53 protein-coding genes, 1 tRNA gene and 1 pseudogene (1 of these 55 running past the window's edge) are annotated in these 57284 nt (G+C 61.5%); 33 read left to right on the top strand and 22 right to left on the bottom strand.

Annotated elements, in window-relative coordinates; genetic code table 11:
- Positions 1-195 precede the first annotated feature (195 nt).
- Positions 196-411 (top strand): hypothetical protein, encoded by a 216-nt coding sequence (locus tag GGQ68_RS08470; RefSeq protein ID WP_183964998.1) that lies wholly within the window; start codon positions 196-198, stop codon positions 409-411.
- A gap of 207 nt (positions 412-618) precedes the next feature.
- On the opposite strand, the gene GGQ68_RS08475 is transcribed toward GGQ68_RS08470, so the two are convergent.
- Positions 619-819, bottom strand: a complete 201-nt coding sequence (locus GGQ68_RS08475; protein WP_183965000.1) for a heavy-metal-associated domain-containing protein — start codon at positions 817-819, stop codon at positions 619-621.
- Between the two features lie 159 nt (positions 820-978).
- On the opposite strand from GGQ68_RS08475, the gene GGQ68_RS08480 reads away from it, so the two are divergent.
- Together GGQ68_RS08480 and cueR are read left to right on the top strand one after the other, a co-directional pair.
- On the top strand, positions 979-3486 hold the full coding sequence (locus GGQ68_RS08480; RefSeq protein ID WP_183965002.1) for a heavy metal translocating P-type ATPase: 2508 nt from the start codon (positions 979-981) through the stop codon (positions 3484-3486).
- Between the two features lie 10 nt (positions 3487-3496).
- Positions 3497-3916 carry a Cu(I)-responsive transcriptional regulator gene (cueR, locus tag GGQ68_RS08485; RefSeq protein WP_183965004.1) on the top strand — a complete coding sequence of 140 codons (420 nt, stop codon included), beginning with the start codon at positions 3497-3499 and terminating at the stop codon, positions 3914-3916.
- Positions 3917-4168: 252 nt separating this feature from the next.
- Here the strand turns inward: cueR and GGQ68_RS08490 are convergent, their stop codons facing one another.
- From GGQ68_RS08490 to GGQ68_RS24125, 4 genes are all read right to left on the bottom strand, one after another.
- Positions 4169-5557, bottom strand: coding sequence for a fused MFS/spermidine synthase (locus tag GGQ68_RS08490; protein ID WP_343055896.1), 1389 nt, complete (start codon positions 5555-5557; stop codon positions 4169-4171).
- 720 nt (positions 5558-6277) lie between these two features.
- Positions 6278-7891, bottom strand: a complete 1614-nt coding sequence (locus GGQ68_RS08495) for a thiamine pyrophosphate-binding protein (RefSeq protein ID WP_183965008.1) — start codon at positions 7889-7891, stop codon at positions 6278-6280.
- 1155 nt (positions 7892-9046) lie between these two features.
- Positions 9047-10885 carry an AAA family ATPase gene (locus GGQ68_RS08500; RefSeq protein ID WP_221235559.1) on the bottom strand — a complete coding sequence of 613 codons (1839 nt, stop codon included), beginning with the start codon at positions 10883-10885 and terminating at the stop codon, positions 9047-9049.
- Between the two features lie 59 nt (positions 10886-10944).
- On the bottom strand, positions 10945-11865 hold the full coding sequence (locus GGQ68_RS24125; protein WP_221235560.1) for a PHP domain-containing protein: 921 nt from the start codon (positions 11863-11865) through the stop codon (positions 10945-10947).
- 387 nt (positions 11866-12252) lie between these two features.
- Between GGQ68_RS24125 and GGQ68_RS08505 the strand changes: the two genes are divergently transcribed.
- From GGQ68_RS08505 to GGQ68_RS08515, 3 genes are read left to right on the top strand one after another with little or no spacing between them, the layout of a single operon-like run.
- Positions 12253-12531, top strand: a complete 279-nt coding sequence (locus GGQ68_RS08505; RefSeq protein WP_183965009.1) for a hypothetical protein — start codon at positions 12253-12255, stop codon at positions 12529-12531.
- Complete coding sequence (locus GGQ68_RS08510; protein ID WP_183965010.1) at positions 12531-13223, top strand: recombinase family protein; 693 nt, start codon at positions 12531-12533, stop codon at positions 13221-13223. Before GGQ68_RS08505 ends, GGQ68_RS08510 begins: the two co-directional genes overlap by 1 nt.
- An 8-nt stretch (positions 13224-13231) precedes the next feature.
- Positions 13232-13936: a recombinase zinc beta ribbon domain-containing protein gene (locus tag GGQ68_RS08515; protein ID WP_183965011.1), complete on the top strand. Its 705-nt coding sequence runs from the start codon at positions 13232-13234 to the stop codon at positions 13934-13936.
- A gap of 121 nt (positions 13937-14057) precedes the next feature.
- On the opposite strand, the gene GGQ68_RS08520 is transcribed toward GGQ68_RS08515, so the two are convergent.
- Positions 14058-14141 (bottom strand) — tRNA-Leu (locus GGQ68_RS08520).
- 201 nt (positions 14142-14342) lie between these two features.
- Here GGQ68_RS08520 and GGQ68_RS08525 point away from each other — a divergent pair.
- From GGQ68_RS08525 to gap, 7 genes are all read left to right on the top strand, one after another.
- The gene (locus GGQ68_RS08525) at positions 14343-14981 is read left to right on the top strand and encodes an exopolysaccharide biosynthesis protein (RefSeq protein ID WP_183965012.1); all 639 of its coding nucleotides are present in this window, start codon (positions 14343-14345) and stop codon (positions 14979-14981) included.
- Positions 14982-15077: 96 nt separating this feature from the next.
- Complete coding sequence (locus GGQ68_RS08530) at positions 15078-15545, top strand: disulfide bond formation protein B (protein WP_183965013.1); 468 nt, start codon at positions 15078-15080, stop codon at positions 15543-15545.
- A 165-nt stretch (positions 15546-15710) separates the two neighbouring features.
- Positions 15711-15962, top strand: coding sequence for a PepSY domain-containing protein (locus GGQ68_RS08535; protein WP_183965014.1), 252 nt, complete (start codon positions 15711-15713; stop codon positions 15960-15962).
- Positions 15963-16024: 62 nt separating this feature from the next.
- Positions 16025-16564, top strand: a complete 540-nt coding sequence (locus GGQ68_RS08540) for a cytochrome b/b6 domain-containing protein (protein ID WP_183965016.1) — start codon at positions 16025-16027, stop codon at positions 16562-16564.
- Positions 16561-17094: a helix-turn-helix transcriptional regulator gene (locus tag GGQ68_RS08545; protein ID WP_183965018.1), complete on the top strand. Its 534-nt coding sequence runs from the start codon at positions 16561-16563 to the stop codon at positions 17092-17094. The genes GGQ68_RS08540 and GGQ68_RS08545 overlap by 4 nt, the downstream gene beginning before the upstream one ends.
- A gap of 51 nt (positions 17095-17145) precedes the next feature.
- Positions 17146-17289 carry a hypothetical protein gene (locus GGQ68_RS08550; RefSeq protein WP_183965019.1) on the top strand — a complete coding sequence of 48 codons (144 nt, stop codon included), beginning with the start codon at positions 17146-17148 and terminating at the stop codon, positions 17287-17289.
- Between the two features lie 127 nt (positions 17290-17416).
- Positions 17417-18418, top strand: coding sequence for a type I glyceraldehyde-3-phosphate dehydrogenase (gap, locus tag GGQ68_RS08555; RefSeq protein ID WP_183965026.1), 1002 nt, complete (start codon positions 17417-17419; stop codon positions 18416-18418).
- 53 nt (positions 18419-18471) lie between these two features.
- On the opposite strand, the gene GGQ68_RS08560 is transcribed toward gap, so the two are convergent.
- The 6 genes from GGQ68_RS08560 to GGQ68_RS08585 form a co-directional block, all read right to left on the bottom strand.
- Positions 18472-18870 (bottom strand): thiol-disulfide oxidoreductase DCC family protein, encoded by a 399-nt coding sequence (locus tag GGQ68_RS08560; RefSeq protein ID WP_183965028.1) that lies wholly within the window; start codon positions 18868-18870, stop codon positions 18472-18474.
- 114 nt (positions 18871-18984) lie between these two features.
- On the bottom strand, positions 18985-19146 hold the full coding sequence (locus tag GGQ68_RS08565; RefSeq protein WP_183965030.1) for a DUF1127 domain-containing protein: 162 nt from the start codon (positions 19144-19146) through the stop codon (positions 18985-18987).
- Positions 19147-19306: 160 nt separating this feature from the next.
- On the bottom strand, positions 19307-20113 hold the full coding sequence (locus GGQ68_RS08570; RefSeq protein ID WP_183965032.1) for an alpha/beta hydrolase: 807 nt from the start codon (positions 20111-20113) through the stop codon (positions 19307-19309).
- A complete protein-coding gene (gene coaD / locus GGQ68_RS08575) occupies positions 20110-20601 on the bottom strand; it encodes a pantetheine-phosphate adenylyltransferase (protein ID WP_183965034.1) in 492 nt (163 codons plus the stop codon). Before coaD ends, GGQ68_RS08570 begins: the two co-directional genes overlap by 4 nt.
- 132 nt (positions 20602-20733) lie before the next feature.
- Positions 20734-21168 carry a CBS domain-containing protein gene (locus GGQ68_RS08580; RefSeq protein ID WP_183965036.1) on the bottom strand — a complete coding sequence of 145 codons (435 nt, stop codon included), beginning with the start codon at positions 21166-21168 and terminating at the stop codon, positions 20734-20736.
- An 83-nt stretch (positions 21169-21251) separates the two neighbouring features.
- Positions 21252-22160 carry a LysR family transcriptional regulator gene (locus GGQ68_RS08585; RefSeq protein ID WP_183965038.1) on the bottom strand — a complete coding sequence of 303 codons (909 nt, stop codon included), beginning with the start codon at positions 22158-22160 and terminating at the stop codon, positions 21252-21254.
- Between the two features lie 93 nt (positions 22161-22253).
- Here GGQ68_RS08585 and GGQ68_RS08590 point away from each other — a divergent pair, with 93 nt between their 5' ends.
- The 12 genes and pseudogenes from GGQ68_RS08590 (at position 22254) to GGQ68_RS08640 (ending at position 33482) form a co-directional block, all read left to right on the top strand.
- Positions 22254-23750: a CoA-acylating methylmalonate-semialdehyde dehydrogenase gene (locus GGQ68_RS08590; protein WP_183965040.1), complete on the top strand. Its 1497-nt coding sequence runs from the start codon at positions 22254-22256 to the stop codon at positions 23748-23750.
- A 291-nt stretch (positions 23751-24041) separates the two neighbouring features.
- Positions 24042-24479 carry a hypothetical protein gene (locus GGQ68_RS08595; RefSeq protein WP_183965042.1) on the top strand — a complete coding sequence of 146 codons (438 nt, stop codon included), beginning with the start codon at positions 24042-24044 and terminating at the stop codon, positions 24477-24479.
- A gap of 75 nt (positions 24480-24554) precedes the next feature.
- Positions 24555-25679, top strand: coding sequence for a carboxylate-amine ligase (locus GGQ68_RS08600; RefSeq protein WP_183965044.1), 1125 nt, complete (start codon positions 24555-24557; stop codon positions 25677-25679).
- A 66-nt stretch (positions 25680-25745) separates the two neighbouring features.
- Positions 25746-26876: a glycosyltransferase gene (locus GGQ68_RS08605; RefSeq protein WP_183965046.1), complete on the top strand. Its 1131-nt coding sequence runs from the start codon at positions 25746-25748 to the stop codon at positions 26874-26876.
- A 107-nt stretch (positions 26877-26983) separates the two neighbouring features.
- Entirely contained in the window at positions 26984-27238 is a 255-nt protein-coding gene (locus tag GGQ68_RS08610) for a GlsB/YeaQ/YmgE family stress response membrane protein (protein ID WP_183965048.1), read from the top strand.
- A gap of 76 nt (positions 27239-27314) precedes the next feature.
- Entirely contained in the window at positions 27315-28343 is a 1029-nt protein-coding gene (locus tag GGQ68_RS08615) for a sodium:calcium antiporter (RefSeq protein ID WP_183965049.1), read from the top strand.
- A 94-nt stretch (positions 28344-28437) separates the two neighbouring features.
- Positions 28438-29577, top strand: coding sequence for an acyl-CoA dehydrogenase family protein (locus GGQ68_RS08620; protein ID WP_183965051.1), 1140 nt, complete (start codon positions 28438-28440; stop codon positions 29575-29577).
- Positions 29578-29657: 80 nt separating this feature from the next.
- Positions 29658-30668, top strand: a pseudogene (locus tag GGQ68_RS24690) (enoyl-CoA hydratase/isomerase family protein); the annotation flags it as partial.
- A 30-nt stretch (positions 30669-30698) separates the two neighbouring features.
- A complete protein-coding gene (gene mmsB, locus GGQ68_RS24695) occupies positions 30699-31574 on the top strand; it encodes a 3-hydroxyisobutyrate dehydrogenase (RefSeq protein ID WP_343055920.1) in 876 nt (291 codons plus the stop codon).
- Between the two features lie 105 nt (positions 31575-31679).
- Entirely contained in the window at positions 31680-32030 is a 351-nt protein-coding gene (locus GGQ68_RS08630) for an RcnB family protein (RefSeq protein WP_246429311.1), read from the top strand.
- A 92-nt stretch (positions 32031-32122) separates the two neighbouring features.
- Positions 32123-32323, top strand: coding sequence for a YgaP family membrane protein (locus GGQ68_RS08635; RefSeq protein WP_183965055.1), 201 nt, complete (start codon positions 32123-32125; stop codon positions 32321-32323).
- Positions 32324-32429: 106 nt separating this feature from the next.
- Positions 32430-33482, top strand: a complete 1053-nt coding sequence (locus tag GGQ68_RS08640) for a hypothetical protein (protein WP_183965057.1) — start codon at positions 32430-32432, stop codon at positions 33480-33482.
- 67 nt (positions 33483-33549) lie between these two features.
- Here the strand turns inward: GGQ68_RS08640 and uvrA are convergent, their stop codons facing one another.
- Entirely contained in the window at positions 33550-36438 is a 2889-nt protein-coding gene (gene uvrA, locus GGQ68_RS08645; protein WP_183965059.1) for an excinuclease ABC subunit UvrA, read from the bottom strand.
- A gap of 155 nt (positions 36439-36593) precedes the next feature.
- Between uvrA and GGQ68_RS08650 the strand changes: the two genes are divergently transcribed.
- Positions 36594-36950: a rhodanese-like domain-containing protein gene (locus GGQ68_RS08650; protein ID WP_183965061.1), complete on the top strand. Its 357-nt coding sequence runs from the start codon at positions 36594-36596 to the stop codon at positions 36948-36950.
- A 45-nt stretch (positions 36951-36995) separates the two neighbouring features.
- Here GGQ68_RS08650 and GGQ68_RS08655 read toward each other — a convergent pair whose 3' ends face one another.
- The 5 genes from GGQ68_RS08655 to GGQ68_RS08675 all read right to left on the bottom strand — a co-directional run bounded on the left by GGQ68_RS08655 (position 36996) and on the right by GGQ68_RS08675 (position 43393).
- Positions 36996-38081, bottom strand: coding sequence for an ABC transporter ATP-binding protein (locus GGQ68_RS08655; protein WP_183965063.1), 1086 nt, complete (start codon positions 38079-38081; stop codon positions 36996-36998).
- Positions 38082-38143: 62 nt separating this feature from the next.
- Complete coding sequence (locus GGQ68_RS08660; RefSeq protein ID WP_183965064.1) at positions 38144-39790, bottom strand: alpha-glucosidase; 1647 nt, start codon at positions 39788-39790, stop codon at positions 38144-38146.
- Positions 39791-39878: 88 nt separating this feature from the next.
- Positions 39879-41033: a carbohydrate ABC transporter permease gene (locus GGQ68_RS08665; RefSeq protein WP_183965065.1), complete on the bottom strand. Its 1155-nt coding sequence runs from the start codon at positions 41031-41033 to the stop codon at positions 39879-39881.
- Between the two features lie 18 nt (positions 41034-41051).
- A complete protein-coding gene (locus GGQ68_RS08670; protein ID WP_183965066.1) occupies positions 41052-42053 on the bottom strand; it encodes a carbohydrate ABC transporter permease in 1002 nt (333 codons plus the stop codon).
- A 74-nt stretch (positions 42054-42127) separates the two neighbouring features.
- Entirely contained in the window at positions 42128-43393 is a 1266-nt protein-coding gene (locus GGQ68_RS08675; RefSeq protein ID WP_183965067.1) for an ABC transporter substrate-binding protein, read from the bottom strand.
- 246 nt (positions 43394-43639) lie between these two features.
- Between GGQ68_RS08675 and GGQ68_RS08680 the strand changes: the two genes are divergently transcribed.
- The 6 genes from GGQ68_RS08680 (at position 43640) to GGQ68_RS08705 (ending at position 50944) form a co-directional block, all read left to right on the top strand.
- Positions 43640-44662, top strand: a complete 1023-nt coding sequence (locus GGQ68_RS08680) for a LacI family DNA-binding transcriptional regulator (protein WP_183965068.1) — start codon at positions 43640-43642, stop codon at positions 44660-44662.
- A 9-nt stretch (positions 44663-44671) separates the two neighbouring features.
- A complete protein-coding gene (locus GGQ68_RS08685) occupies positions 44672-45994 on the top strand; it encodes a GH1 family beta-glucosidase (protein WP_183965069.1) in 1323 nt (440 codons plus the stop codon).
- 17 nt (positions 45995-46011) lie between these two features.
- Entirely contained in the window at positions 46012-46968 is a 957-nt protein-coding gene (locus tag GGQ68_RS08690) for a glucokinase (protein ID WP_183965070.1), read from the top strand.
- Between the two features lie 100 nt (positions 46969-47068).
- Positions 47069-47977, top strand: coding sequence for a DMT family transporter (locus GGQ68_RS08695; protein ID WP_183965072.1), 909 nt, complete (start codon positions 47069-47071; stop codon positions 47975-47977).
- 125 nt (positions 47978-48102) lie between these two features.
- Entirely contained in the window at positions 48103-49377 is a 1275-nt protein-coding gene (gene eno / locus GGQ68_RS08700) for a phosphopyruvate hydratase (RefSeq protein ID WP_183965074.1), read from the top strand.
- Between the two features lie 151 nt (positions 49378-49528).
- Positions 49529-50944, top strand: a complete 1416-nt coding sequence (locus GGQ68_RS08705; protein ID WP_183965076.1) for an ATP-binding protein — start codon at positions 49529-49531, stop codon at positions 50942-50944.
- Here the strand turns inward: GGQ68_RS08705 and ccmE are convergent.
- Complete coding sequence (ccmE, locus tag GGQ68_RS08710; RefSeq protein ID WP_183965078.1) at positions 50926-51375, bottom strand: cytochrome c maturation protein CcmE; 450 nt, start codon at positions 51373-51375, stop codon at positions 50926-50928. The genes GGQ68_RS08705 and ccmE overlap by 19 nt on opposite strands.
- Before the next feature lie 165 nt (positions 51376-51540).
- Positions 51541-52569: an N-acetyl-gamma-glutamyl-phosphate reductase gene (gene argC, locus GGQ68_RS08715; protein WP_183965080.1), complete on the bottom strand. Its 1029-nt coding sequence runs from the start codon at positions 52567-52569 to the stop codon at positions 51541-51543.
- Between the two features lie 389 nt (positions 52570-52958).
- Between argC and GGQ68_RS08720 the strand changes: the two genes are divergently transcribed.
- Positions 52959-53576 (top strand): BLUF domain-containing protein, encoded by a 618-nt coding sequence (locus tag GGQ68_RS08720; protein WP_183965082.1) that lies wholly within the window; start codon positions 52959-52961, stop codon positions 53574-53576.
- 12 nt (positions 53577-53588) lie between these two features.
- Here the strand turns inward: GGQ68_RS08720 and GGQ68_RS08725 are convergent, their stop codons facing one another.
- The gene (locus tag GGQ68_RS08725; protein ID WP_183965083.1) at positions 53589-54401 is read right to left on the bottom strand and encodes a glutamate racemase; all 813 of its coding nucleotides are present in this window, start codon (positions 54399-54401) and stop codon (positions 53589-53591) included.
- Between the two features lie 185 nt (positions 54402-54586).
- Positions 54587-57284, bottom strand: partial view of an indolepyruvate ferredoxin oxidoreductase family protein gene (locus GGQ68_RS08730; protein ID WP_183965084.1) — the 3' portion only. 719 nt of this gene lie beyond the right edge of the window; only the last 2698 of its 3417 coding nucleotides appear in the window; its start codon lies beyond the right edge, outside the window — the gene reads right to left on this strand; it ends in the stop codon at positions 54587-54589.

Consider the following 57284-nt stretch of genomic DNA (forward strand, 5'->3'; position numbering starts at 1 on the left):
GGCATCCCGGGTCTTGTTCTTGCGGCGGGTCTGTCCGGGCATGGCTTTGGCATCGGGCCGGGCGTGGGGCACCTGGTGGCGGACATGGTCCTTGGACGCGCCCCCCTTACCCAGACGGCACAGTACCGCTTGGCGCGCTTCGGGCGCAGCCAGTGGGGCCAGGTGTCCGACTTCTGACCCTGACGGAGCAGACACATGAAAACCCATGAACTGGCCCTCCTCCCAAGCGACGGGATCGGCGTGGATGTATTCGACGCGGCCCTGCCCCTGCCGATCCCTCAGTCCAAACGAGAGGCTGCAGGTTGGATCCGGACGCGGCAAAGCCGGTCAACGGCGACAGGAACGGATCGAACAAAAGCCCCTCCAAACGCGACCTTTGCGCCCTCGACCGCGCGCCGCATGAAGGAATGAAACGACTGAACCGAGCTTTGCATTGGTCCAAAGCGTCTTGCCTATCAACGGCCCTGACAAGTGACAGCCCCTTGTCGCTTACGATTTCGCCCGAAAGCGAAAGAGCCCCAGAGGTCGCAGTTCCTGAAACAATATCGGCAAAAATTGCACGTCAGAACCGGATCGTTTCATCACACCACCAATCCACCGGGCCCTTGCGACTGAACGTCAGGCGGCGACCGGGGTGGCCTCGTAGCCTGCATCCTTGATCGCCACCATCAGCTGCTCTGACGACAGGGCGCTGTCGATCTTGACCCGTCTGTCGGTCAGATCGCAGGCGACCGAGGCCGCGGGATCGGCAGCTTTGACGGATTTTTCGATGGCGGCGGTGCAGTGACCGCAGCTCATGTCGGGAACCTTGAATTCCATGTCGAACCTCATTGGTTTGAGAACACAGGGGAGATGGGGCTTCCACCAAGGGGAAGGTCAAGACCAGCGGTGCGTCAAAGAAATTTCACTCTGCACTTGACCCTCCAGTGACTGGAAGCCCCATATGAAGGTCAGCCGCAAAGATTAACGGAGGCTGTCATGCCGAAGCGAACCCCTGTCACCCTGTCCATCGAAGGCATGTCTTGCGCGTCCTGCGTCGGCCGCGTCGACCGTGGTTTGTCCGCGATGGAGGGTGTTCATGACGTGTCGGTCAATCTTGCCTCTGAAACTGCCCGGATGGTTGTGGACAGCCCTGACCGTATCGCCGACGCCATCGCGGCGCTGGACAAGCTGGGATACCCGGCACGCGCGGCGGACGTCACGCTCAGCATCGCAAGCATGTCCTGCGCGTCCTGCGTCGGCCGCGCCGACAAGGCGCTGGCGGCGATACCGGGGGTGCTGGAGGTCAACGTCAACCTTGCGTCGGAAACCGCAACGGTGCGCTATGTCGATGGCGCGGTGACGCCCGCCGACCTGATCGCCGCCAGCACACAAATCGGCTATCCTGCGACGGTGGTTCAGGCCGCCGGGGGAGAGGACCGCACCGCCCGCAAGGCCGAAGAGGCGCGCAGCCTGTCCCGGCGCATGGGCTATGCCGCCGCGCTGACCCTGCCGGTGTTCCTCGTAGAGATGGGCGGGCATGTCGTCCCGGCCTTCCATCACTGGATCACCGCGACCATCGGCCAGCAGACCAGCTGGACCTTGCAATTCATCCTGACCACCCTTGTGCTGATCGGTCCGGGGCGCGTGTTTTATGCCAAGGGCCTCCCCGCGCTGCTCAAGGGGGCCCCCGACATGAACAGCCTCGTCGCTGTCGGAACCGGTGCCGCCTACCTGTATTCGGTCGTCGCGACCTTCTTGCCCGCGCTTTTGCCCGATGCCGTCCGCGCCGTCTATTTCGAGGCCGCGGCGGTGATCGTTGTGCTGATCTTGCTGGGCCGCTTTCTGGAGGCGCGGGCCAAGGGACGCACGGGCGCCGCGATCCAGAGCCTGCTGGGCCTCCAAGGGCGGACCGCCCGCGTGCTGCGCGATGGCGACAGCGTCGAGGTCTCGGTCGACGATCTGGCACAAGGTGACATCATCGTCGTCCGCCCCGGCGAGCGCATCGCCGCTGACGGAGAGGTGGTCGAAGGCACCAGCCATGTCGACGAAAGCATGCTGACAGGGGAACCTGTTCCGGCAGAGAAAGCGCCCGGCGACACCGTCACCGGCGGCACCGTGAACGGCGCTGGCAGCCTGCACTTCCGGGCCACGCGGGTCGGCCGCGAGACGACGCTCTCCCAGATCATCCGCATGGTCGAAGAGGCTCAGGGCGCCAAGCTGCCCATTCAGGGTCTGGTCGACAAGATCACCCTGTGGTTCGTTCCCGCCGTCATGTCCGCCGCCACGCTGACCGTGCTGATCTGGCTGATTTTCGGACCGTCTCCCGCGCTGACGCTGGCGTTGGTTGCGGGTGTCTCCGTGCTGATCATCGCCTGCCCGTGCGCCATGGGTCTGGCAACGCCGACCTCGATCATGGTCGGAACCGGCCGCGCCGCCGAGATGGGCGTGTTGTTCCGCAAGGGCGATGCGCTGCAGCAGCTCGATCGCGTCGAGGTCGTGGCGCTGGACAAGACCGGCACCGTGACCGAGGGCCGCCCGGAGCTGACCGACCTTGTGCTGGCGGATGGATTTGAGCGCGCCGACGTACTGTCGAAAATCGCCGCAGTCGAGGACCGTTCCGAGCATCCCATCGCCGAGGCCATCACCCGCGCGGCCCGCGCCGAGGGGGCACCGCGCGCCGAGGCTGACGATTTCACCTCGATCACTGGCTACGGCGTGCGCGCCACGGTGGACGGCGCGCAGGTTCTGGTTGGAGCTGATCGCTTCATGGCGCGCGAGGGCATTGACACGACTGCGCTGGCCGCGCGCGAGACCGATCTGGCGACACGCGGACGCACCGCGCTCTACGCTGCCATCGACGGGCATCTTGCCGCCGTGATCGGCGTCGCCGATCCTGTCAAACCCGCCAGCCGCGCGGCGGTGGCTGCCCTGCATGAAAAAGGCCTGACCGTCGTCATGATCACAGGCGACAAACGCGAAACAGCCGACGCCATCGCCCGGGAAACCGGCATCGACCAGATCATCGCAGGCGTGCTGCCCGACGGCAAGGTCGCCGCGCTGGACGAGCTGCGACAAGGGCGTCGCATCGCCTTTGTGGGTGACGGCATCAACGACGCACCGGCGCTGGCCCATGCGGATGTTGGCATTGCCATCGGCACCGGCACCGATGTGGCCATTGAATCCGCTGACGTGGTGCTGATGTCTGGCGACCTGCGCGGCGTGGTCAATGCGTTCGAAGTTTCGCGCCGCACCATGCGCAACATTCGACAGAACCTGTTCTGGGCGTTTGGCTACAACACGGCGCTGATCCCGGTGGCGGCGGGAGCCCTTTATCCGGCCTTTGGCGTGCTGCTGTCGCCGATGCTGGCGGCGGGGGCGATGGCGCTGTCCTCTGTCTTTGTGCTGACCAATGCGCTGCGCCTGCGCCGCGTGGCCCCCGCGATGGATGAAGGCAGGGCCACCGTGGCCACCCCGTCCCGCGTCACAGCCGCCCCGGCGGAATAAGGAGATGAAAATGAACATCGGTGACGTCGCCCGCCGTTCGGGCCTGCCTGCCAAGACCATACGCTACTATGAAGATATCGGATTGATCCGCCCGCAACGCAGCGAGAACGGGTATCGCAGCTTTCGTGAACAGGACCTGCACAAGCTGGCCTTTCTCGGCCGGGCCCGTGCTCTGGGGTTCACCATCGAGGACTGCCGCACGCTTGTGGCGCTCTATGAGGATGAGGGCCGCGAAAGCGCTCAGGTCAAACACATCGCCATGGAGCACCTGCGGCAGATCGAGGACAAGATCGCCCAGCTTCAATCGATGCGATCCACGCTGAACACGTTGGTCCACGCCTGTGCGGGCGACAACCGCCCCGACTGCCCTATTCTTGAAGATCTGGCCCAGACCAGTCCCGAGGCGCGGTCCGCTGAAAAGCAGTCATGAGGCATTTGGCGGAAGATAATCATTTGTGCGTGGTACGACACATCGCGCCCGCACAACCTTGGCACGTTTTGAAACCTCAACGGCTTTGAAGCCGCCTCCCAAAAGCAGAGCGCAGTTCTGATATACCCTCTCTGGAAACCTCGTTTGCGCCATACCTGATTATGCGCGGTATTTTCAGGGTTCTCCTTCAGCGCTCAGGTGCGAAATGTTTCCGATGCAAATGCCCGAAAGACCTCAAGAATCCGACCGGCTCTACCTTTGCCCGACCCAGCCTCGGTCGTCGCTGAAGGCGCGCGCGTCAGAGATCCTGACAGGGCCGTAGGTTTCCGACGTTGTTTCAAGAGGCTCAAACGGTCGGTGCGAGGCCGCAAGGAGGACGTTGGTCCGGCCCAAGGCGTTCAAATCCCCTGCAACGGCGTCCACATGAGGATACAATTCCCGCAGGATGGCGTGAACCCCGCGCACGAGGGGGCCGTCTGGTGCATCCAGCAGGTTCACGTAGACCGGGCCATCAACGATCTCCTGCAGGCGGGCAAACGTTTCGCGCGTGGCAAGATGGGCCGGGACGGAGCTGGAAGAAAACGCATCCATCACCGCGGCGTCGAAGCGCTGTTGCGTCTCGTTCAGGTACACGCGCCCATCGGCATGGACGATCCCCAGCCGTCCACCGGCGCGGGGCTCCGCCGCATCATACCCGGTCTGAGCGATCATCTTCGATGCAAGTGGCATGTTTTGGCGCACCACATCCGTCACCAGTGGATCAATCTCGACGGCAATTGCCTGCGCGTCTGGCCGCGAGGCAAGGAGCTTGGTCGGCAACGAATATCCGCCGCCCCCGATGAACAGCACCGAAGGGTCCGGCCCGAGATCGCGATCCATCCGGCCCCAAATCCAATCCGTGTAGCTCAGCGCCAACTCCACCTCGGCGTCATCACGCGTAATCCTCTCGGCGGCCTGTATCGTGCCGTCCGAAATAAGGCGCACCTCGGAGCCGCGCTGCGCGACACGCAGGCAGGACAGGCCGGATTCGTATTGGCAGGCCGGTGTTCCCGCAAGACCGGCAAAGGCGACGAAGCCCGCCGCAGCGACGATCACGCCCGGGCTGCCCGGTTCGCCGCCGCGCACCAGGGCCAGGCAAAGCAGCGCAACCACCCCGCAAGCCGCAAAAGTCGCTGTTGATCCAATCAGCGGCAAGGTGACGAAACCGGCAAGGATAGCGCCAAAGATCGCCCCGACCGACCCTGCGGCCATCACGAAGCCTAGCGAAGACCCCTCCCGCCCCGGACGCGCCTCCATCGCCAGTTTGGCAAGCAGCGGCGACGGCAGCGTCACGCAGACCGACGCGGGGAAGAAGACAAGAAACACGCTGATCATCATGCCATCCGTGCCGCGCGCGCCCCAAGCATATAACAGGCCAAGCAATGTGGGCGATACGGCCATCAGAACCGCCGTTGCAATCAACGCGCTGCGGACATTGCTCAAAGCCTCCTTCCGGGGCTGCTCCGCAATAACCCCGCCGACGGCGCTCCCCAAGGAGAACCCTCCCAGCACCGTCGCGATGACGGTCGTCCAGGTCAGCAAGGACGTGCCGAAAAACGGCGCCAGCACGCGGCCTGCGGCGATCTCATATGTCAGCCCCACGGCGGACAGCACGAGGATCAGGAAGATGGTGACGGAAAAGCGGATGGGACTCTCCTTGCGGTTTGCATATGGGGGTCGCCGGACCCGGCGTGAGTGACTTTCAGACGTAGCGGGCTCACCGGAAAAATCCTGCCCTTTCGCAATTGTCCTTCAGCATGACGTCGCATCAGGTGGCCGGTCGTTCGAGCCCAAAACCGTCGCGAGGTCATAGCGAGGTCTGTAGACCCTGTGACCGCACCGCAAAATGACCGCTACGGACGCCCCGACCCAACGCCCTTCTGACTGTTCACGCGGCCAGCGATATGACCGCTATACTGAAGGCCTTGAACAATAATGCCCGCGCGACACCCGACCGGCCTGCTGCCCTCACGCGCCTTTCATCGCATAGATGAAGGACATGACCGAGCAAAAGCGCCGCCTAAAAATTGATCTTGAGATGACCGTGTCCGATGTCCCTTGCTCGGGCGAGCTGACTGCAACAGGTCATAGATTAACGATGCAATCTGCCGAAAGGCGCCCTCTCGGCAGGTTGATGAAAGGAACCGGCACATGCCGCGATGAAGCGGCAGTAAACGAGGCGGTGTTGGGACCGGGACGACGCACATGCACGCCGAACGGTGCCTGCCCTTCCGGGATTCAGCGGCAAAACCAGTCGCCTTCGAAGCGCAAGTCGCAGAAGTATGCAACCGGCCAGCCCCTGATCCCAATGCAGGTCGCGTCTTACATCCGCATGCGTGGCACGTCATTCGGGTCCAGTCGAAGCTCGATCAGCAGCGGCTTGTCCCGGGTTTCGATCGCCTTGATCGCATCCTCCAGATCTTCGTTGGATTCCACCACAATGCCGTGACCGCCAAGTGCGGTCCCCACCTGAGCGAAGGAGGGCCAGTCAAACATGGACAGGCCCGGGTCCATCTTGCGGTCGAGAAACTGGATATGCTCGGCACCGTAGGCGGAGTCATTGGCCACTATGACGATCAGGTCCTGCTTCATCCGGACAGCGGTGTTGAATTCATTGATGCCCCCCATCATGAAACCACCGTCGCCGGTAAAGAGCACGACCGGGCGGTTCGGCACCGCATAGCCCGCGCCGATTGCGACCTGCATCCCCAGGCCAATGGAGCCAAAGTTCGTGGTGGCTATAAAGCTTTCTGCGTTGGGGCAGGAAATCCGGCACCAGACCTCTGTCATGAAGCGCCCGCCATCGGTGGTGAGGAAGCGGTCTTTTGGCAACGCGGCTTCCAGTCTGTCCAAAGCGTATTCGAAATTCACGAACCCCCGCGTGGTCTTGTCCGGGTCGCCTTTGGGATGGGCGGTCAGCGCGTCAATGTCGAGTTCGGTGGAAAAGCCGCTGCCGGGGATCTCCGCTTCGTCCAGCCACCAGACGATATTGTCGGCGGTCAGACCGGCATCTGCGATAAGCGATGCATCGGGGTGATAATTCTTGGCGACCTCTGTCACGGTGTTGTTGATCTGCACAACACGCTTGCCCTTCATCAACGCGCCCTTGTCGGTGGTGAATTGGTGCAGGGATGTCCCGAACGCAACGATGCAATCGGCCTTGCCTATCGCGTCATAGGCGGCGGGCGTCGACAAGGTGCCGAAGATGTCGATGTTGTGGGGATGGCCGTTGAACATGCCCTTGGCCTTTAGCGTGGTGGCCAGCGGGGCCTCCAGACGGTCGGCCAGAGCCTTGATCTGTGGGACCGCGTCCTTTGCACCGATGCCCGCCAGAATGATCGGGCGCTTTGCGCTGGCGATCATGCCGATGGCTTCGTCCAAGTCATCGCCGGCTGGAACGTAGGACGGCGCATTGAACGCCTGAAAGACGTGTTTCGTGTGCTCGATCTCCTGCCACATGAAATCGACCGGCATGTTCAGAACGATGGGGCGCTTTTCCACCTGTGCCCGGTAGATGGCGTGGGCCACATCATAAGAAGCGGTTTCGGGCGAACGCATCTGTTCGAACCCGGCGCCCGTGACTTTGACCGTTTCGCGCTGGTCAATGTTTTGCAGGTTGTGCGGGTTGGAAACGGCAGTGTCTCCCGCCAGCAGAACCAAGGGAACATGGGCGCGCGTTGCCTCGGTCAGGGCGGTGACGCAGTTTGTCAAAGCCGGGCCATGGGTGACCGTGGCAAGGCCGACTTTGCCAGCAACGCGGCCATGGGCCAGCGCCATCAGGACCGCGCTGCCCTCGTAGGCCACCGGAACGAAGGTCGCGCCACCGTCGCGCACGAAATGGTCAACGATGAAGAGGTTGGCATCCCCCATCAGCCCGAACATTGTGTCGAGGCCGTGATCGGCGAGGGATTGGGCAATGGATTGGTAGACGTACATGCTGAGTGCTCATCAATTTCGTGTGGGAAGGATCTGCCGCAGTTCTATCGCACCAATGGCGCGAGAAGTGCGCAGAGGTATGGCATTTGAAGAGAGATTTTCGGAACATCACGCACGATCAACCAAATTAGCGCGTAGATCACGCACACAATCTGAAACGAGCGAAGCGCAGATTGAAAAGCGCGTTGTTGCAGACCGCCCGCCTGGGACGTGCTGTCCACTCCCCTATTGAACTTGGGGCGATGTGTACGATCTCTTCGGTGTCGAGGGGGTGATTGGGTCTCTCAGTAAGACATGGATCGTAATTTTGGCGGCCGGTGTCTCTTGGCTCGAAAAGGCGGTTTCAAAAGGCGTTGGCGCACCACATCTTTTCCTCGATCCGACCTTTGATGTGATATCCAGCGCAGCATTTCCGCCCCCCCCGGCCATAGCGGCGCGCGATGCGGAGAGTTTCGTTTGTGACAATTGCTGCCGGACTGTTTTCGGCTCAAGACAGCGCGTTCTTGCGGATCGGAATGATCGCTGGCGCGAAGGCCCAATGGGGCCGATTCCATGGCCAAATGGACCTTACGCCATTGGCAGCGTTCGAGAATACCCGCGGGCGTCCCTCATGCGGCGCGAGCCTAGGCACGCCCAGCAACCCTCTTACACATGCGAGCATGGGCCACCACCGGTCATTGAACCAGAACCGAACCATTTAAGCGCTTATTGATAACCGGGCCAAACCGTCGTGCAGGAGCTGGCAGTTTGGGACTCACTCGTTCGCCCAGCTCAACGACATGGTTTCCCGCGGCGCCTCCTCCGTAAAAACGAGTTCGGACACATGGCGGTGCATTGAGAGGCGCGCCCGAAAACGGCGGAAACAGACCAGAACAAAAAGATACAAAACGGAGAAACCCCGGCAGGCACATCGCCAAACCGGGTTTTATCGTTCAAGATCAAGTGGTACGCCTAAAACGACAAAGTTCGAACCCTCTTTTCGATGAACTCCAGCGATGGCAGGCCATACTTGCGACCCTTCCCGACCGATATTTCGCAGTGCGCAAGGATGACGAAGAGTAGGCCTGAACGGGATCAAACTTCGCCCAAGTGCAACTGAGTCCGTTTCTTCTGGTCGGCGCGGAATGATGCGTCGACCAGAAAACCGAGGATGGATCAATAGCCGTACTTGTCTTTGCGGTCACCAAAGGCCTTCTTCCCGCCCTCCATCGTTTCGGTAATCTTGAAACAGATGTCGGTACTATCAATTGCACCGCTGCAACCTACGGTTCGCATTGCTTCCGGAGCAACATCCATGCCGACGACTAGCTCCGACGAACCATTTACAACGATGTTTGCGTTATGGCTTGCGAAGAAGATTTGTCTCCTTTGCTTGGCAGTATGAAGTTTGTCCGCGAGGACCGAAACGATCTTGTTGTCGAGATCACCCTCGGGTTGATCAATCAGCAATGGACCGCCTGGTTGCTCCAATAGCATGAATAGTAGAGCCGCCGCACGCTGCCCTTCCGAGGCCTTGTCGAACGAAATCGGCCGATCTTCATCACAGTAAAACAGGGAAATGGCCGGAGCTGGAACCGCCGTGGCCATCACCTCAACTCGCTGCAGATCAAGCAAAGTCAGAAAGCTAGAAAGCGCCTTGTCTGTGACCCCAAGCGTGTCCGACAGATTGACGCAGTCCGGTCCTCCTCCTGTCGCAGACGTAGAAGAAGACATTTGGCGCCAACGAAGTGCATTAAGACAATCATCCAAAATTGCCTCTAGTACGTCCCATACGCCCTTCGCCGCGATTGCATCCGTTAGCTTTTGGTAGCGAGTCGCAGTTTGCGAACCGGTTCTTGCCATTAAGCTGTCTGCAGCCTCAGTTATCTCGGATAGATCACCTTCAAGTTCCACTTCTGCCTCAACCCGGTTGTCAGAAAGCTCCTCGATCATATCCGCCCAGGTTTTAGTCTTGGCAGCCCTCTGCGTGACCTTCGCCTTGAGGTCGTTGAGACATTCCTCAAGTTTTTTGGTGCCTGCTTCGGTAGAAGGCATGTCAACTTTCAGTTCCTCGATTTTGGCATCAAGCTCGCGCAACTCCTCTTTCAATCTGACGATCTGATCTGTGGCAGCCTTGTGCTCAGTTAGCTTTTCCATAACCAGATTACGTTCCGTCCGCGCGGCCTCTAAGCTCTGCGACAATTCCATTCCGGAAAGCGAAACCTTTTCTGAACTCTCGGTCAGCTCTTCTACCAGAGCATTGACGCCATCGACCAGTATCTTGGAGAAGTCTGCGTATGCGTTATTGAACCCCTGAGCCTCCTCAGTGGACTGAATAAACGTGGGAGAAGCTTCGACTTTCCTTTTTAGATCAACCAATGCATCCAAAGCAGATTGAGCATGCTTTTCACATGTGCCCCGCAAGCCATCCTGAACAACAAGAGCATCAAAACGCACAATTTTTTGTCGATCTTCCTCTGGTAGTTCAGGCAGATTTTCCCCAAGGGCCTGAATACGTTGCGTCAAAGAACCCTTTTGCATTGATAGCTTGTGCAGCTCGGCCTCTGCTTCCCAAGCTGCCGAAAGGTCCTGAAGCGCAACTCGAACCTCTCGCTTTCCTGCCTCGACCTGACGAGCCATGTTGTCGTCATCTATTTTGTACTGCGGATCAACAAATTGAAGCAAACCGGACAGTTGAGCTTTCTGTTTCGTCTTCTTTCCAATCTCTGAAAGTTCACCCTGACTGTAAACAACCCCAGGAAACAACGACCTTAAGTCTTTGAGAGACACCTGTTTTTTACTGCCATCAGGGTAAGTGACAACCGGGCTATAGGAACTTTGCGGACCACGATGGATTGCGAATTTGGCCCCATCTTGAAGTATGTCCAACTCGATGGAGGCAGACGGCTTTAGGAGCGTATCCTGAATCAGACTCTCTAAACGATCTTGCCCGGAATAATCTCCTTTCTTAAGATCATTGCAGCTTCTTCCAAGACCGAATGCTATGTACTCCAATAGAGTGCTTTTCCCACTCCCACATCCTCCAATAGTGGAGTTCAGCTCGGAACTAATATTTAGATCAATTTTTGGAAAATATCCGATCCGGAAACTCGAACTGCCGTGATCGAAACTGAAGTCAAGACCGGTGGGTGCAGAGATATTCGCGACCTATGCCCGAGGTAGGCTTGCCTCACCGCCTCAGCAGTAGGGCTAGCCATTTTCATCCAGCAGTCATTCTTGCCCAAATTCTTGAAATCTGCCGTGCGAGAATCGGAAGTCGGCAATGGATATACGTACCTCGAACCCCGATCATTTTCCTTTCCGGATAAGCGCCTTTTGGCCTTTCCACCCAGATTATTGATGTTCTGCCCATTGTCCAAGTAACTACCGACGTAAGGCATTCTAGCGAAGTCAGCATGCGCCCCATTTTTAAGTACAGTATGTTGTCCGCCATCCGAAACATTGGGCACAACTATATATCTGCCCTTTAGCTCATCGACTTTGTCCAAAACCGCGGCAACATCAGGATAGTGGTGCCCAAGCTGCGTGACCGCAGGGCCTTGTTTAGCTTTTTCTTTCTGTGCAGGCTTGATAATTCCAAGTTTAGACTGAGCTTCCGACAGCCACTCGTCGCTTAAATCTGCGTCGAAGATGATTAAACACTGCACGCCACCGTGACAGGTGAGCTCCATGCCGGGCAGGAACCATAAATCAAAATCGGGGTCTTCCAGTTTTCGGTCGGATATTGCCCGCTTGATAAATGGTACCATCACCATTTCGTGGTGATCAGTGACGGCGATCACTTCGAGGCCTCGAATACTGCACATTATTACAAACTCGTTGGCCCACTCCTGCCGTTCCCGGTTTACGTCGTCCATCGTCGCAGGACTGCCGTTTAGATCATCGTTCTCGCCTACGGGTCTCTGCCCCTTCCAGTTCGGATCGCGCGGTGTGTGAACCTGAAAATCGCATTTGCGCCAATACGCATAGTTCATGTGATGACCCATTTCTTCGTAGTGAGGCTATTCGCCCTATAGTGGCAGGCGCAGAGTAGGTTCGCCACGCCGTTTCCGCAATCACATAGCGGTCCATGTGTAATCTTTCGCTCGTAGTGATTCGGCTTGTGCCGCCGCGACGCTTGTCAAGCAAATGTGGCACGGCCACGCGACCAGATGTGCTTTAAAAGTGAGACGCCTTTTAGGCCTGCAACTATGCCTATGGTTTCTTTCCCAAAAATATCGGCCACATGTGCTTTAATGCGCCGCAGTGAAAGCAAGTAAATGTAGCAAATTCAAAGCTTTACATACCAGTCCGGATTGGCTCATGCTTTTGATCATCAACAAATTCGATCTGCCAGACACATTCTCCGAAAGGGTTTGAACATGCCTCAAAACGGTTCGAACAATGTCCCATCCGGCGCAAAACGGATCCGTTCCATTCGGCCCTCGAATGCCACAGACAAAGTGCTGGATAACGACACGCGATCAGACCTCGACTGCAGGGAAACCATCAGCGCGATCATTGGGGCTTTCATCGACATCGCGTTCGGCCGTTCGGCCACTGACCTAGCTCAAGAGGCTGCAAAGGAGAATATAGAACTTTCGCAAACTATTAGTTCATTTCATCGCAACCGCACAAAAACCAAAGAGGAGAAGAACTGATGCCTCCGGAATCCAATCCAACCAAATGCATTATTTACACGCGCGTGTCTTCGCAAAAACAAGTAAATGAAGGCTCCGGTCTTGGCAGTCAGGAACGCACCTGCCGTGATTATGCGGAAAGGCAAGGCTACGAAGTAATCGAAGTTGCGGCTGATGTCATTTCCGGGAGGAAAGCAGAGAGACCGGGTATGCAAGCATTGCTTCACTCTTTGGGTGACTTAAAACACAATACAGAGAAGTGTGTGGTTATTGTCGATGACATCTCGCGATTTGCTCGTGATGTTTCTACTCATACAGCATTGCGGGACAAAATTGTCTCCCTTGGTGCTAAGATTGAAAGCCCAACCGTTAAATTTGGCCACGATGCGTCAGGCAAATTTATGGAACTGATCATGGCTGCTATCGCGGAGCACGACAGCGCTCACAACGCGGAACGTTCGCACAGGCGCACGGTGTCTCGACTCAAGCTAGGGTTCTGGACTTTCTCTTCTCCCCTCGGCTACGATTATACCAAAGCGCCCGGAGGCGGAAAACTGCTCGTTCGCATTGAACCGTTGGCGACACATATACAGGGAGCATTGCAGGGATTCGCCGACGGACGATTTCAATCCCCGGGTGAAGTTAAACGACTTCTCGAAAGCAAACCAGATTTTCCGAAAAAAACAAACGGGGAAAGCTGCACTACGATCTGATTAAGCGGATGCTTACCAACCCTTTGTATGCAGGCCATTTAGAATATCCCAAATGGGGAGTTGAGCTTACTAAAGCTCAGCATGAACCCCTCATAAGTTACTCGACTTTCTTGATTATTCAGGACCGTTTGAAGGGACGCGCGACTGCACCTGTCAGGAAAGACATTAGCGCAGACTTCCCATTGCGTGGCTTTTTGATCTGTGAGGCATGTGGGTATCCCTTGACTGCGTGCTGGGCGCGAGGCCGTAGCGGCAAGAAAAACCCCTACTACCTCTGCCAACACCGAGGCTGCTCTGATAAAGGCAAATCGATACCGCGCGAGGAGCTGGAGCAGCTCTTCGGAGACCTACTGAAAAAGCTGGTCCCCACCCAACAGACGTTTCAGCTTGCGGAAAACATGTTCAAGGCAGCGTGGGAGGAGCGGCGGCTTACTGTCCTGTCTGAGAAGAAGGAGTGGCTTGCGAAAGCGAAACGGCTCGAAAAAAACATCGACAGCTTGATTGAGCGCCTAGTTCAAACCAGCGATGAGCGTATCCAAGCAGCCTATGAAAAGCGCTTGGCTGAGCTGCATCAAGAACGGGCGATTGCTGAGGAGGCAGCAGCCTCTGTAGCGCTTCCCGACCAATCGTACGAGGAAATGTTCGAACACGCTATGGTTTTTCTCTCAAACCCGTACAAAATTTGGGAAAATGGCCAGCTACAAACCAAGTGATCAGTGCTGAGGTTGGTGTTTTCAGAACCCTTAGTGGTAGGCAGGCTTTCCGGTCTTCAAACCGGAAAAACCACCATACCATTCAAGGCCTTATCGCTCATCCAAACCATGGATGGCAATCTGGTACCCAAGGCCGGACTCGAACCGGCACGCCTCGCGGCGGGGGATTTTGAATCCCCTGCGTCTACCATTCCGCCACTTGGGCCCTTTGATGCGCACCATGTAACCGCGTTGCATCGCGGCGTAAAGAGGTTTTGAGCATATCCTTGACGCTCCTTCGACTGCATGGTTGTTGCCGGCCAATGACCCTGCGGAGAACGGTTGAGGCAACGCTGGACATGCGACGCCATCGCGCCAGGACCTTGAACTCCGCGGTCTGACCCAATGCTTGAAAAAGGCGAACTGCATGACGGATCTACCTCATAGCGAAGGCACCGCGATTTCCGATCGTCTCGACATGCTCGTCCTGGACGCACAAGCCTTGGCCGGACAAGGCGAGAGCGCTGCCGTGACCCTGGAGTGGGTGCTGGCGCAGCTGCATGAGCGGGCATTTGGCCTGTTCCTGCTGATCCTCGCCCTGCCCTGCTGCATCCCGTTTCTTTATGGCATTCCGCAAGTTGTCGCCCTGCCGCTGATGTTTGTCTCCGCGCAAATTCTGGCCGGGCGGCAAACGCCATGGCTGCCGGGCAAACTTGGGGCGCGCAGTGTGTCTTCCGAGGGGCTTGCCAACCTGGCCAAGCGCGCCGGCCCCTGGTTGCGCCGGATCGAGGCGATCAGCCGCCCCCGCCTTGGCACACTGACCCGCGCCCCGGCGGACAGGCTGGTCGGTCTGGCGCTGGTGCTGTTCAGCGCCTCGATTCTCGTGCCGCTGCCGGGGACAAACACCGTGCCGGGATTTGCCGTCGTCGTGGTCGCCATGGGCCTGCTGCAACGCGATGGGCTGCTTGTCATTGTCGGCACGGTTCTTGGCACGGCGTGGATCGGCACGCTTCTGTTTGCCGGGGCGACGCTGGTCAGCCTTATCCGGTCATGGCTTGGCGTCTGAACCGTCAAACGATCATTGCACAGACGGGTTTGTGATTTGCATCGCGCTTCCCCCCAAGGCAACCAACCCAAAAGACGCGGACCAAACGAGATCCCAATGACCCTGAACAGACGCTTTCTCACCGCCCTTGCCACCGCCATGTCGATCTCGCTGATCGTCGGTGCGCTCGCGTTTCAACACATCGGCGGGATGCCACCCTGCAAGCTTTGCTACTGGCAGCGATATGGCCACTGGGGCGCGATTGCCTTCGGCGCGCTGGCCCTGGTCATTCCGAACCGCGTTCTGCTGGGTCTGGCGGCGGTCTCGGCGGCGGCTTCCTCTGCCATCGGCGCCTATCACACAGGCGTGGAACGCAAGTGGTGGGAGGGCCCGACCTCCTGCACCGGCACAGATGTGGGCAGCCTGTCCACCGATGAGCTGTTCGACAAGATCATGTCTGCCCCGGTCATTCGCTGCGACGAGATCCCGTGGGACATGTTCGGCCTGTCGATGGCAAATCTGAATGTTCTGGCCTCTGCGGTGATCGCGCTGATCTTTATCGCTGCGATCCGCGCAAAGGCTTGACCACACAGCGGAATTTCTGCCCTATATCTTCGGTTTAGCCCCCTGAACCAAAGTTCAAGGCGCGGCAAACACCCCTTGCGCCCAATATCCGCCGCGCCCCGACCCTGCCATCTGTTCCCCAGCCACAGGCACCACCGCCTGTCGCCTTAACAGATGGAGCTTCTCATGAACCGCATTATCCTGTCCGGCGCGCTCGCCGCCTTGCTTGCCGCCCCTGCCTTTGCATCCGACGACGACCTCGTTCTGGATGACGCCATGCGCACCCGCATCACCGAACAGCTGACCGCAGAGGGCTACGAGGTCGGCAAGATCAAGATCGAAGATGGCGAATACGAAGCCTACGCCAAGAAGGACGGCCACCGCTACGAGGTCTTCCTTGATGCCGATCTGAACGTCACCCACACCAAGGACGACTGATCCCCTCGGCCTGCCGGGGGCGACGTGCCCCCGGCCCTTTCGTATCTGTCAGGAGCCTGCGCATGACACACCACCGCGTCTGGGACCCCTTCATCCGGGTCTTTCACTGGAGCGTCGTCACGCTCTTTTTCGCCAATGCCTTCGTCGTCGATGACGACAGCAAATTGCACCACTATGTCGGCTATGCGGTTGCGGCGGCGCTGGTGCTGCGGCTGGCGTGGGGTCTGATTGGCCCGACCTACGCCCGCTTTGCCCAATTCGCGCCATCCCCCGCCGGCGTCACGGCGCAACTGTCCGATATGGCCACCGGGCGCAAACGCGCGCATCTGGGCCATACGCCGCTTGGGGCCTTGATGATCTTCAACCTGCTGCTCTCGCTCGCGGGAATCGCGTTGACCGGCTACCTGATGACCACCGATATGTTCTGGGGCGTCGCATGGCCCGAAGACCTTCACGAAGCGCTGGTGACGTGGACCGAAATCTCGGTCGTGCTGCACGTGGTGGCCGTGATCTGGGAAAGCCGCCGCACCGGCGTCAATCTGCCGCGTGCCATGGTCACGGGTATCAAGGACATTCCGGACGGTCTACAGATCGAACCATGACCCGACATGCTCCCTATGGCCTGATGATCCTGATTGCCGCGCAATTGCTTTGCGCGGTGTTCTTCCTCGGTGATGTGGTGGCAGACGGGCTGGAGGCAGGCTGGCCGCATTTCATGGATTGGCACTTCGGTGTGGAGGCGCTGGCCGCCCTCGCGCTGATCGCCGGGGTCGGCTTTGAGATCCGCACACTCATGGCCCTACTGCGACGCGAAGCCCATCTGAAAGAACAGCTTGGCCTTGCCGCTGGCGCGTTCCACGAGATCGTCACCCAGCGCTTTGCCGATTGGGGGCTGACCCCTTCCGAGCAGGACGTGGCGCTGTTTACGCTGAAGGGCCTCGCCATCCCGGAGATCGCAACCCTGCGCGGCAGCGCCGAAGGCACGGTAAAGGCCCATCTCGGCGGCATCTACCGCAAGGCTGGCGTCAACAGTCGCGGGGCATTCCTCGCCCTGTTCATCGAGGACCTCATGACGCAGCCCGCCGATCCCGTGCCACACCACCCCACGCCGGTTTCGCCCACAGGGACGTGACAGCGCAGCAAACCTCTGCCATGACCAGACCGACCTGACGGAGCACGCCTCATGACCAATCAACTCGCCATCGTGCTGGGGCTGATGATCGCCCTCCTCTTTGGTGTCGATTTTTTGATGTTCGACGGCGAAGGCACTCTGTTCCTCGCGCGAAAGCTGTATTGGCTCATTGACTACCTCGCCTTCTGGCGGTGACACTGATGTGCATACGCGTCGCTCGGGTTGACTTTGACGCCGGTAGATGCATGTTAGCGCTAAACAAAACGCCGTATCGCATCCTCCGCGACTTCGGCCCTTCTGATCATCGAAAGGGGAGCCTCCCATGACCGTCACCGTCGCCATCAACGGCTTTGGCCGCATTGGCCGCAACGTGCTGCGTGCCATTATCGAATCCGGCCGCACCGATATCGAGGTGGTCGCGATCAACGACCTCGGTCCCGTGGAAACCAACGCCCACCTTCTGCAATACGACTCCGTGCATGGCCGTTTCCCGGTCGAAGTGACCCACACCGACGACTCCATCGACGTGGGCCGTGGCCCGATCAAGGTCACCGCCATCCGCGACCCCAAGGATCTGCCCTGGGGCAATGTGGATGTGGCGCTGGAATGCACCGGTATCTTCGCCACCCGTGACAAGGCCGCGCTGCACCTCGAAAACGGCTCCAAGCGCGTTCTGGTCTCCGCCCCGGCATCCGGCGCGGACAAGACGATCGTATTCGGCGTCAACGATTCCGTGCTGACCGCCGAGGACACCGTTGTGTCCAACGCGTCCTGCACCACCAACTGCCTCTCCCCCGTTGTCAAAGTGCTCAACGACGAGATCGGCATCGTCAAAGGCTTCATGACCACGATCCACAGCTACACCGGCGACCAGCCGACGCTGGACACCATGCACAAGGATCTGTACCGCGCCCGCGCGGCAGCCCTGTCGATGATCCCGACGTCGACCGGTGCGGCCAAGGCCGTGGGCCTCGTTCTGCCCGAACTCAACGGCAAGCTGGACGGCGTCGCCATCCGTGTGCCCACGCCGAACGTCTCCGTCGTCGATCTGACGTTCGAGGCCGCGCGTGACACCACGGTGGAGGAAATCAACGCCGCCATCCGCAAGGCCGCCGACGGCCCGCTCAAGGGCGTGCTGGGCTACACGGACAAGCAGCTGGTCTCCGTGGATTTCAACCACGACCCGCATTCGTCGATCTTCCACTGCGACCAGACCAAGGTCATGGAAGGCACCATGTGCCGCATCCTGACGTGGTATGACAACGAATGGGGCTTCTCCAACCGTATGTCCGACACAGCCGTCGCCATGGGCAAACTGATCTAAGCTGGCTCAGCCAGAGCTGTCGAAGCGGGGCCCAAGCGGCCCCGTTTTGCGTTTCAGATGTTGTTTTCTGGTTTGAAGCCGATCCGCCCCGCCATGCGCGACAACCAGGGCCGCAGCGGCAGAAACACCCGATACGCGCCTTCCAGCATCTGCGTCACGCCCGGCACACGCGCCAGCTTTGCGGCCCATCGCCAACGCGGCAGCTGCGCCCAGATCGCCACGAACCCGCGCGCGCCAGACTGCAACGTTCCATCGGCCCGCCGCACATGAAACCGTCCACGCGCCGCGTCCGGGTCCAGATCCGGCCCCACCTCCACATCCTCTCGTGACACATCGACAAAGCACAAACGCTCCGCGCCCTGCTGCTTCCGGTAGTGGCCGATCTCGGCAGAGCACAGCGGACAGGCTCCGTCATAGTAGACCGTCACCTCTGGCGTCTCGTTCCGCGTCATGCTCAAGCCTCCTGTGCCGTTGCCCATCAGGTAGCACGCCTCGACCCCAGACAAAGAAAAAGCGCCGCTCAGGGAAGCGACGCCTTTTTGAATGACAAAGTGGGGCGGTCCGACTTAGCCGCCGTAAACCGCCTGGTACGCGATGCGGGACATATCTGCGCGGTCCATGTTCAGGTCACGCATGTCTGCTTCGGTCATGGAGTACAGCTCGTTCAGGGTACGACGGTACTGTGCGTGTTTTGCCATGCGGGAGCGGATGGAAGAAATCATAGTCATGTTCAGGTCCTCATATCAGCGGATGTTTGTTTCTGTTGTCGCTAACATGGGCCATGCTGCGCCGCAGCACAATTGCCAGAACGTGCGTGTCGCCATGCACAAAATGCATGGCCATCCAAGGGTGACGTTAACTTCTGATCTGCATTATGTGCAGGGCGGATCAGCGCTTTGCCACCCTGTCGAAAAAGCTGTCGATCGCCTCCAGATACCCTGGCCGCTGCATCAGGATATCATGCCCGCCCAACGGGACCGGCACCAGTTCCCCATTCGGAAGAGCCTGCGCCATGCGCTGCCCGTGCGCGTAGGGGATCACGCTATCCAACGTCCCGTGTACCACGAGGGTTGGCTCCTCCACCCGACGCGCGGCGTCAATGCTGCGCCAATGGTCCACGCCCGGGATCCAACAGGCCGGCACATACGCCTGACGCGCCATAATCTCGCACAGCCGCGCATAAGGCGCCTCAAGCACCACCCCAGACACGTCGCGCTCGGACGCCGCAAAGGTCGCCAGCCCCGTGCCCATCGAATACCCGTGCAGCACGATCGGCCCATGCTCCGGCAGCACTTGCTGCAAGCCGTCCACCAACACCAGGGCATCGGCCTTCAGCGTTTCTTCTGACGGCGCGCCGGGCACGCCGCCGCCGCCCCGATAACCCATGGCCACAACGCTGCGCCCGGCACCTGCATGATGCGAGAGCATTTCCTCGAAGGCCGGCAAAGCCCCGACATTGCCCATGAAATACACCACGACGGGTGCCCCCGCCCCGGCATCATGCACCCAGGCCACCACGGGGACCGCCCCGCCGGACACCTCCGCACGGGCAAAGCCCGGCAGATCCAGCGTGCTTTGTGAGTGAAACGGATAGACCAGCGCCCGATGCGCGCTGACCAGCAACATGGCATAGGCTGCATAGACCAGCACCGCCGCGCCAACGCCAATCGACGCAAGGCGGCGGCCCCGCATCATTTCAGCCTGTTGACCAAGGCGTCGCGCACCGCGGGCGTTACGAATTTGGACACGTCGCCGTCCAGCCGGGCGATTTCCTTCACCAGCTTGGACGCAATCGCCTGATGCTGGGCTTCGGCCATGAGGAACACCGTCTCCACCGATCGGTCGAGCGCCCGATTCATGCCAACCATCTGATATTCATACTCGAAATCCGCCACGGCCCGCAGGCCTCGCACGATCAACGATGCCCCCACGTCGCGGGCGCAGTCGATCAGCAGGTTCTCGAAGGGATGGGCAATGATCTCCGTCCCGGTCTCCGCGGCGATGGTGGCACATTCTGCCTCGACCATGGCCACCCGCTCATCGAGCGAGAACAAGGGACCCTTGTCGCGGTTGATCGCGACGCCGATCACCAGCCGGTCCACCAGCGTCGCCCCTCGGCGGATGATATCAAGATGTCCCAATGTGATCGGGTCGAATGTGCCGGGGTAGAGGCCGATGCGCATGGAAGGCTCCCTTGCCTTTCAGTAAGTTGCGCTCACGCAACAATATTGCGCACCTGAATGCAAGCAGGAAAGCGGGACCGGCAGCCAGAATGGCCCGCGCAGCCCTGCCCGTTCGGCCCCGTTTGCCCTGCCTCAGTGACCCATTATCATGCCCTCGAGCGCATCACGCTCCATCGACAGTTCCGACAGGCGCGCCTTGACCACGTCACCCAGCGTGATGAGCCCGACCATCACCCCGTCCTCGACCACGGGCATGTGACGGAACCGTCCTTCGGTCATTGTAGACAGCACATCATCAGCGCGATCGGCCAGCGTGCAGGTGACCAGCTTTACCGTCATGTAGTCGTCAACCGAATCGTCCATGCAACTGCCACCTTTGCGCGACAGCACACGCACGATGTCACGTTCTGACAGAATCCCCTCCGCATGGCTGCCGTCGGTCGAAATCACCACCGTGCCGATCCGTTTGTCCGCAAGGATCTTGGCCGCCTCCGAAACTTTCGTTCCCGGCTTGACTGTGTAAACTTCGACTCCGCCCTTGCTCTTCAGGATCTGTTGAACCTGCATGGCGCTCCTCCTCTTCGACGACTGTATGTGATCAGCGTGTGTCAGGTCTGACATGCTGTCAAGTAAACCCTAAGGAGCGGTTATCATGTTTGTTCGGTATCGCTTTCCAGACGCAAAAGTTCTGCGCGCATGCCCGTGACCAGTGCCTCGGCAAAGCGGTTCATACGCTCCAGCCGTCGGTCGTCCTCGTGGCGCACCAGATAAAACGTGCGCACCAGCGACAGCTCGTCGGGCAGCACACGGCGCAACCCCGGTGCGAGCGGCAGACTGAAATCATGCACCACGCCAAGGCCCGCGCCCTGCCGAAGCCAGTGGAATTGTACCGCGACCGAATTGGAGGCCAGCGGCACCTCTGTCAGGCCCAGCTCCGCCAGGTAGTCCAGTTCCTTGTCAAAGATCATGTCCTGAATGTAGCCGACGATCCGATGACCGGTCAGATCGGCGCGGCAGCGGATCGGCGGATGCGCGTCAAGGTAGTCTCCGCTCGCCGCCAGATGCAGCTTGTAGTCGGCCACCTTTTGCACGACCAGCCGCCCCGCCGTGGGCCGCGAGACAGTGATCGCCATATCCGCCTCGCGCCGCGTCAGGTTCACCAGCCGCGGCAGGGCAACGATCTGCACCTCCAGATCCGGATTGGCCTGTGCGATACGGGCGCAGACCTGCGGCAGCAGAAAGTTCGCACAGCCATCCGGTGCGCCGATGCGGATCTGCCCGGACAACCCTTCCGACCGACCCTGCACCGCCTCCGCCGCCATCAGCGCCGCCTGCTCCGCCGATTCCGCATGGGCCACCAGACGGGTCCCGGCCTCCGTCAGCGCATAGCCTTGCGGGCTTTTGACAAACAGCGCCGCCCCCATGACCTGCTCCAGCCGGGCGATCCGCCGCCCCACCGTGGCCGGGTCCATACGCAACAGCTTGCCCGCGGCCGACAGGCTTTCCCCACGTGCGACGCTCAGAAAAACCCGTAAATCGTCCCAGTCCACATCACTCATCCTGCATTTTTGCAAAGCCTCTTTGCCAGATTGCACCTGTGCACGGCAATTTTGCAAGAGTATGGTCCACGCAACTTCACAGGAGGAACCCCTATGGAACTCACGAACTGGATCAACGGCGCCCACGTCAAATCGACGTCCGGCAACCATTCCGACGTCTTCAACCCCGCCACCGGCGAAGTGCAGGCGAAAACGCCGCTGTCGACCGTGGACGAGCTGAACGATGCCGTGGCCAAAGCGGTCGAAGCACAAAAGGCATGGGGCGCCACCAACCCGCAGCGCCGCGCCCGCGTGATGATGAAATTCGGTGCGCTCATCAACGAGCACATGGATGAGCTGGCCGAGATGCTGTCGCGCGAGCACGGCAAGACCATTCCCGACGCCAAGGGCGACGTGCAGCGTGGCCTCGAAGTGGTCGAAGTCTGCATGGGCGCGCCGCACATGCTCAAGGGTGAATTCACCGACAACGGCGGCCCCGGCATCGACCTGTGGTCCATGCGCCAGCCGCTGGGCGTCGTTGCTGGCATCACGCCGTTCAACTTTCCCGCCATGATCCCGCTGTGGAAAATGGCCCCGGCGCTGACCTCCGGCAACGCCATGATCCTCAAGCCGTCCGAGCGCGTGCCCTCCACCGCGCTCCGCCTCGCCGAGCTGCTACAGGAAGCCGGCCTGCCCGACGGTGTGCTACAGGTCGTCAACGGTGACAAAACCGTGGTTGACGCGATCCTCGATCACGAAGACGTGGCCGCCGTGGGCTTTGTCGGCTCCACACCCATCGCCCAGTACATCTATGGCCGCGCCGCGAACAACGGCAAGCGCGCACAGTGCTTTGGCGGTGCCAAGAACCACATGATCATCATGCCCGACGCGGACATCGACAAAGCCGCAGACGCGCTGGTCGGTGCCGGCTTTGGCGCGGCAGGCGAACGCTGCATGGCGATCTCCGTGGCCGTTCCCGTGGGTCAGGAAACCGCAGACAAACTGATCGATGCGCTGAAACCCCGCGTCGAAAAGCTGCGCGTCGGCCCCTACAACTCCGATCAGGAGATGGACTACGGCCCCGTCATCACCGCGCAGGCCAAACAGCGCATCGAAGGTCTGATCGCTTCTGGCGTTGACCAGGGCGCGGACCTGCTGATCGACGGTCGTGGTTTCGAGCTGCAAGGCTACGAGAACGGCTTCTTCTGTGGTCCGTCGCTGTTTGACAACGTCACGCCCGACATGGACATCTACAAGGAAGAGATCTTTGGCCCGGTTCTGACCACCGTGCGCGCCGACACCTACGAGGACGCACTGAACCTGGTGATGGACAACCCCTACGGCAACGGTACGGCGATCTACACCGCCGACGGCGACACCGCGCGCGACTTTGCGCACCGTGTGAACGTGGGCATGGTCGGCATCAACTTCCCGATCCCGGTGCCGCTGTCGTACCACACCTTCGGCGGCTGGAAGAAATCCGCATTCGGCGACCTGAACCAATACGGCCCGGACGCCTTCCGCTTCTACACGAAGACCAAAACCGTCACCGCGCGCTGGTTCTCCGGCATCAAGGAAGGCGGCGAGTTCAACTTCAAAGCGATGGATTGATCGTAGCTTCGGGGCGGTCCCGCACCGCCCCGACCAAACCGTTTCAGGCGTGCCGCTGACCCGCGGCACGCCTTTTTTTTGGGCGCTTGCCCCGGCTAAGCATTTTCTTGAAAGCGTGATGGCATCAAGCGACCTCCGGTTTTCCTCATACCTTTTAACCGGTTGGGCCAATTTGCAGCGCATGCCGAATATCTCTGAAATATTTATAAACTTGTCATGAACTTTTACCGCCCTAAAGTGTGCTGTGAGGCGCTTTTCGTGTGCGGCGCGCCTACTCTCAGGGGGCACCTGATGACGATTGAATACACGTTCCATCCAGACCAAAAACTGGCGTTTTTTCGCTTTTTCAACCAGATCACGGTCCAGGACTGTGTCGAAACATTCCGCGCGTATGTGGCGCACCCTGATTTTCGGCCGGACGACCTCATGCTCTCGGACACACGCCAGCTTGAGGGAATAGATGCGACCTGTCTCGGCATCATCGTGGCCGTGGAACGGCTCCTGCCCTGCTTTCGCGCCTTTCCGGATACGGCACGCTCGATCATCTATGCCAAAAACGATTTGATCTTTGGCATGGCCCGAATGATGCAGCAAGTCATCGAACCGGTCAGCACGTTTGAATTTCAGATACATCGGACAGAGGCGGACGCGCTCGCCGCCGCCAACATGCCCCAGACCAGCCTGGATGATCTTGCGCGCGAACTTGGCGTTCTCGCTCCCCTCGCCTGAACGCTTGTCCGTCGCGCCGGAACCTGCTTTCCTGATCCTGCTCCGCGCACCGTCGGGGATATGGGGGACCAACAGATGATCACACCGGCGTTCAGCATCGGCATCGAAGAAGAATACCTGCTGGTCGATCCCACCACGTGCGCTCTGGTCGAGGCGCCAAAATCCCTGATGACGGCCCTCACGCAGGACTTGGGGGATCAGGTCAGCCCCGAGTTCCTGCAATGTCAGGTCGAAATCGGGACAAAGCCCTGCGCCACGATCAACGACGCCCGCGACGATCTCAAACGTCTGCGGAGCGCTGTCCTCACCCGCGCGGCAGACCACGGGCTTGCCCCCATCGCGGCTTCCTGCCATCCGCTCGCCGACTGGAAAAAACAGACCCCCACGGACAAGGATCGCTACAATCAGCTTGGCCGCGACCTCGGCGGTGTGGTCCGCCGCATGTTGATCTGCGGGATGCATGTGCATGTCGGCCTGGACGATAACGCCCTGCGCGCAGACCTGATGCGTCAGGCAAGCTACTTCCTGCCGCATCTTCTGGCGCTCTCGACCTCCTCGCCGTTCTGGCAGGGCGAAGACACCGGGCTGGCCTCCTACCGCATTTCGGTCTTCGACAACCTGCCCCGCACCGGCCTGCCACCGCAATTTTCAACCTGGGCGGAATTTGATCGCTCGGTGCAATTGCTCGTGGACCTCGGCGTGATTGAAGACAGTTCCAAGATCTGGTGGGATCTGCGCCCGTCGTCCCGGTTTCCGACGCTGGAAACGCGGATCATGGATGTGCAGCCGCGTATGGAACACGCGCTGACACTGGCGGCGATCACCCAATGCCTGATGCGGATGCTCTGGCGGTTGCGGGTCAAAAACCAGCGCTGGCGCGTCTACGACCGCTTCCTGATCGAGGAAAACCGCTGGCGCGCGCAACGCTATGGCACCACCGAAGGGCTGATCGACTACGGTCGCGGCGAGATCGTGCCTTTCGCGGAATTGGTCGAGGAACTGATCGACCTGCTCGAAGAAGACGCAGGCGTGCTCGGCTGCGCGTCCGAGCTGCACCGCGCCCGCGACATGGTCAAAGCCACCTCCGCCACGCGGCAATTGGCGGTGCGCAATGCCGCACGCGACAGCGGCGCAGACAAGGACAGCCAGATGCGCGCCGTCGTCACCCATCTGATCGACGAATTCCACGCCGATCTCTGAACGCCCCGCCCCTTGTCGCCCGCAACGCCGCGCGATAGGCAACGCCAAAGCTTGCAGAGGTCGCCCATGACAGTCGCCATCGCCACTTCCGATTACTTCGTTCAGGGCGAGACCTTCATCAATCGCCACATCGAACACATGTTCGGCGGCAACACCTGCGTGATCTGTGGCCGCCACAATGGACAGGACCCGCTGGGAAAACCGCTGTTCGAGCGCCGCGCAAAGCTGTCACGCGCCGACACGTTCCGCGCGCCCTTCGCCATTGCGGCAGGCGCTCTGACCCACGCCACCTCGCGCGTGCCCTTCGGGGACAACCGCCGCGCTCTGGCCCGGTTCATAAAGGCGCAGGACGTCGATGTGATCCTTGCGGAATTCGGCACACAGGCGATCGTTCTGGCGCCTCTGGCCAATGACCTGAACATCCCGATCTTCACCTATTGGCGCGGCACCGACGCGTCCAAGATGCTGCGCGTCAAACAGCGCGTGCGGTCGTACAAGCTGATGATGCCCCGCCTCGCGGGCATGTTCTCCGTCAGCCAGTTCCTGCTCGACAACCTTGCCGCCCATGGCATCCGCCACGACAACGCCCACGTCGTGCCCTCCGGCGTCGACATTCGCCGCTTTACCCCCGGCGAAAAGCGCCCCGGCAGCTTCCTCGCCGTGGGACGTATGGTGGAAAAGAAAGCGCCGGAGATCACCCTGCGCGCCTTTGCCGAGGCCGCCCGGCAGCGTGACGCGCATCTGACCTTCATCGGTGACGGCCCCCTGTTGCAACGCTGCAAGGATCTGGCGCAATCCCTTGGCGTCGCTGACAAAATCACCTTTACCGGCGCCCAGCCGCACGACGTTGTCCGCCAGCACCTGCACCATACCGAAGTGTTCCTGCAACACTCCGTCACGGCCAAGGACGGCAACACCGAAGGCCTCCCCACCGCCATTCAGGAGGCGCTGGCATCCGGCTGCATCACCCTGTCCACGCGCCATGCAGGCATCCCCGAAGCGGTCGAGGATGGCACGAACGGGCTGCTGGTCGACGAATGGGACGAAGCCGGGTTTGCACGCCAGATCGCCCACATCCTCGACATGCCCGACCGCTCCGCCATGGCCACCGCAGCGCGCCGAACCGCCGAAGAAAAATTCGACAACGCCAAGGGGCTCGCCCGGGTCGAGGACATCCTGCGCAAAACCCTCGCCTGACAGCACCTTGTAATTTACGGCAAAATAACGGGAACATTCTGCACGGTTCCTCGTTGTATCCCCAGACGCCGGATTGGTTCGGCATAGATACATCTAGGAGATACATCATGACCGGACTCGGTTGGTTCGCAGCTATCATCATCGGCGGCATTGCAGGTTGGCTTGCAGAAAAGTTCATGCATTCCAACATGGGCCTCATCATGAACATCATTCTTGGCATCGTGGGTGCCGTGATCCTCAACGCCATCCTGATGGCCGTCGTGGGCACCACGCTTGGCGGCTGGATCGGTCAGCTGATCATCGGCTTCATCGGTGCCTGCGCTCTGATCTTTATCGCACGCGCCGTACGTGGTCGCGCCTGATATTTCAGTAGAAACTTTATAGAACGAACAATGCGCGTCGGCCTTCGGCCGGCGCGTTTTTCATATGAAAGTGCCCATGTTCTCTGATCTCTCCCTTCCGCTCGTCCTGCTGATTTTTGCCGCCGCCGGAGCGGTTGTGATCTTTGCTTCGATCCGCGCCACCCACCTTGCCGACACCATCGCCGACCGCACCCGCATGGGCGAAGCCATGGCCGGTGGCCTGATCCTTGGCGGCGCGACGTCACTGTCGGGCGTGGTGGTCTCCGTCACGGCGGCCAGTTCCGGAGACGCCAGTTTCGCCGTCTCCAACGCCGTCGGCGGCATCGCGGCCCAAACGCTGTTCCTCGCGCTGGCGGACATGCTGTGGAAGGGCGCCAATCTCGAACATGCCGCTGCCGAACCTGCCAACCTGTTTCAGGCCGTGATGCTCATCATCCTGCTGGCCTTTCCCGTGCTGGCCATGGCGGGCCCTGATGTCTCCTTCCTTGGCATCCACCCCGTGAGCGTTCTGATTTTCCTCGCGTATCTCTATGGCGTGCGCCTGTCCTCCACCGTCGCCGAGGACCCCATGTGGACCCCGGTGGAAACCCGCGATACCCGCCACGACGAACCCGAGGACGATACCGAACAGAACAAATCCGCCAAGCGTCCCGCCATGATCTTCATCGCGTTGGTGACGCTGATGGGGCTGGCGGGATGGGTCATCAGCCAGATCGGCGGAAGCTTCATCACCCGCTTCGGGCTCTCGTCCTCGCTCGTCGGCGCGCTGCTGACCGCCGTCGTCACCTCCCTGCCCGAACTGGTCACCACCATTGTCGCCGTGCGCAAGGGCGCGTTGCAGCTGGCCGTGGGCGGGATCATCGGCGGCAACACCTTTGACACGCTGTTCCTCGTGTTCTCCGACGTGGCCTACCGCGATGGGTCGATCTACAATGCCGTCGGCCTCACCGATCTGTACTGGCTTGCCACGGGCCTGTTGATGACGGCCGTTCTGCTCGCGGGCCTCGTGCTGCGCCAGCGGCGCGGTCCGGCCCGCATCGGCGTCGAATCCGTGGTGATGATCTGCATCTATGCCAGCGCCGTCGCTGTCGAAGTCCTCGCCTGACACACCTTGCAATCTGCGCCCCTCCCTGCCTAATCTGAACAAGCGTTCATTTACGGAGCCGCCCCAGCGGCCCCACGGCATGGGAGGGTCAGAAATGGATTTTGCGCTGACAGAGGAACAATCGGCAATTTTCGACATGGCGCATGCCTTCGGGCAGGAACATATCGCGCCACATGCCCGCCAATGGGAAGCCGATGGCACCATCCCCAAAGACCTCTGGCCCCAGCTGGCGGACCTGGGCTTCGGCGGGCTCTATGTCTCCGAGGAATCCGGTGGCGCAGGTCTCAGCCGTCTGGACGCCACGCTCGTGTTCGAGGCGCTCTCCATGGCCTGCCCGTCTGTCGCGGCCTTCCTGTCGATCCACAACATGTGCGCCCGCATGATCGACAGCTTTGCGGACGACGCGTTCAAAGCCCGCGTTCTGCCAAAGGCGCTCAGCATGGAAACCGTGCTCAGCTACTGCCTGACCGAACCCGGGTCCGGCTCTGACGCCGCCGCCCTGAAAACCCGCGCCGCAAAGACCGACCAGGGCTACACCCTCAACGGGACCAAGGCCTTCATCTCCGGCGGCGGCTATTCGGATGCCTATATCGTCATGGCACGCACCGGCGCGGACGGCCCCAAAGGCATCTCCACCCTATACGTGGAAGACGGCACCAAGGGCCTTTCCTTCGGGGGGCTGGAGGAAAAGATGGGCTGGAAAAGCCAACCCACCCGGCAGGTGCAGTTCGACGATTGCCACGTGCCACCAACCGCCCTGCTCGGCGAAGAAGGCAAAGGCTTCAAATACGCCATGGCCGGGCTGGACGGCGGCCGCCTGAACATCTCCGCCTGCTCGCTCGGTGCGGCGCAGACCGCGCTCACCATGACGCTGCAATACATGTCCGAACGCCGTGCCTTCGGCCAATCCATCGACCAGTTTCAGGCGCTGCAATTCCGCCTCGCAGACATGGAAATCGAACTGCAGGCCGCCCGCACCTTCCTGCGTCAGGCCGCCTGGAAGCTCGACACCGGCGCGCCTGACGCCACCAAATTCTGTGCCATGGCCAAGAAATTCGTCACCGAGGCGGGCTCCAAAACCGTGGATCAATGCCTGCAACTGCACGGCGGTTACGGCTACCTCGCGGATTACGGCATCGAAAAACTGGTCCGCGATCTGCGCGTGCACCAGATCCTCGAAGGCACCAATGAAATCATGCGCCTGATCGTCGCGCGCCAGATGCTGGCCAGCTGAGCCATTCCGTTTCTCTGCGTTACAAATACCTCCGGGGTCCGGGGCAGCGTCCCGGTCCAACCACACCTTAAAGGCCCGACATGAGCGATCTGCATATCCGTACCACCGGCCAGGCTGGCCACATCACCCTCACCCGGCCAAAGGCGCTGAACGCCCTGTCCCACGACATGTGTCTGGCCATCGAACAGGCCATCGACGCCTGGCGCACTGATGACTCCGTCGCGCTGGTGATCCTCGACGCCGAGGGAGAAAAGGCCTTCTGCGCCGGCGGCGACATCGCGCAGATGTACCGCAGCGGCATCGCGGGCAACCCGGACTTTGCCCGTACGTTCTGGCGCGAGGAATACCGCCTCAACGCCAAGCTGGCGGAATACCCCAAGCCGATCGTCTCGTTCCTTCAGGGGTTCACCATGGGCGGCGGCGTGGGGCTTGGCGGCCATGTCAGCCACCGCATTGTCGGCGATACCTCAAAGATTGCGATGCCGGAGGTTTCCATCGGCTTCATCCCGGACGTGGGCGGCACCTACCGTCTGGCCAAGGCGCCGGGCCGCCTGGGTGAATACCTCGGCCTCACCGCCCACCGCATGACCGCCGGCGATGCGATCCACGCGGGTTTTGCCGATCTCTACATCCCTGAAGACGCGTGGCCCACGCTCAAGACCACCCTGTCCGAAACCGGCCAGACCGACGCGCTCACGCAGGCCGCGCAGACGCCGCCCGCCAGCGCTCTCGCCGACCAGCAATCGCAGATCGACGCCCTCTTCGCCGGGGAGACACTGACAGATGTCATCAACCTGCTGCGCCACGGCACATCGGATTTTGCGGCCGAAACCCTCGCCACGCTGGAGAAACTCTCGCCGTTGTCGATGGCCATGACGCTGGAGATGATCCACCGCCTGCGCGGCCCCTCGCTCGACATTCGCAAGGCGCTGGAACTCGAATATCGCGTCAGCCACCGCATCATGGAGCATGGCGATTTTCTCGAAGGCATCCGCGCCGCCATCATCGACAAGGACAAGACCCCGCACTGGCGCCACACCCTCGACAATCTGCCCTCTGTGGCGGTGTCGAAAATGCTGATGCCGCTGGGCAAAGACACATTGGATTTCAAGGAGAGCAGCATGAACATCGCCTTTATCGGACTGGGCAACATGGGCGCGCCCATGGCCGCCAACCTCGCCAAGGCAGGCCACACCGTCACAGGTTTTGACGTGGCCGGCACCACCGCCGAGGGCGTGGCCATGGCGGATACAGCGGCCAAGGCCGTCGCGGATGCCGCCGTGGTCATCACCATGCTGCCAAACGGTCAGATCCTGCGTGACGTCGCCGCCGACATCATCCCGCACATGGCCAAGGGCGCGGTGCTGCTCGATTGCTCCACCGTGGACGTGGACGCCGCCCGCGCGGTGGCCGAGCTCTGCACGCAATCGGGGCTGCTCGCGCTGGACGCGCCTGTCTCCGGCGGCATTGGCGGCGCGGCGGGCGGCACGCTCACCTTCATGGTCGGCGGCTCCGGCGACGCCTTTGCCATCGGCAAGCCGCTGTTCGACATCATGGGGCAAAAAGCCGTGCACTGCGGCGCCTCCGGCAACGGTCAGGCGGCCAAGATCTGCAACAACATGATCCTTGGCGTCACCATGATCGCCACCTGCGAGGCGTTCTCGCTCGCGGACAAGCTGGGTCTCTCGCGTGAGGCGATGTTCGACGTGGTCTCCACCTCTTCGGGGTACTCATGGTCGATGAACGCCTACTGCCCCGCGCCAGGCGTCGGTCCGCAATCCCCGGCGGACAACGACTACAAACCGGGCTTCGCCGCCGATCTGATGCTGAAGGATCTGCGCCTCAGCCAACAAGCCGCCGAAGCCGCAGATGCCGACACCCCCATGGGGGAAGCCGCCTGCGAACTCTACCGCCAATTCGTCGAGGCCGAGGATGGCAAGGGCCGCGACTTCTCCGCCATGTTGCCCCGCCTCGCCGCACGCAAACGCGGCGAATGATTGCCTGCCGCTCAGCGCCAAATCGCTGAGCGGCAAAGCACTTATGGAACGGTTTCCCGGACGGGCGCATTTCTTGCAAATCGTCCCTGTCAAAGGAATCGTTCCATGTTTCGGACACTGACCGCTGCCACCCTCGCCGTCGCCACACTGTCGATGCCCTTCGCCGCCCAGGCGGGCTCCACGGGCTGTCCTCAAGGTCTGGCGCAAAAGAACAATGGATGCATGGCCCCCGGTCAGGCGAAAAAGCAGCCCGCCACACATGACCAGACAGACATCATTGTGCTGGCTCCGGGTGACCGCCTCTCAGGCGAATACCGCCGCATCGACGACCCAAGCCAATACGGCCTCAACCCGCATCGCGCGTATTATCGCGTCAATGATCAGATCTACCGCGTTGATCGCCACACCAAAGAGGTTCTGGATGTCATCGGAGCCGTCGCCGCGCTGGAGAACTGACCCGACGGGCGCAAGGTCGGTTGATCCATGTCATATTCAAACTCTCATACATGAGTTACTCTGATCTCAGAAAACAGATTGGGAGTGATGACATGACAAAGAACATGGGACAGGCCGACCGCCTCATCCGAAGCATCCTGGGCGTTGTGCTCATATTGCTCGCCGTTACGAGCCTGGCCAGCGTCTGGGCATGGATCGCCGGAGGGGTCGGCGCCGTCATGCTCGCAACTGCGGCGTTGGGCACGTGCCCGCCCTACAGCTTGCTCGGCATCAACACCTGCAGTCGAAAGTGACATAAGCAGACGACGCCGAATGCTCTCGAAACAGGCGGTGACGATCTGCGATCAGGGAACGGTTCCCGATCACATCGCGTTGATCACTCAAAGAAAGGTCCAACGCATGTACAAACTTCTCATGGGTGGAGCCGTGGCCTTTGCCATGTCCTCCACCGCGCTCTCCGCCGCGCCGATCCAACTGCACAGGGGCATTTCGTTGCCCAGCGACGCCGCTGCCCAAGCCGACATCTGGCTTGCAAAAGGCAAGGACGACAAGGGCAACGGCAAAGCCAAGGGCCACGCCAAAAAGGTGAAGAAAAACCACGGTCCTAACCATGAGGACAAGGGCCCGAAGGGCAAAGACAAGCCCAAGAAAGCCAAGGCTAACGGCAACGGCAACGGCAACGGCAAGCCTGAAAAGGTCAAAGCCGACAAGGGCAAGGGCAACGGTTCTGCGAACGCCGCAGAAAACAACGCCAGTGCAAAACTCCGCCGCGCCTTCACGCCCGAAGAGCGCCAGGAAACGGCAACCCGCCTCTTTTCAACTTCTGCGCCCAGTGGCCGTGATATGCTGACCGTGCTCGGCGCGACAGCGCTCGGTCTGGCATCGTCGCAACTGGTGGTGGCTGACACACCCGAGGGTGAGCTGATCACCTACGCCAACTGCCCGCCCGGGCTTGCCAAGAAAGACCCACCCTGCGTGCCACCGGGCCTCGCCAAGAAAGGCGTGACCTTCGACGAGTGGGCATCTTACGATCGCGACCGCTATGACGAGATCTGGGTAGAGCGTCGCGAGGCATGGAATGACCGCGATGTGGTGCCGGAGCCAGACCTGCTTTTGCTTCAATCCGATGACATCGCAGAGCTTTTCAATCTCGGCCCCGCACCCTCCGGGCAGCGCTACGGCCTGATCGACGGCCTGCCGGTGTTGCTGGACGAAGAGGATTACACATCGCTTCTGCTGGTCAATCAGATGGCGCAGATCGACGGCCTCAGTGACAGCCTGCCCATCGCACCGACCGCCGCGCTGACGCAAGATGAGCTGATCAGCCTCTACCGCTTGCCGCAACTCGGCGCGGAAGAAAACTACGCCGTGGTCAACGGCCAGCTCGTGCGGATGAACGACGACGAATACGAAATACTCCAGCTGATCCGCGTGGCACGCGCGATCCTTTAACCCGTTACCCCGAAACGACAAAGGGACGCCAAACCGGCGTCCCTTTTTTCATGCCTGAGCGGTAAACCTACTCCGCCGCGACTTTCTTGGGCTGCAACATCGGCTTCAGATAATGACCGGTGTGCGAGCGTTCCTCCTCGGCCACCTGTTCCGGCGTGCCGACGGCGACGATTTCACCACCGCCATCACCGCCTTCCGGGCCGATGTCGATCAGCCAGTCCGCCGTCTTGATGACATCCAGGTTATGTTCGATCACGATCACCGAATTGCCCTGATCCACCAGCTCATGCAGCACCTCCAACAGCTTGCGCACGTCCTCGAAGTGCAGGCCCGTGGTCGGCTCGTCGAGGATATACAGCGTCCGCCCCGTGGACCGTTTTGCCAGCTCCTTGGACAGCTTCACCCGCTGTGCCTCGCCGCCCGACAAGGTCGTCGCCTGCTGGCCGACCTTGATGTAGCCAAGGCCCACCCGCATCAGCGCGTCCATCTTGTCGCGGATGCTCGGCACCGCCTTGAAGAACTCCTGTGCATCTTCAACCGTCATATCAAGAACGTCGGCTATGCTCTTGCCTTTAAACTGAATCTCCAAAGTCTCGCGGTTGTAGCGCGCCCCTTTGCAGGTCTCGCAGGTCACGTAGACGTCGGGCAAAAAGTGCATCTCGATCTTGATGACACCGTCGCCTTGACACGCCTCGCACCGCCCGCCCTTGACGTTGAAGGAGAAGCGTCCCGGCTTGTACCCGCGCGCCTTTGCCTCCGGCAGACCGGCGAACCAGTCGCGGATCGGCGTGAACGCCCCGGTGTAGGTCGCAGGGTTCGAACGCGGCGTGCGCCCGATGGGCCGCTGGTCGATGTCGATGACCTTGTCGAGATGCTCCAGCCCCTTGATCGTCTCGCAAGGGGCCGGTGTCTGACGCGCGCCGTTCAGCGCCATCGAGGCCGATTTGAACAGTGTCTCGATGGTCAGCGTCGACTTGCCGCCGCCCGACACGCCCGTCACGCAGACGAACTTGCCCAGTGGGAATTCTGCCGTCACGTTTTGCAGGTTGTTGCCCGTCGCGTTGACGACCTTGATCTTCTTCTTGTTGCCCTTGCGCCGCTTCAATGGCACCGCGATTTCGCGCGTTCCGGCAAGATACTGGCCCGTAATGCTGTTCGGGTCGTTCTGCACATCCATCGGCAGGCCATGCGACACCACCTGGCCACCGTGCACCCCGGCGCCCGGTCCAATGTCGAACAGGTAATCCGCCTCGCGGATCGCCTCCTCGTCGTGCTCCACCACGATCACGGTATTGCCCTGATCGCGCAGGCTTTTCAGCGTTTCCAACAGCCGCGAGTTGTCGCGCTGGTGCAGGCCGATGGACGGCTCGTCCAGCACATACAGCACCCCGGTCAGCCCCGACCCGATCTGGCTCGCCAACCGGATACGCTGGCTTTCACCGCCCGACAACGTGCCCGCATTGCGTGACAGCGTCAGATATTCCAGGCCCACGTTGTTGAGGAACCCTAGCCGCTCGCGGATTTCCTTCAGGATGGCGCGGGCGATCTCGTTCTTCTGCTTGGTCAGCGCTGCGGGAACGGTTTCGCACCAGTCAAAGGCCTGCTTGATCGACATCTCGACCACCTGCCCCACGTGGCGCAGATCGTCTTGGGGACCGATCTTGACCGCCAAGGCCTCCTCGCGCAGACGGTAGCCGTCACAGGTGCCGCATGGGCGGTTGTTCTGGTAGCGTTCGAACTCTTCGCGGATCCAGTTCGAATCCGTCTCGCGGTAGCGGCGTTCCATGTTGGGGATCACCCCTTCGAACACGCGCTCCACGTTGTAGATGCGCCCGCCCTCATCGTAGCGGAACATGATCTCCTCATCGCCGGAGCCATGCAGGAACACCTGCTGCACATGGGCGGGCAGATCTTTCCACCGGGCGTTCTTGTCGAACTCGTAGTGCTTGGCCAGGCTGTCGATGGTCTGGATGAAATAGGGCGACTTGCCCTTGCGCCACGGAGCCAAGGCACCGTCTTTGATCTTCAGTGTCTGATCCGGCACCACCAGCCGTTCGTCAAAGAACAGCTCGACGCCAAGACCGTCGCACTCCGGGCAGGCCCCAAAGGGCGCGTTGAACGAAAACAGCCGCGGTTCGATCTCGGGGATGGTAAACCCCGACACCGGACAGGCGAAATTCTCCGAAAACGTCATGCGTTCCGGGGTGGCCGAGTCCTCGCCGTCCTCCGCCTTGGGCGCGGTTTCCAGAATGGCGATCCCATCCGCCAGATCCAGCGCCGTGCGAAAGCTGTCCGCCAACCGCGTCTGCATCCCGTCCCGCACCACGACCCGGTCCACCACGACGTCGATGTCGTGGCGGAATTTCTTGTCCAGTGTCGGCGGCTCGTCCAGTTCGTAGAAGTCGCCGTTGACCTTCACCCGCTGAAAACCCTGCTTGCGCAGCTCAAGGAATTCCTTGCGGTATTCGCCCTTGCGGTCGCGCACGATGGGGGCCAGCAGGTAGGCGCGTGTGCCCTCCTCCAGCCCCATGACGCGGTCGACCATGTCCTGCACCTGCTGCGCCTCGATGGGCAGGCCGGTTGCGGGGCTGTAGGGCGTGCCGACCCGCGCGTACAGAAGACGCATGTAATCGTAGATCTCGGTCACGGTGCCGACGGTCGAGCGCGGGTTCTTGGACGTGGTCTTCTGCTCGATGGAAATCGCCGGGCTGAGGCCGGAAATATGATCCACATCGGGCTTTTGCATCATGTCGAGGAACTGCCGCGCGTAGGCGGACAGCGATTCCACGTAGCGGCGCTGCCCCTCGGCGTAGATCGTGTCGAAGGCCAGCGAGGATTTGCCCGACCCCGACAGGCCGGTGATGACAACCAGCTGATCGCGCGGAATATCCACGTCGATGTTCTTCAAATTGTGCTCGCGCGCGCCGCGCACTTCGATTTGCTTGAGATCAGGCATTGGCGTCCTCGGCAGTCATGACCGACCAAACATAGGGCAAATGCTGCACCGCGCCAATGGGGGTCGCGGAACATTTACCGAACATCAAGGATTCCTGTTTACATTCATATTGCAGAATGGATCAATTTCATGGTTCCCGACAGGAGGGGCTGAAAATGTTCGCATTCATGCAACGCAGCCGAGAGGTCACCGCCATGACCGCTGCGGAGGCTGTGACCCGCCACGCCGCCGGTGACATCGTATTGATCGACATTCGTGATCCATCCGAATTGCGTCACGGAAAGGCCCGCGGCGCGCTGAACATTCCCACCGCCAACCTGTGGAAATACGCCGACCCGCGGTCCACGACATGCCAGCCGGAGCTGAAACAGGGCAAGCCCATCGCGGTCTACTGCGCCTCCGGGGCCCGCTCGGCCGAAGCCAAACAGATGCTCCAGCGGCTCGGTCACGAACAGGTTCACAACATCGGCGGGCTGGTGCATTGGCGCCGCGCCGGGGGCGCCGTCGACTAAAGCACAGGGCACCTCGCAGCGCCCTGCCCCTCGCCGAAATATCGCTCACCGATACAACAACGACTCTCCATCAGCGAAGAGATGCACCTTGGACGGCTCGGCGGTCAGCGTCACGCCCCGCCCCCGCATCCCCGTGTGGATGCCCGGCAGCTTGGCGATGACCGCCGCGCCGCCTTGCGGTTTGAAATACAACAACGTGACCTCGCCAAGCGCCTCCGTGATCTCCACCTCTCCGGTGAACACCGGCGGCGCGTCGGTCAGGGTGAAATCTTCTGGCCGTATGCCGACATTCACCGTGCGCCCCATGTCGGATGCCTCGGTGGGCACATCGGACAGCACCTCGCCGCCACCGGCCAGTGTCACACGGGTCTGCGCCCCGGTGGCGGTCACCTCGCCGGGCAGCAGGTTCATCGCCGGAGAGCCGATGAACTGCGCCACGAACTCATTGCGCGGCTGCTCATACAGCTCCAGCGGCGGGCCAACCTGCGCGATCCCCTTGTTTGCCAGAACCACGATGCGCGTGGCCAGCGTCATCGCCTCCACCTGATCGTGAGTCACATAGACCATCGTCCGGTCGGGCATGGATTCCTTGAGCTGCGCAATCTCGATCCGCGTCGCCACCCGCAACGCCGCATCAAGGTTCGACAGCGGTTCGTCGAACAAAAACACCTTCGGGTCGCGCACGATGGACCGCCCGATGGCGACCCGCTGACGCTGCCCACCGGACAGCGCCTTGGGCAGGCGATCAAGGTAGGGATCAAGCTGCAACATCTTCGCCGCGCGTGTCACCGCCGCGTCGATCTGCTCCGGCGATTGCTTGGCCAGTTTCAACGCAAAGGCCATGTTCTCGCGCACCGTCATATGCGGATAAAGCGCGTAGGACTGAAACACCATGGCGATGCCGCGCTGCGCCGGCGGCACATCGTTCACCACCTGACCGTCGATCTCCAGCGTGCCACCGGTGATCTTTTCCAACCCGGCAATCATGCGCAGCAGCGTCGACTTGCCACAGCCCGAGGGGCCGACAAACACGATCAGCTCCCCCGGTTCGATGTCCAGATTGATGTTGCGCAACACGTTGACCGCGCCGCCGTATGTCTTCTCGACATCTGTAAGTTTCAGTCCCGCCATCTCTCTCCCCCTTTGATGCGCGTCCGCCACAGGCGCTATGCTGCGGCGAACGCGACTGAAGTCTACTGCGCCTTCAACGCCAACGCCGGCTGCCACGGTCCAAGATGCAGCTTGCCGTCCCACCCCGGTGCAGCGCTGCCAAGCTCCTGGCCAATCTGGTGCCATTCCCCCGCCGGTGCGTCGAGCGTTGCGGGTTCTCCGGACAGGTTCACCGCGACAAAGATCGTCTCGTCTTCGTGCGTCCGGGTGAAATGCACCACGCTGCCCGTTGCCGCGACCTTGGAATGCGCGCCCTTCTTCAGGGCCTTGTGCGCATGGCGGAATCCGATCGTCCGGCGATAGTGGTGCAACAGCGCGCCCGGATCATTCTCCTGCTCGGACACCGCCAACGGCAGGTGTTGATGCGACACCGGCAGCCACGGTCTTTCTGCCGAGAAGCCGCCATTCTGGCTGCTGTTGTCCCAGACCATCGGCGTACGACAGCCGTCGCGGCCCTTGAACTCCGGCCAGAACTCGATGCCATAGGGGTCTTGCAGATCCTCGAACGGCACATCTGCCTCGCCCAGACCCAGCTCTTCGCCCTGATAGATGCAGACCGACCCGCGCAGGCACATCATCAGCGTGTTCATCGCCCGGCTGGCCGCAGGTGGCAGATCCCAGCGCGTCGGGTGCCGCACCACATCGTGGTTGGAATAGGCCCAGCAGGCCCAGCCGTCCGGCACCTTCTCGTCGACCATCTCCATGACGTTCACGACGCGCTCCGCCGAGGGGCGGTGATTGGAGAGGAATTCAAACGAATAGCACATGTGCACGCGGTTATCACCGGCAGTGTATTCGCCCATGATCTCCAGCCCCTTCTGGGCATCGCCAACCTCGCCCACGGCCGTTGCCGCCGGATATTCATCCAGCAAGGCGCGGAACCGCTCCAGGAACGCAAGGTTCTCCGGCCGGTTCTTGTCGTACAGGTGCAGCTGGTGGTTGTATGGATTGACCTTCGGCGCGATGGAATCGTCGCGCTCCTCCGGCGGCAGGCCGGGATTGTCGCGCAGTTCAAGGTCGTGGAAGTAAAAGTTGATGGTGTCCAGGCGGAAGCCATCAACCCCACGATCCAGCCAGAACCGCACCGAGGCCAGCAAGGCATCCTGCACCTCCGGGTTGTGCAGGTTCAGGTCGGGCTGCTCGACAAGGAAGTTGTGCTGGAAATACTGTTCCCGCCCCGGATGCCACTGCCAGCCCGGCCCGCCAAAGATCGACAGCCAGTTCGTCGGCGGCGTGCCATCGGGCTTGGGATCGGCCCAGACGTACCAATCCGCCTTCGGATTGTCGCGCGACGACTTGCTTTCAAGGAACCACGGATGCTCGTTCGAGGTGTGCGACAGAACGAGGTCGATCATCACCTTGATGCCGTAGAAATGCGCCGTCTCCACCAGCACGTCGAAATCCGACAGCGTGCCGAACATCGGGTCCACGTCGCAGTAATCGCTGACGTCGTAGCCGAAATCCTTCATCGGCGAGGTGAAAAACGGCGAAATCCAGATCGCGTCCACGCCGAGAGAGGCGATATGCGGCAGGCGTCCGGTGATCCCGTTCAGATCCCCGATGCCGTCGCCGTTGCTGTCCTGATAGGAGCGCGGATAGATCTGATAGATCACCGCACCGCGCCACCAATCCTTGTCCACGGATTTCGGGTCGATTGTCTGCTCTGTCATAAAATGTCTTTCCTGTTCCGGGCCGGGAGGTCTGGCTCGCACGGGCCCATCTTTCGCCTCGGACCGACGCCCAAGGCATGGTTAACCTCTATTTCACCGATCCCGCCAGCAAGCCGCGCACGAGATACCTCTGCATTGCAAAGAACACGAACAGCGGGACTGCAATGCTGACAAAGGCCGCCGTGGCAAGGATTTCCCAATTGCCCCCGCGCGTGCCCAACAATTCAACGATCTGGTTGGTCATCACGGTGGTTTGCCCTGTTGCATCAATCAGGAAAACCTTGGCCACAAGCAGATCGTTCCACGTCCACAGGAACTGAAAGATCGCGAAGGACGCCAACGCCGGATAGCTCAGCGGCAGGATGATCTTGGTAAAAATCTGAAACTCGGTGGCCCCGTCCACCCGGGCGTTCTCGATGATATCCCGCGGCAGACCGGCCATGTAGTTGCGCAGCAGATAGATCGCCAAGGGCAGGCCAAAGGCCGTATGCGCCAGCCACACCCCCAGGTAGCCTTTGCCGATGCCGATCTGCAAATGCAGCTTCAGGAGCGGGATCAGCGCCAGTTGCAACGGCACCACCAACAGCCCCACCACAAAGGCGATCAGCAGCGCGCGCCCCGGAAAGTCCATCCACGCGAGGGCATAAGCCGCGAACGCCGCCACCACGATGGGGATGATCGTCGCCGGGATCGTCACGGTCAGCGTGTTGAAAAACGCCTTGGCCATGCTGTCCGTCGCATTGTCGCTGAACAGCACCTGTTGGTAGTTGGCCAGCGTGAACTCCGGCGGCACCAGCGCGGTGACGAACACCCGCTGCCCGCGCCGCCCCTCGATCTGCTCGGGCGCTTCCATCCGGTAGTCGCCGTTCTCCTGCACGGTGACGCGCTCACCGGCGCGGGTCTCGGCGGTCTCGCCCGCCGCGTAAGCCCCCACATCGCGCGAGGACGTGCCCCAGACCGAGATCGGCGCCGGCTCCACGCCTTCCTCGTCAAACAGGTTGCCCTCGATCACCCAGACATCGCCGTCCTGCACCTGCGTCTCCGGCGACCCCGTGCGCAGCGTCAGGTTCTGCTCGGCGGCAAAGGGCGCCTTCCACCAGCCGGTCGTGGCGATCTGGTCCGCCGTGCGAAACGACGACACGAACAGCCCCACGGTCGGGAACAGCCAGAGCGCCACGATCAGCACCACAGAGATATTCACCGCCCAGCTCAGCGAGGATTTCGATCCAGCGATATTGTCCATCAGGTTTCCTCTCGCGGCTCAGCGCATCTCGCGGCGCGCCTGCACCACGTTCCAGACCAGAATTGGTGTCACCAAGACCATGATGACGATGGCAGAGGCCGACCCCACCCCCCAGTCATTGGCACGGAACAGCTTGTCGAACATGTAGTTGGCCAGAACCTGCGTGCCCCACTGGCCGTTGGTCATGGCGAATACGATGTCAAAGATCTTCAGCACCACCAGCGTGATCGTCGTCCAGACCACCATGATGGTCGGATAGATCTGCGGCACCTTGATCTTGAAAAAGATCTGGAACGGCCCGGCCCCGTCCACGATGGCCGCCTCGATGGTTTCTTCGGGAATGCCGCGCAGCGCCGCCGACAGGATCACCATGGCAAAGCCCGTCTGGATCCAGATCAGAACCACCATCAGGAAAAAGTTGTTCCAGAACGGCGTCGTCAGCCATTGCTGCGGATCATTGCCGCTGAACCAGACGTACATGGCATTCAACACGCCGATCTGCTCGGTGTCCGGCGGGCGCGCGTCATAGACCAGCTTCCAGATCACCGACGCCCCTACAAAGGAGATCGCCATCGGCATGAAAATCAGCGATTTCGCGATATTGCCCCATCTCAGCCGGTCGGTCAGCTGGGCCACGATCAGACCCAGCGCCGTGGACATCGCCGGAACAACGAACAGCCACAACATGTTGTTGGTCATGGCCTCCCAGAACTTCGGCTCAGAGAACATCTGGCTGTAGTTGGCCAGCCCGACAAATGCCCCACCCTGATCGCGGTCGGTCATCGACAGGCGCAGCGTCTCGACCACCGGATAGGCCAGGTAGAGCGTCAGCGCGAACAGCGCCGGAAACAGGAACAGCCAGGGGCGGACCATGTTCGCGCGGTTGATATTGCGCCCCGCGTTCGGCCCCTTGGCGGGAAACAGCACACGGTCGACCAACTGGTTGGAAAAATAGAAATAGGCGACGCAGGCGCCCACACCGATCACGATGGTCATCAGACCTTGTATTGCCGGATGCATCAGCCGCTCTCCTCCCCCAATTGGCAGCCAAAGGCACCCCGCGACCGCGCGGGATGCCCCGTAAGTTCAGCGCGTTACTTCAGCGCGTCCCAGCTGTCCTGGATCTGCTTGCCGACCTCTTCGGACGATGCGCCGCCCGCGTAGTCGACCATCCCGGTCCAGAAGGTGCCCGCGCCGACGCCACCGGGCATCAGGTCCGACCCGTCAAAGCGGAAGGTCGTCGCATCCAGCAGGATTTCGTTCATCGCCCGCAGCGTCGGATCAGAGAACTTGTCCAGATCGACCCCGGTGTGCGGCGTCAGGAAACCCTTCAGCCCCATCCAGATTTCATGCGCGTCCGGCGTTTGCAGATAAGCAATCAGGTCATGCGCCGCCTGGTTCTCGTTGGTGATGGCCCAAAGCGTACCCGCGCCCAAAACCGGCTTGCCCAGATCCTTCTCGGCGTAGGCCGGGAAGTAGAAGAAATCCGCATCCAGACCCACTTCGGTGCCTTCGGGGAAGAACGCCGGGATAAACGAGGCCTGATGGTGCATGTAGCACTGCGGCGGCGAGGCAAAGAGCCCCTTCGGGCTGTCACGGAAGTCGGTGGAGGCCACCGCGCCCCGGCCGCCCGCAACGCGCGCGTCTTCGATGAACCAGCCGAATTCGTCAATCGCGCCGGTCACTTTCGGGTCGGTGAAGGGCAGCTCGTTGGACACCCAGGCATCGTAATCCTCGGGCGACTGCGTGCGCAGCATCATATCCTCGACCCAGTCGGTCGCAGGCCAGCCCGTCGCGCCACCCGATCCCAGACCGATGCACCACGGCGTCTCGCCGTCCTCGACCATCTGCTCGGTCAGCGCCTTGAGATCTTCGAGCGTCTCCGGAACCTCGTAGCCCGCGTCCTCGAAGTTTTCCGGCACGTACCAGACCAGCGATTTCACATCGACCTTGTAGAAAAAGCCGTACAGATCGTCTTCGCCATCCGGTCCGGTGTAGCTGCCCAGATCGACCCAGGACTGCCCCGCCGCGTAGTTTTCCTTGATCCAGTCGCCGGTGCCGTCCTTCAGCGGTGTCAGGAACCCGCGCGACGCCATGTCCGAGGCCAGCCCCGGCTGCGGGAACACCGACACGTTCGGCGCGCTGCCCGCTTCGGCATCCACCATGATCTGCTGCTCAAAGCTGTCAGAACCCACGTAGGACACGTTGTGACCCGATTTCTCGGCAAAATCCGCCAGCACGGTTTCGACCATTTCCTGGTCCGGCCCCAGCCAGGGCCCAAACACCGTCACATCTTCGGCCTGCGCGGCCCCTGCCCCCAGCGCAACAAACGCAACACCAGCATAAAGCGATTTCTTCATTCTCAACCTCCCGGACGACCACAGCTTTGTGGATGAATTCTCGTGCTCCCAGCGCAAAGGTGATTCCCCTCCCCCAAAGCGCTTTGGAGACTTTCAACCTGAGACAAAGCTTAGACTCTGTCAACGCAGAGTCCAACGATTCCCTCCATTTTCAATGCTGCGCCGCAGCATGTCGCGCCGCGCTGCCGCGTCGAAAATACCCCAAGATCGCTTGACTATTCAAAGCGCTTTGGGTGACATGCCGCCATGAACCTCAAAGAACTCGCAAAACACCTCAAGTTGTCTCAGACCACCGTCAGCCGCGCGCTGAACGGCTACCCCGAGGTGAGCGAGCAAACCCGCCAGAGGGTTCAAAGCGCCGCGCGCTCGCTGAACTACAGCCCGAACACCCGCGCCAAAAGCCTGGCCACCGGGCGCACACAGGCCATCGGACATGTGCTGCCGATCTCCGCCAGTCACGAGATGGTCAACCCGGTGTTCGGTGACTTCATCGCCGGCGCGGGCCGCACCTACTCTGCCGCGGGATACGAGATCGTCATCTCTCTGGTGCAGGATCAGGACGAGGCCGCAGCCTACCGCAACCTCCACGCCCGGGGCTCCGTCGACGGCATCCTCGTGCACGGCCCGCATATGTCAGACCCCCGCATCCCGCTGCTGCGCGAGCTGGGGTTGCCCTTCGTGGTACACGGCCGCGCCTCGCAAGAAACAGGCCCCTATTCCTGGCTCGACATCAACAACCAGCGTGCCTTTGAACGGGCCACGGAATTTCTGCTGCATCTCGGCCATCGCCGCATTGCGCTGGTCAACGGCCTGGAATTCATGGACTTCGCCTTCCGCCGCCGCGCCGGTTTCGAGGCCGCCCTGGCCGCCCGCGACCTCAAACCCGACCCCGCCCTCATGCGCTCCGAGGAAATGACAGAGGTGTCAGGATACCGCGCCGCCCGCGAGATGCTGGCGCGCGACGATGCCCCCACCGCCTTTCTCGTCTCCTCCATGATCACTGCCATCGGCATCCGCCGCGCCATCCACGAGGCGGGGCTGGAGATGGGCCGCGACGTCTCGGTCATCACCCATGACGACAATCTGGGCTACCTCAAGAACGGCCACTCCGTGCCGATCTTCACCGCCACGCGCTCCTCCGTGCGCCTCGCGGGGGAACAGGCCGCAGCCATGTTGCTCGACCTCATCCGCGATCCCGCGCGCACCCCGAAAACGCAGGTGCTGGAGGCCGAACTGATTATCGGCGCCTCCACCGGCCCCGCTCCATAAGGACCTCCCATGCGACACAAACGCTCTGATTTTCCACAGGATTTCCTGTTCGGTACCGCCACGTCCTCCTACCAGATCGAAGGCCACGGCCAGGGCGGCGCGGGCCGCACCATCTGGGACGATTACGCCGACACACCCGGCAATGTCGTTCGGGCAGAGAACGGGCAACGCGCCTGCGATCACTACAACCGCTACGAAGCGGACCTCGATCTGGTGCGCGACGCGGGCTTTGACTGCTACCGTTTCTCCCTGTCATGGGCGCGGATCATGCCAGAGGGGCGCGGCACGCCCAACGCCGAAGGTCTGGACTTCTACGACCGCCTCACCGACGCCATGCTGGAACGCGGGTTGAAGCCCGCCGCCACGCTCTATCATTGGGAACTGCCGTCGCCCTTGCAGGACATGGGTGGCTGGCGCAACCGCGACATTGCCGAATGGTTCGCCGATTACACCCGTGTCATCATGGACCGCATCGGCGACCGCATGTGGTCTGTGGCCCCGATCAACGAGCCGTGGTGCGTGGCCTGGCTGTCGCACTTCATGGGGCTGCAAGCGCCCGGCGTGCGCGACATCCGCGCCACCGCCCGCGCCATGCACCATGTGCTGCTGGCGCATGGCCGCTCGATCGAGACGATGCGCGACATGGGGCTGAACAACCTTGGCGCGGTGGTGAACATGGAATGGGCCACGGCTGCCGATGGCTCTCCCGAATCCGTCGCCGCCGCCACACGCTACGACGCCTATTACAACCGATGGTTCCTGTCCGGCCTGTTCAAAGGCGCATATCCCGAAGCCGCTTTGGAAGGGCTTGAGCCACACTTGCCCAAAGGCTGGCAAGACGACTTCGCCACCATCGGCGCCAAGCTCGATTGGTGCGGCCTCAACTATTACACGCGCAAGTTGATCGCCCATGACGACACGCCTTGGCCCGCCCTCAAGGAAGTCGACGGGCCCCTGCCCAAGACATTGATGGGATGGGAGATTTATCCTCAGGGGCTTCAGGACTTTCTTGAGCGCACCGCCCGAAAGTACACCGGCGACCTGCCGCTCTATGTAACCGAAAATGGCATGGCCTCCCCGGATGTGCTGACCGACGGCACCGTTCAGGACGAGGCGCGCATCGCTTATATCAATGACCATCTGGACGCGGTACAGCGCGCGCACGCGACGGGCGTGCCGGTGAAGGGCTACTTCGTCTGGTCCCTTCTCGACAACTATGAGTGGTCGCTGGGATATGAGAAACGTTTCGGCCTCGTGCATGTGGATTTCGACACGCTGGCACGTACGCCGAAAACCTCCTACCATGCGCTGAAACATGCCCTGACCGCCTGACGACACGAAAGACTTTCATGCAGAAACCCGTATCCGTAACCGTTGACATCGGCGGCACCAACACGCGCGTGGCGCTTTGCTCTGGCGGGGAGTTGCTGGACGAGACCGTGCAGCGCTTCCGCAACGCGGACTTCCCCGCGCTGGAGCCGATCCTCGACGCCTACCTCGCCCCGTATTCCATGGTGAACGCAATCTGTATCGACATGGCCGGCCCCGTGAAAGACGGGGTTGGTACGCTGACCAATCTGGACTGGACGATCCACGCAAGCCGCCTGTCGCAGCGCACCGGCGGGGCGCGGGTCGCCGTGCTCAACGATCTACAGGCGCAGGGTCATGCGGTGCCGTATCTCGCCTCCGATAGCCTGCTGACGTTGCTGCCGGGACAGACCGGGCCGTCGGATGTGCGACTGGTGGTCAACGTGGGCACCGGGCTGAACGCGGTGCCGGTGCACACCTCCGGCGCGTTGACTTTGGTCCCTGCGGCCGAAGCGGGACACATCAGCCTGCAAGCGCGCACCGCCGAAGAACTGAGGCTGGTGGACTTCATCAGCGCTCGCCTGCCCTCCTGCGGGCTGGAGGAAGTGCTCTCTGGCCGGGGCTTGGAACATCTGCACGCCTTTGTCTGCGCGGATGAGGGCACGGGCAGCCCACTGAGTGCCGCGGCGATCAAGGATGCCTTTCTCGCCGGGGAGCCGCAGGCGCTGCGCGCCGCCAGGCTGTTCGCCCGCTACCTCGGACGCTATGCCGGGGATCTGGCGCTGACCAACCTGCCCTTTGGCGGGATCTACCTCGTGGGCGGTGTGGCAGGACACCTGGGTCCGCACCTGATGGATCTCGGCTTTGGCGAGGCCTTTCTCGACAAGGGACGCTTTGCCGCTTTCATGGAGCAATTCCCTCTGCACCTCGTGACCGACGACTACGCCGCGCTGCGCGGCTGTGCGCACCATCTGGCAGAGCTTCAGGCAGCGACCTGAGGCGCCACATCCTGAAGAGATCGTAAATTTGTTGTCAGCCGCAACTGCGTGCTGACGTCATGCGTCTTGCCCCTCTGCGTCAAAGCGGTCACAAGAAGTCATGACATTACGCGCCATTCTCCTGATGATCCTGTCCATGTCCCTGCTGGCGTGGTCCGATGTGTTCTACAAGCTCGCCACGCAGGGCAGCTCTATCGGGCAAGCCATGACACTGGTCGCCCTCGGCGGCACGGTGCTGTTCGTGCTGCTCAGTGTCGTGATGAAGGTGCGTATCCTGACGCGGGACGCGCTGCACCCGATGATCCTGCTGCGCAACGGGTTCGAGATCATCGGCGCAATCGGCTTGGTCACCGGGCTGGCCTATGTGTCGCTGCCTGTGTTTGCTGCGATCATGCAGACCGGGCCGCTGACCGTGACCATCGGCGCGGCGATCTTTCTCAAGGAAGACGTCGGCCCGCGCCGTTGGGCGGCCGTGGGTGTCGGCATCCTTGGCATGTTGATCGTGATCCGCCCATGGTCCGCGAGCTTTACCGGATATGAACTTTTTGCCGTTCTGGGCATCGTCGGGCTGTCCGGGCGCGATCTGGTGACGCGCCTGTCGCCCTCGCATATCCCGGCGCTGGCGATCTCTACCTGGGGGTTTGCCTTTACCATCCCGGCCGGATGTGTGCTGTGGTTCCTGTCGGACACCCCGACGGATTGGTCTGCGCCGACCTTGTGGTCCGTGCTGGGCGCAGTGATCGTGACCGCCTCGGGCTACCTTGCGATCACAACGGCAATGCGGCTGGCCCCTGCCGCCATCGTGGCACCGTTTCGCTACACGCGGCTGGTGTTCACCCCGGCGCTTGGCATCCTGATCTTTGGCGACCGGCCTGATGCGCTGACCTACGTTGGCGCGGGCATCATCCTTGTGGCGGGGTTGTACACGTTCTTCAGGGAGCGCGCGCTGGCACAGTCCGTCGCCCCGGTCGGAACCGCTGCGCCATCGCCGGCGCGCAAGGTATCCTGACCCGTCAGGACCGGCGCAACCGTTAGCGCAATCCCTGTTGCAAAGCGGCGTTAGCGATAACAGAAGCGTTTACTTTCTTCACGTGCCTGTTAAACCCATGCCAAACGCCGCTTTGGGAGAGTACCATGAGCACCATTATCGATATCCACGCCCGCGAGATCCTCGACAGCCGGGGCAACCCCACCGTCGAAGTCGACGTCACCCTCGAAGACGGCACCATGGGCCGCGCTGCCGTGCCATCGGGGGCGTCAACCGGGGTCCACGAAGCCGTGGAAAAACGTGACGGCGACAAATCCCGCTACATGGGCAAAGGCGTGCTGGAGGCCGTCGCGGCCGTGAACGGCGAGATCGCCGAGAACCTCATCGGGTTCGACGCCACCGAGCAGGTCGCCATCGACATGATGATGATTGAACTCGACGGCACCGACAACAAGAGCCGCCTGGGCGCCAACGCCATCCTCGGCGTGTCGCTGGCCTGTGCGAAGGCCGCTGCCGATTTCTCTGGCCAGCCGCTGTTCCGCTACGTGGGCGGCACCTCTGCGCGCACCCTGCCCGTGCCAATGATGAACATCATCAACGGCGGCGAGCACGCGGACAACCCGATCGACATTCAGGAATTCATGATCATGCCGGTCTCCGCGACCAGCATCCGCGAAGCGGTCCGCATGGGCTCCGAAGTGTTCCACACGCTGAAGAAAGAGCTTTCGGCGGCGGGCATGTCCACGGGTCTGGGCGACGAAGGCGGCTTTGCCCCTGAGCTGAAAGGCACGCGCGACGCGCTGGATTTCATCCTGAAATCCATTGAAAAGGCGGGCTACACGCCCGGCGAGGACATCTACCTCGCGCTCGATTGCGCCGCGACCGAGTACTACAAGGACGGCAAATACGAGATGAAGGGCGAAGGCCTGTCGCTGACCGCCGAGGAAAACGTCAAGTACCTCGAAGCACTGGTCAACGACTACCCGATCATCTCCATCGAAGACGGTTGTTCCGAGGATGACTGGGACGGCTGGAAGCTGCTCAACGACGCCATCGGCGACCGTTGCCAGTTGGTGGGCGACGATCTGTTCGTGACCAACCCGGCGCGTCTGGCGATGGGGATCGAGCGCGGCTCCGCCAACTCCATGCTGGTGAAGGTCAACCAGATCGGCACCCTGACCGAGACGCTTCAGGCGGTGGAAATGGCGCACCGCGCGCGCATGACCAACGTGATGTCGCACCGTTCCGGCGAAACCGAGGATGCCACCATCGCGGACCTCGCCGTGGCCACCAACTGCGGTCAGATCAAGACCGGCTCGCTTGCACGGTCGGACCGGTTGGCAAAGTACAACCAGCTGATCCGCATCGAGGAAATGCTGGAAGATACCGCGATCTACGCAGGCCGCGCCATCCTGCGTTAATCTGAGTTTCAGATACACCAATCGGCAAAATTCGGCTGATCCAACCCTGCAAACCGCCACGTATTCCAAAAACGTGGCGGTTTTTTCACGCTTCGATTACGGTAACTCGACTAGGTGGAATTGCAGGCAATTTGGCAGGAATTCTTGGACGGTGACAAAAGCCCCAATTGAAGACCGTCTCGACGATGTCAGACGGGCAGAATACGGCGCCCCCATGGAGGTTGCTGCGCGTTTGGCGGCGGTGACCGTGACGGCGCTGCTTGTGGGCGTGTTTGGCGGCAATGTGTTGTGCCTGATCTGGCTGACGGTGCATCTGGTGTCTCAGGCGACGTTTGCCGGGTTGCTGTTTCGGCGGTTCCCCGTGCCTGACCGCCTGGCCTTCCCGATTGCCATCGGTCTGTATGCCTTCATGATCGTGAACTATTCCATTTACCCGCTGTATCTGATCGCGTTGAACCAGAATATCGCCCTGCTGACCGTCGCGAGTTTTGCGCTGGTCGGGCAAGTCACCTACATTCAGCAACGCCGATTGTTGGAGCCGCATATCGTGGCCACGGACGTGATCAGCATGGCCTTGATCCTTGTCACGTTGACGGCCATTCTTTTGCCCTACGCGACGCAAATGTCCGATCGGGTGCTGTTGCTGGTCACGCCGGTTGTGTTGTTCGGCTACGTCCTGTCGTCGCTGTTCAGCGGATTGCGACAGCAACGGCTGCTGCGCGATACGCAAGCGCGCTACGCGTCCTCTCAGAAAGCGCGGGCGCTGAACCAGTTCGTCGGCGGCGTGGCGCATGATTTCAACAATCAACTGACTGCGATCCTTGGGCATCTGGAGCTGTATGAGCTGCTGGACAACCCGGAGGAACAACGGCAGGCGTTGTCTGAAAGCCGTGCTGCCGCCCGTCGCGCCGCGCTGACGGTCCAGCAGCTTCTGACGTCATCGGGGCGCACGCGGCTGTCGCCGGCGCAGGTGCCGATGGACGCGTTTCTCAACCACCTCAAGGCCATGCTGCCCGACTTGCTGGGCCCGGGGATGCGCGTGACGGTCACGGCACCACCGTCGACACAGACCGCCTGGGTCGATGCGGATATGCTGGAAACCTGCATGGTTCAGATTTGTCTGAACGCACAGGATGCTTCTGTGGGCACGGGGCGCGTGCGCATCTGGGCGGAAACCTGCACCCAGCTTCCGCCACAGGAGCAGCCCATTGGCTCAGAGCCGCCCTGGACTGTTCTATGGATCGAGGACGACGGGCCCGGTGTCTCGCCGGAGGCGTTGCCCCAACTGGCGGAGCCGTTTTATACCACCAAATCCACCAGCGAGGGCGCGGGGCTTGGCCTGTCCGCCGTGGCCGGATTCGCGCGGCAATCCGGCGGCCAGCTCATGATCCGAAGCGCGCCCGAGACAGGTTTGCAGGTCGGCATCGCGCTCCCGTCGAACGCACCGTGTCCCGGCGTCCAGACGAAGCAGCAGGAGCGCGCGAAACGTGCGTCGTCACCAAAGCCTGACATGACAACGCCAAGGCGCTCCCCCAAACGGACGCAAGTTCAGGTCTCTGGTTCCTGATACATTCCTTGGGCCTTGAGCGCGTCGACAACTTCCTTGGGCATGTAGGTTTCGTCATGCTTGGCGAGGATCTCAGAGGCCTGAAACACGCCTTCTACATAACGGCCGGTGCCAACCATCCCCTGGTTTTCCTCAAAGAGATCGGGCAGCACGCCGGTAAAGACCACGGGCACTGTCGCGCCGCCATCGGTGACGGAAAAGCGGATGGTTTCGCCATCGTCACGGACCAGGGTCCCCTCTTCGACCAGGCCACCGATGCGGAACACTTCCGTTTCGGTGGGCGGCGCCTCCATCACCTGGCTGGGCGAGCGAAAGAAATTGATCCCGTCGCGCATGGCGTAGCCGATCAACCCGGTCGAGACGATCAGAGCCACCGCCGCCAAAGCGACCACTTGGATTCGGCGTTGCTTTTTCAGCGATTTCAGGGCCATTCACGTTCTCCCGTCACATGAGCGTACTGCTATATATGCGATTTTAACGACCAAGGGGAGAGGCGCGTCGATTTGACCGAATTCGGCCGCCCCTCCCCTTTTCTGCGTCGCGAAACAGGCCGGGGTCCGGGGCAGCACCCCGGCGCCCGCAGAGCCAGGACATCCTTACGGGAAACAGGGCGCCAGCATCAGACCGGCGGTTTCGTCGACGCCGAGCATCAGGTTGGCGTTCTGCATCGCCTGCCCGGACGAGCCTTTGCACAGGTTGTCCAGCGCCGCGACCACGATGACACGGCCCGGCAGGCGGTCCGCCACCACGCCGATATGCACGAAGTTCGAGCCGCGCACATGATGCGTCGAAGGCGTCTCCCCCATGGGCAGGACTTCGACAAAAGGCTCATCGGCGTAGGCGGTCCGGAGCGCGGCGTTGATCGCCTCGGCGTCCCCCCGAACGTAGGCCGTGGCAAGGATTCCGCGGTTGAAGGGGCCAAGATGCGGCGTGAACTGGATCTTCACCTCGCGCCCTGCGAGCGCGGAAAATTCCTGATCGAACTCCCCCAGGTGCCGGTGCGTGCTGCCCACGGCGTAGGCGTTTGTGCCCTCGGACAGCTCTGCGTGCAGCAGGTTTTCCTTCAGCGACCGGCCCGCGCCGGACACGCCGCATTGCAGATCGAGGATGATCTCGTCGAGGTCGATCACCCCGCCGGCAATCAGCGGGCGCAGGATATACTGGCCGGTCGCGGCGTTGCAGCCGGTTCCAGCGACAAGCCGCGCGCCCTTGATGTCGTCGCGGTAAAATTCGGTCAGCCCGTAAACGGCTTCTGTCTGCATCTCCTTGGCCGCGTGGTCGTTGCCGTACCACTGCTTGTACGCCTCCGGGTCGCGCAGCCGGAAGTCCGCCGAGAGGTCGACGATCTTGACCGTCTTCGGCAGCTTGGAGATCACCTCCTGCGAGGTCTTATGCGGCAGCGCGCAGAAACACAGGTCGATCTGGTCAAAGTCGATCTGCTCCCATGTCACCAGTTCCGGCAGGTCGAGGTGACGCAGATGCGGGAACACGGACGCCAGCGGCTGCCCGGCCTTGGAATTCGCGGCCAGCGCGGTGATCCTGAACGAAGGATGCGTGGCGATGAGCCGGATCAGTTCCGCGCCGGTGTAGCCGGACGCGCCGATGATGGCGATGGATTGGGTCATGAGACACCTCGAATTTTCAGAAAGCAGGACACAGGCATGGGCACCGCACCGAGGATCGGGCGGATGGCGGCTTTATCGTCGGCTGAGAGGCGCGATAATGTCATACATGCAAGGTCTCCTTGGCTTTGAGATACCCTGTCTCCCCCCCGGTTTCAACAACGGAACACGCGCAAAGCCACGAGGCGAGCGGAGTATAAATCAATCGCGTTTATACTTTGGCGCGTGAAAGTCAGCTGTGGGTCGTCGTTTTTGGCGTGTCTCCAAACGGGCGATTAAGATTTGAATGGAATCATCTGAAACGTGGGAATGACCCACGAGGCGGCAGAAGTCCCTGGAGGCGCGCGCTGGCAGAGCTGTGAGGCCTGACCATCGTGCCAAGGAGGTGACAAATGTCCACACACATGCATACCGAATTGAGTGGCCCGGTCGTACGGGTGGCCACGGGGCGCGGATACACCGGCATGGCTGTCGCGGATTTCAGCGACGTTCTTGGCAAGGCTGATGACAAGGCCACGTCCAAGACTGCGGAGTTGTATCGCGCGATTTATATCAGCCATACCCGCAACCGCCTGCCAGATCAGCAGCTCGATGCGCTGATGACGGATCTGCATCGGCAACATGCCATCTGCGGCATCTCGGGCCTGCTGCTGTACAAATCGCGCACCTTTTTTGAAATCATCGAAGGCCCGCAGCACACGGTCGACCGGACGCTGGACCGGATCTTTGCCGATCCGCGTCACTACAAGATGAAGGTGATGCTGTATCAACGCGCGCCGAGCCGCAGGTTTGATGGCTGGTCCATGGGGTTTCGCAGGCTGGATGGCCGCAAGACCAGGCAGACCTGCTATTTCACCCTGACGCGGCGCGCGTTGGAAGAAAGGTTCCCCCGGGGCGCGACCAAGGAAATCATGTATTTCCTGCGCGCCTATCTGGAGGCGCGTTTCACCCTTCCACCACAACAGGAGATCGCGGTGCGCTGCCGCGTAAACCCCAGGCTGAACGCCTGAGCCGCTGTGCGATCACACAGATTCGAAGATGATCTGGTGCCTCAGAAAGCTGGTGGCGTGGCGCGAGACCCTGGCCGGGTCACCGGTGGTGAGGAACTTCGAGGTGGTGCCGCTGCCCAGCATGTTCGGGTGACGGTCGAGATAATCCGCGAGGCTGTCGGGCACCAGATCCGCCTGGCTGAACAGCCTCACATCCGCGCCGAGGGCGTCCTGGAAGATGTCGAACATCAGCGGGTAGTGCGTGCAGCCAAGGATCGCCGCCTGCGGCCTCGGCATCTTGCGCTTGAGGGCATCGACGTGGGAGCGCACGAGCGCCTCGGCCAGGATCATGTCACCGTCTTCGATGGCGTCCACCAGACCGCCGCAGGCCTGTGCCTCCACATCGACGCCGATGGCGCGGAAGGACAGCTCGCGCTGAAAGGCACGGCTGCTGACGGTGGCGGGCGTGGCAAAGAGCGCCACATGGTTGACGGCCACTTCGCGTGGGGGAGAGTTGTCGCCCCATTGCCGTTCGGTCATGGCTTCGATCAGCGGGACAAAGACGCCGAGCACCCGCTTGTCGCGGGGAATCCAGTTTTCCTGCATCCGGCGCAGCGCCGCGGCGCTGGCGGTGTTGCAGGCGAGGACCACCAGATCGCAGCCTTCGTCGAACAGGCGCGACACGGCCTTGGTCGTCAGGTCGTAGATGTCATCGGCGTCGCGGACACCGTAGGGCGCGTGGGCGCTGTCGGCGAAATAGACGAAGGGCACATCCGGCAGCCGCCTCACCGCTGCATCCAGCACGGTCAGGCCGCCCAGACCTGAATCGAAAACGCCAACTGCCATGTCTTTCGCCTTTTCACCCGCGCGGTCTCGGTGCCGCGTCTGTGCCTCGATTGCGCCCGCGCCGGTCCTTGGACAGATGGCGCGGTCATGGACATCTCATAAGAGGCTTTTGCGGGGAAATCCATCACGGCGCGCGCCTATGATGCGCGCGCCGTGATCTGTGGTGAAATGACACCGCCCGGCGGCTATTCCGCTGCCTGTGCCATGCCTTTTCCGCCATTGCGCAAGGCGGCGAGCAGCTCTTCGCGGCGCTTTTCTGCCGTTGCGGCGTTGGCGAGTTTCACCGGGCCAAAGCCGCGGATGCTGAGCGGCAGTTCGGCCAGGGCAATCAACGGCTCCATGATCTCGGGCGCAGCCTTTGGAAGCCATGCGTGCATGTCAGCCTCGTACTGCGCGATCAGGGCACGCTCCATGCGGCGTTCCTCGGTCCGGCCGAAGGGGTCGAGCGCGGTGCCGCGCAGGCGTTTCATCCGTGCCAGCCAGCGAAAGCCGGTGAGCATCCTGGGGCCGAAGGTCTTCTTCTTGGGGCGACCGTCGCTGCCCTCCTCGCTCATCAAGGGCGGGGCGAGGTGGAAGGTCATCTTGAAATCACCGTCAAAGGTGTCGCGCGCCTTTTGCTCGGTCTCCAGATGCAAGCGGGCCACTTCGTATTCATCCTTGTAGGCCAAGAGCTTGTGGTAGCCTTTTGCCACGGCTTCCTTCAGCTTTGGATCCTGGATCGGGCGCAGCATGTCGCGGTAGCGCGCGGCGAGGTCCTCGTTCTGGTAGGCGGTCAGATGCTCCGCACGAAAGGCGATTTTCTCATCGAGCGATTTGGGTTTGCTGATGACGTTGGGTTTGAGCATCCCGGCTGCGTCCTCGGGGTACAGCACAGCCCAACGGCCAATGTCGAAGGCGCGCAGGTTGGCCGCAACCGCCGCACCGTTCAGCTCGATCGCCTGCTGGATCGCGTCGAGCGACAGGGGCACCAGCCCGCGCTGCCACGCCGCGCCAAGGATCATGATGTTGGAAAAGATCGAATCCCCCATGGTGGCGCGCGCCAGCTCTGACGCGTCAAAGAAGGCGGCCCGCTCTTTCAGGCGTGCCTGCAGGGCCAGGGTCAACCGGTCGGCGGGCAGCTGGAATTCGGTGTTGCGGGTGAATTCGCCGGTGATGATCTCGTGGCTGTTGACCACGGCGCCGGTGCGGCCCGTGCGGGTCAGGCCAAGCGTTTTCGCCCCCGCAGAGACGACCAGATCACCGCCGATCAGCGCGTCCGCCTCGCCCGTGGCGACACGGACGGCGCTGATGTCTTCGGGCCGCTCTGCCAGACGCAGGTGAATGTGTACCGCACCGCCCTTCTGTGCCAGACCGGCCATTTCCATCATGCCCGCGCCCTTGCCGTCGATCTGCGCGGCCTGCGCCAGCACCGCACCGATGGTGACGACGCCGGTGCCGCCGACCCCGGTGATGACCACGTTCCAGGTGCCGTCGATCCTGGGCAGGACGGCGTCGGGAAGGTCGGGCAGCTCCAGCGTCTTGGTCTGCGCCTTGCGCACCGTCGCCCCTTCGAGGGTGACGAAGGAGGGGCAGAACCCCTTGAGGCAGGAGAAATCTTTGTTGCAGGCGGATTGGTCGATGGCCCGTTTGCGGCCCAGTTCGGTTTCCTCCGGCACGATGGCGACGCAGTTGGACTGTACGCCACAATCGCCGCAGCCTTCGCAGACGTCGGTGTTGATGAAAACCCGCTTGTCCGGGTCGGGGAACAGCCCCCGCTTGCGGCGGCGGCGCTTTTCGGCGGCGCAGGTCTGGACGTACAGCAGGACGGACACGCCTTCCTGCTTGGCCATGCTGCGCTGCACCTCGTCGAGGTCTTCGCGTTCGTGCAGCGTTACGCCGTCAGGGTAGCCGTTGGACACGTCTTCCTTCTGGTCATAGACCACCGCCACGCGGCTGACGCCCATGGCGCGGACCTCGGCGGCAATACGCTGGGGCGAGAGGCCGCCCTCGTTCGCCTGCCCGCCGGTCATGGCGACGGCGTCGTTGTAAAGGATCTTGTAGGTGATGTTGGTGTTCGCCGCGAGCGCCGCGCGGATCGCCTGAACGCCGGAGTGGTTGTAGGTGCCATCCCCGAGGTTCTGGAACACATGCGGGGTGGTGGAAAACGGCGCCTCCCCGATCCAGTTCGCGCCCTCGGCCCCCATGTGGGTAAAGCCGGAGGTCTCGCGGTCCATCCACTGCACCATGTAGTGACAGCCGATGCCCGCGTAGGCGCGGCTGCCGTCAGGCACCTTGGTCGACGAGTTGTGCGGACAGCCGGCACAGAACCACGGCGTGCGGGCGGCGATTTCCTCGGCATTGTCGGCGCGATTGGCCTCTTCGATGCGGGTGAGACCGGCCTTGACGCCATCGGTGCCCCTGCCCTCTTCGATGAGGATATCGCCGAGTTTCTGCGCGATCCAGACCGGGTCGAGCGCGCCCCGCGTGGGGAACAGCTCTTCGCGGTGCATCGCGCCGGAGCCGCCCTTGTACCAGCCGTAGACGCGGCGCCCGCGACGGTCGTCGAAGATCGCCTCCTTGACCTGCACTTCGATCAGCTTGCGCTTCTCCTCGACGATGACGATCAGGTCCAGCCCTTCGGCCCAGTCGTGAAAGCCCTGCATGTCGAGCGGGAAGACCTGCCCGACCTTGTAGGTGGTGATGCCGAGGCGCTCTGCCTCTGCCTCGTCGATGCCAAGCAGCGCCATGGCGTGTTGCAGATCGAGCCAGTTCTTGCCCGCCGAGACGAAGCCGATCTTGGCCCCCGGCTTCCCCCAGACGCGTTTGTCCATGCCGTTGGCGCGGCTGAAGGCTTCGGCGGCAAAGCGTTTGTGGTCGATCATGCGCGTTTCCTGCGCATGGGGC

Origin of the sequence: Sagittula marina, from assembly GCF_014196795.1 — a bacterium.
GTDB classification, from domain to species: domain Bacteria; phylum Pseudomonadota; class Alphaproteobacteria; order Rhodobacterales; family Rhodobacteraceae; genus Sagittula; species Sagittula marina.

Coding starts and splice junctions, on each gene's coding strand:
- GGQ68_RS08470 (WP_183964998.1), top strand. CDS start 196: ATGAAAACCCATGAACTGGCCCTCCTCCCAAGCGACGGGATCGGCGTG.
- GGQ68_RS08475 (WP_183965000.1), bottom strand. CDS start 819: ATGGAATTCAAGGTTCCCGACATGAGCTGCGGTCACTGCACCGCCGCC.
- GGQ68_RS08480 (WP_183965002.1), top strand. CDS start 979: ATGCCGAAGCGAACCCCTGTCACCCTGTCCATCGAAGGCATGTCTTGC.
- cueR (WP_183965004.1), top strand. CDS start 3,497: ATGAACATCGGTGACGTCGCCCGCCGTTCGGGCCTGCCTGCCAAGACC.
- GGQ68_RS08495 (WP_183965008.1), bottom strand. CDS start 7,891: ATGTACGTCTACCAATCCATTGCCCAATCCCTCGCCGATCACGGCCTC.
- GGQ68_RS24125 (WP_221235560.1), bottom strand. CDS start 11,865: ATGAACTATGCGTATTGGCGCAAATGCGATTTTCAGGTTCACACACCG.
- GGQ68_RS08505 (WP_183965009.1), top strand. CDS start 12,253: ATGCCTCAAAACGGTTCGAACAATGTCCCATCCGGCGCAAAACGGATC.
- GGQ68_RS08510 (WP_183965010.1), top strand. CDS start 12,531: ATGCCTCCGGAATCCAATCCAACCAAATGCATTATTTACACGCGCGTG.
- GGQ68_RS08515 (WP_183965011.1), top strand. CDS start 13,232: ATGCTTACCAACCCTTTGTATGCAGGCCATTTAGAATATCCCAAATGG.
- GGQ68_RS08525 (WP_183965012.1), top strand. CDS start 14,343: ATGACGGATCTACCTCATAGCGAAGGCACCGCGATTTCCGATCGTCTC.
- GGQ68_RS08530 (WP_183965013.1), top strand. CDS start 15,078: ATGACCCTGAACAGACGCTTTCTCACCGCCCTTGCCACCGCCATGTCG.
- GGQ68_RS08535 (WP_183965014.1), top strand. CDS start 15,711: ATGAACCGCATTATCCTGTCCGGCGCGCTCGCCGCCTTGCTTGCCGCC.
- GGQ68_RS08540 (WP_183965016.1), top strand. CDS start 16,025: ATGACACACCACCGCGTCTGGGACCCCTTCATCCGGGTCTTTCACTGG.
- GGQ68_RS08545 (WP_183965018.1), top strand. CDS start 16,561: ATGACCCGACATGCTCCCTATGGCCTGATGATCCTGATTGCCGCGCAA.
- GGQ68_RS08550 (WP_183965019.1), top strand. CDS start 17,146: ATGACCAATCAACTCGCCATCGTGCTGGGGCTGATGATCGCCCTCCTC.
- gap (WP_183965026.1), top strand. CDS start 17,417: ATGACCGTCACCGTCGCCATCAACGGCTTTGGCCGCATTGGCCGCAAC.
- GGQ68_RS08560 (WP_183965028.1), bottom strand. CDS start 18,870: ATGACGCGGAACGAGACGCCAGAGGTGACGGTCTACTATGACGGAGCC.
- GGQ68_RS08565 (WP_183965030.1), bottom strand. CDS start 19,146: ATGACTATGATTTCTTCCATCCGCTCCCGCATGGCAAAACACGCACAG.
- GGQ68_RS08570 (WP_183965032.1), bottom strand. CDS start 20,113: ATGATGCGGGGCCGCCGCCTTGCGTCGATTGGCGTTGGCGCGGCGGTG.
- coaD (WP_183965034.1), bottom strand. CDS start 20,601: ATGCGCATCGGCCTCTACCCCGGCACATTCGACCCGATCACATTGGGA.
- GGQ68_RS08580 (WP_183965036.1), bottom strand. CDS start 21,168: ATGCAGGTTCAACAGATCCTGAAGAGCAAGGGCGGAGTCGAAGTTTAC.
- GGQ68_RS08585 (WP_183965038.1), bottom strand. CDS start 22,160: ATGAGTGATGTGGACTGGGACGATTTACGGGTTTTTCTGAGCGTCGCA.
- GGQ68_RS08590 (WP_183965040.1), top strand. CDS start 22,254: ATGGAACTCACGAACTGGATCAACGGCGCCCACGTCAAATCGACGTCC.
- GGQ68_RS08595 (WP_183965042.1), top strand. CDS start 24,042: ATGACGATTGAATACACGTTCCATCCAGACCAAAAACTGGCGTTTTTT.
- GGQ68_RS08600 (WP_183965044.1), top strand. CDS start 24,555: ATGATCACACCGGCGTTCAGCATCGGCATCGAAGAAGAATACCTGCTG.
- GGQ68_RS08605 (WP_183965046.1), top strand. CDS start 25,746: ATGACAGTCGCCATCGCCACTTCCGATTACTTCGTTCAGGGCGAGACC.
- GGQ68_RS08610 (WP_183965048.1), top strand. CDS start 26,984: ATGACCGGACTCGGTTGGTTCGCAGCTATCATCATCGGCGGCATTGCA.
- GGQ68_RS08615 (WP_183965049.1), top strand. CDS start 27,315: ATGTTCTCTGATCTCTCCCTTCCGCTCGTCCTGCTGATTTTTGCCGCC.
- GGQ68_RS08620 (WP_183965051.1), top strand. CDS start 28,438: ATGGATTTTGCGCTGACAGAGGAACAATCGGCAATTTTCGACATGGCG.
- mmsB (WP_343055920.1), top strand. CDS start 30,699: ATGAACATCGCCTTTATCGGACTGGGCAACATGGGCGCGCCCATGGCC.
- GGQ68_RS08630 (WP_246429311.1), top strand. CDS start 31,680: ATGTTTCGGACACTGACCGCTGCCACCCTCGCCGTCGCCACACTGTCG.
- GGQ68_RS08635 (WP_183965055.1), top strand. CDS start 32,123: ATGACAAAGAACATGGGACAGGCCGACCGCCTCATCCGAAGCATCCTG.
- GGQ68_RS08640 (WP_183965057.1), top strand. CDS start 32,430: ATGTACAAACTTCTCATGGGTGGAGCCGTGGCCTTTGCCATGTCCTCC.
- uvrA (WP_183965059.1), bottom strand. CDS start 36,438: ATGCCTGATCTCAAGCAAATCGAAGTGCGCGGCGCGCGCGAGCACAAT.
- GGQ68_RS08650 (WP_183965061.1), top strand. CDS start 36,594: ATGTTCGCATTCATGCAACGCAGCCGAGAGGTCACCGCCATGACCGCT.
- GGQ68_RS08655 (WP_183965063.1), bottom strand. CDS start 38,081: ATGGCGGGACTGAAACTTACAGATGTCGAGAAGACATACGGCGGCGCG.
- GGQ68_RS08660 (WP_183965064.1), bottom strand. CDS start 39,790: ATGACAGAGCAGACAATCGACCCGAAATCCGTGGACAAGGATTGGTGG.
- GGQ68_RS08665 (WP_183965065.1), bottom strand. CDS start 41,033: ATGGACAATATCGCTGGATCGAAATCCTCGCTGAGCTGGGCGGTGAAT.
- GGQ68_RS08670 (WP_183965066.1), bottom strand. CDS start 42,053: ATGCATCCGGCAATACAAGGTCTGATGACCATCGTGATCGGTGTGGGC.
- GGQ68_RS08675 (WP_183965067.1), bottom strand. CDS start 43,393: ATGAAGAAATCGCTTTATGCTGGTGTTGCGTTTGTTGCGCTGGGGGCA.
- GGQ68_RS08680 (WP_183965068.1), top strand. CDS start 43,640: ATGAACCTCAAAGAACTCGCAAAACACCTCAAGTTGTCTCAGACCACC.
- GGQ68_RS08685 (WP_183965069.1), top strand. CDS start 44,672: ATGCGACACAAACGCTCTGATTTTCCACAGGATTTCCTGTTCGGTACC.
- GGQ68_RS08690 (WP_183965070.1), top strand. CDS start 46,012: ATGCAGAAACCCGTATCCGTAACCGTTGACATCGGCGGCACCAACACG.
- GGQ68_RS08695 (WP_183965072.1), top strand. CDS start 47,069: ATGACATTACGCGCCATTCTCCTGATGATCCTGTCCATGTCCCTGCTG.
- eno (WP_183965074.1), top strand. CDS start 48,103: ATGAGCACCATTATCGATATCCACGCCCGCGAGATCCTCGACAGCCGG.
- ccmE (WP_183965078.1), bottom strand. CDS start 51,375: ATGGCCCTGAAATCGCTGAAAAAGCAACGCCGAATCCAAGTGGTCGCT.
- argC (WP_183965080.1), bottom strand. CDS start 52,569: ATGACCCAATCCATCGCCATCATCGGCGCGTCCGGCTACACCGGCGCG.
- GGQ68_RS08720 (WP_183965082.1), top strand. CDS start 52,959: ATGTCCACACACATGCATACCGAATTGAGTGGCCCGGTCGTACGGGTG.
- GGQ68_RS08725 (WP_183965083.1), bottom strand. CDS start 54,401: ATGGCAGTTGGCGTTTTCGATTCAGGTCTGGGCGGCCTGACCGTGCTG.